Source organism: Oscillospiraceae bacterium (genome assembly GCA_022483045.1).
Taxonomy (GTDB): Bacteria; Bacillota; Clostridia; order Oscillospirales; family Acutalibacteraceae; genus Caproicibacterium.
Map to the genome: position 1 here is coordinate 1,340,172 of JAKVOA010000001.1, position 57,671 is coordinate 1,397,842.

The window sequence follows — 57,671 nt, forward strand, 5'->3', positions numbered from 1 at the left end:
ATCTGCTGACAGTTGCCGTCTTTGCCGGTATGTTTTTCCTCTGTTCCAGCAGTGTAAATTCGTGGTTTATCGTGCCCTATGTGATTTTTGCCTGCGTTATCTCTGTCTATCTGGTGCTTCCGGCCACTGCGACAAACCCCGGCAAGCGCAATTGGGAAGCAATTGCCCTGATGCTTGCCAAGGACCGCCGGACTGTGTTTTCTCTCAATCCGCAGCGCACGACAGGCTATGATATTTTAAAAACGCTACCCGCAGAAAAGGAGAAGAGCAATGAATCAAGATGACTTTTCCACCGCCATTTTATCCGATCCGGCAGCCAAAAAAGCATTGGAGAAAATGGTGCTGAAACAAAAAAGGAAGGCCGCGCGCCGGCGGAAGGTCTCCTCCCATAAGAAAGAATCCGTTTTTTCTGTTAACTCAAATACAGACAGCACGACAGAGGAGCGCGTGATCGTGTCCGCGGATATTCCGGCGGACGTCAGCCCCAGAAAGGCGGCCAGCCTCAAAAGAAAGGCTGCAAAGCTCGCGCACCAGCAGGAACGCAAGGAGAGTCGCCTGGTGCAAAAGACATACTTTGACGAAACGGAGATTCGCTCAGTTGTCCGCAACCAGTCAAAGCCCGGCTTCGGACATTTCCTTCTGTCCGACGGTTCTCGCATGGAGGTTATCGCACCGCGCGGCAGTTGTCTTTATAATTGCGGCGAGTCGGAGATTGGAATGACTGAAAATCAGTTTATGCAGTGCCTGCGTGACTGCGATGTTCAGGACATTAAAATTGTCGGCATCAATACGCCGATGAATACAAAGTTCTACCAGGACGAATTGCAGTACTATCTGCAAAATACAGACAATACGGAATACAAAGCCCTGCTGCAGGAATGTATCGACCAGCTTACCATGCTGGACGAAGCCCACTATGACCGGAAAATTTATATTGAGATATACGCAAGAAGCGTTGAGTCCCTGCAAAAGGCAAAGGCCATTTTCCATGCGCGCCCGGTGTCGGCATATGATCTGATGATTGACCAGCAGACCAGCATTCTGCACAAGCTCAACAACCCGTAAAGGAGGAAATTGTGATGAAAAATCCAAAAGAAAAGAAAAAGGCTCTGGCACCGCCGCGAAAGATCCTCTACCTTGAAAACGACCCTGCCTTTGCCAAAAAGGCTGGCTATAACCCGTACCTGATGACCAAAATTCAGCCGGAGGGAAACCTTGATTTTTCAGATGTCAAATTTATAAGGATCGGCTCCAGCTATACCGCTTGTCTGCAAATTACAGAAATGCCGCAGGAGCCACTCGACTTTTGGGGACAGTTTTTAGTCAATATCGACGAGGCAAACGTCACAATTGACTTGGGAAATCCCGACCAGAAGGACGCGAAGGAGAAGCTGGACCGCTCCATTATGGAGTTGGAAAGTCGCCCGTCAAAGTCGTCCGAGCAGGATATTGACACTGTAAACCGGCACGAACTGCTGCTCAGCATTCAAAACGATGTGGTGCGCGACCATGAAAAATTTAAAGAGATGGTGATTCGGTATTTCATTTCCGGGCAGAGCAAAGAGGTAGTCGATAAGAAAATCGAGCATGTCAAAGCGCGCCTCGCGGAACAAAAATTCTGCGCGCAGGTTTTCCTCAATGAACAGGAATACGAAATGCGCTCTATCACGCAGCCGCTTTCCCATCAGATTAAAAACATTAATCACCGGCGCGGTATTTTCATTCCCTCCTACGCGCTGGGCCTTTCCTGGCCGCTGAATAATTCGCGGCTGGATGACCCGCACGGAAACTTAATCGGTGTAACCAGTTCCGGGCAGTACGTCCATTACGACATGTTTTATAAGAGCGCGTCCCGCAAATCATATGACGGCGTGGTCGTTGGGAATAAGGGCAGCGGCAAGTCTACACTTTTAAAGCTGCTGATTAAGTACGCCGCGATTAAGGACAACTACATCCGCATCCTCGACTGCACGGGCGAATATTCCTTCTTTACGAAAGTGCTGGGCGGAACCGTGGTATCTATGGACGGCTCAAGCGGCAGGCTCAACCTGCTTGAGATTTTTCCCGGTGGGGAAAAGAATGCGGACACATTTGCGCAGCATCTTTCAAAATTAAACACGTTCTTAAAATTTGTCGCGCCGGACTCTACAGACAACGATCGTAACGAATTTGAAGAGTATGCCAGAGAGCTTTATAAAGAGACCGGCATCTATGATCCGCAGGAAAAGGACGCCGAAACAAAACAAATTACCGGCCTTCCTCCCGAAAAATATCCACAGCTCAGCGACCTTTTAAAATTGATTCAGCGCGACTTATATATTGACATGGACACGCATACGATCAACAAAAACCTCTCCGAGTCGAAGCGCAACCGGCTGGAGGGTCTGGAGCTGACGGTGCGAAATCTGGTACAGTCTTACCCGAATCTGTTTGACGGAAAGACCACTTTACCGAATCTTACAGATCAGAAAGTCGTCGTCTATAACGTTCAGAACATTTCAAAAATGAAGGATGAAATCTTTCAGGCGCAGCTTTTCAACATTCTGAACCTGATGCTTTCCGATATGGTTCGTATCGGCGGAAAGAGTAAAAGGCAGTACGAGGCGGGCAAAGAAACGTGGGAAGTGCCCCATCTCCTTCTGGTTGTAGACGAGGCACACCGCTTCATCAACACAAACAATTTGCTGGTGCTGGATTACATGACGCGCATTCTGCGTGAGGGACGCAAATATTTTACGTCCCTGTTTTTTGCGAGTCAGAGTATCCGCGATTTCGCGCCGGAGGCCAAAGAAGGAGCCGGAGTTGACAAGCTGAAGGGACTCTTTGAGCAGGTGCAATACAAATTTATCATGCAGCAGGATAGCAACTCTGTCAGTCTGCTAAAGAGTGTGTTTGGCGACAGCATTACCACCGGACAGCTCGAAATGATTCCGCAGTTCCAGACCGGCGAGGCGGTTTTCCTCACTGGCGAAGATAATCTGCACATGTCCGTCCTTGCCGGGAAAGAGGACATTGAACGCTTTCAAGGTGGTGCTTGAGATGGCCGCGAAAGAGTATCTTGAAAAAATCAGAAACGGCGCGGCAGTCCGGCAGGTTCGCATGTACCGCGTTGTAGTTTTCGTGATTGTAATCGCAATGACCGTTTTCTGCACCTCAAAGCTCTGGATGCCAGACACTTCCGCGCCAGTCAATTCTGAAATTGGAACAAAGATAAGCACCTCAAATGCTGTATCTTTAACTTTAAAAAGCTGGATATATAATCCTGATACCAATTACATGGAAGCATCTTTCACAATTGACACAGACAATTATACGTCCCGCCAGGGATTACAATTCAACACCAAGCTCTACAGCGACAACAGTCAGACTATGCCGCTCAACTGCACGGTAGCTTACAATGATACCGATTCCCTGATCTTTCAAATTCGGGATCTGCCGCCTGGTTGGAAAATTCTCTCCCTACGGGTTGGAGACAGCACACAGAATCTTTCCAACGCAAATATCGGAACTGCTATTGTGGATAGCAGCGACTCAATCGACATATCTTCAGACAAAACTATTTCATCCAATACAAACCAAACTCCAGCTTGGTTTAACTGCGATGCCCGAAAAGTAACTATCAACAGCGCACTGAAACCTAAAGATAAAATGACCTACGCTATGGATTCCATCTCTCTTAATATTGCGGACGAACAAAAGATAATCAGTCTGCTCAATGCAAAAACGCAGCAGTATAAATCCACAAAGAACGCCCTGGAAAGTGACATTGCGTCCATCAAAAAAGAAGAATTCTACCAGACCGATTCAGAAATACAGGAGTCCCGAAACAACATTCAGGACAAAGAAAGCCAGATTAAAAATCTGGATACGAACTGTACCGACTCTGAAAAACAGATTGCCTTGTGCCAGGAAAAGATTTCAAAATTACAGCTAAAGCTGAGTGATTTAAAGCATGGCATTACGCGCAGCTATGTGGATTCTGACGCAGATTTCCAGTCGTCGTCCGCCGTTTCCGCCGCGCCGAGCAGCAGCTCTTCTCACCCGACAAGCAGCAAAGCAGTTTCCTCCACAATGAGTAAACCGGCTTCGTCTAAACCCGCCAGTAAACCGGCAACACCGAAAAAATGAAGCTTTAAAGCAATTAATACATAGCACCAATCCGGCGCCTTTGGGGCATCAGGATAGCACCCGTGGGGCATCAGGATAGCACCTGGCTAGTGTAAACTGATAGCATCGAAAAGCCCGGCACTGCCGGGCATATCACGATAGTGATATCATTTTTCCCTTATCCTGTTTTTCTTTTCGGGATTCTTCCTCATTCCCTGTAAAAAGCGCAGCGCCAAGCATCCCGAAAAGAAAATCTCTCAGCCGCGCAGCGGCGCCCCTAAATGATAAAAAAGGAGCATTAAAATGGAACTCATCATACGCGACGTCAAAACCGAAACACTTTTAACATTGGATCAGCAGGCAAAGGCTGCGGGTATCAGCCGCAACCGATACCTGAACCGCCTGCTCAACGCTACTGCGCAAAACCGCGCGGCGGATACCTATAACCGGGAGATTCTCGACCCGTTTTTGCGGGAAGTTATCATCCCAGTCATCAATCAAAACACCGCCGCGCTCAATAATTTTTCAAAGTGGTATCAGGACATGAAAGATACCTTGGCAGAAGGAGAAGATGAACCATGAGCAAAAACAGAAGGTATATTTATCTCACTGATGATGAATATGAATTTCTACAGGGATTCAAAAGTGAAAAGGGAGTGCCTTATCTTTCGGATGCGGTGAGCGCACTGGTCGCAGATTACAGAGTTCTTCAGGAAAAGCAAAAGGAGACAGAGCAGCTCTTAAAAATCTGCCGCGCTAGCGCGCGGGACGCACACCTGTGCCTGCTAATGTTGAGCAGCGGTTCCCGCAGCTGGGAACACCAGCTCTTTATACCGGAAGATTCTAAAGTACTTGCGGAGGCCAAAAAGTTCTATGAAAGCGAACTACAGGCGGCCCGCACAAAGAAGAGCAACGCGGATTCTTAAAAGAAAAAAAGCGAAGAGCTTTTCAGCCAGGGGTGGCTGAAGCGCCCCTCAATTAAGGAGAAAAATCATGGAGACTATACAGACGCGGGGACATCCGGATGTGTTCCTGCGAACAAAATTTGTAAACCCGGCAAGTAAAAAGTTCCGCGCCTACTTAGAGTATATGGATCGGGATGAGGCGATTCGCAACGCGCACTTTTCCGAATACTCCGCCTATATCGGAACCTACATGGACAATCCTCGGAAGCGTCAGTTAAACACAGACTCTGAAAAATGCAGTGCACTTTTTGACGGCAAGTCCGATACCTTTTCGTCTGAAGAAAAAGAAAAGGCGAAACGACTTTTTCAAAAAGCACAGGCAAACAAAAGCCCAATGTGGCAAACTGTTATCAGTTTTAAAAACAGTTTTCTTGCGGAGCAGGGAATCTATGAGCCTGTGTCCGGCTGGGTGGATGACAACCGCCTGCGGGCCGTCACCCGCCAAAGCATGGAAGCAATGCTGCAAAATGAAAAGATGGTCGGTTCCGCTGTATGGACGGCGTCGGTTCATTACAACACCGACAATATCCATATTCATATCGCCGTTGTCGAACCAAAGCCCACGCGTGAAAAAATTCTGTTCCATGGAAAGCAGCAGTATAGAGCATCCCTTCACCAAGGTACAATCCGGAAAATGAAGTCGCGGGTTGCGAACAGCATTTTAAATCAATCGGAAGAAATGAAAAAGCTGCACGAACTTTCCAGAGATAGAATCATACACGGACATTCCAAGAACATTTTTGAAGAAGACGACATTTTAAAAAAACTTTTTCTGAATCTGTATCATACGATGCCGAAGAACCGGCGGCTCTGGAAGTACAACATGAACGGATTAAAATATCAGCGGCCCATGATTGACGATTTGTCAAAAGCATATATCAAACGCTACTATAAAGCAGATTTTGAAAAGTATTCTTCTGAACTAGATAAGCAGGAAAAGGTTTACCGATCGGTTTATGGAAACGGAAAAAGCAGTTACAAGGATAATAAAATAAAGGATTTGTACAAACGACTCGGCAATACCATACTGAAAGAAATGCTGTCGTTCGATAAAAAGCGGCGTTACATCCAGTCTCACAAAAAAGGGAACTGGCTGCGGCGCCGCTTTTCTGCGGGTGCGTCTATTGAGCGTTCCCTTAACAGCTCCATGGCGCTGATGCAAAAGGCAATGCGCGCGGACTGTACCAATTATAAGGCACAGGCTGCGTACAATGAACTGATTGACAGCATCGAAGCCCCTTCAGATGGAGAAAGAAGGTAAAGCAATTTGATAAAAAGGAAGCTCATAAAATGGGCCGCGCTGGCAGCCGCCGCCCTTTTGTTTTTTGCACTGATTATCAGCAGTATCATTGCCGGTGCCCTTTCCTCCGACGGCAGCGGTACTTCGAGCGGCGGTACGGTCACGGCGGTGAATCTGGATTACGACACCGCGCACTGGTTTCCCATTCTGCAAAAGCACGCGCAGGCATGGACTGCTGGAATGACAAGCCCGGCTGGCAATTACACCAAATGCAAATATAATCTTTCGGATTATATTGAGTGGATGAAAGCCGACATGGCGGTTGAGGGAGTGCCCTCTCCGAGCAATGCGTTTACCTATACCGAGGGTGGCTGGGGCGCTGGCCGCGAGAGTACGGAAGATGGCCTGATGGACGCCTTTTGCGAACAGTTTGAATATATTCTGGACTTGGCTAAGGTGGCCGGGCCGACCGACGTGACAAATATGCAAAACGGAATGATGACCATGAACTACGGCGGCGCGTATATCCTGGGCGGCAGCTTCGCGCATGGAAAGTGGCCCGGCACCCGCTCTGCGTGGACAAAGCAGTCAGAAGATTCCTACGCCTCGTTGTCGCAGAGCGGGTGCCGTTGGTATGTCATTACTCATCCCAGTACTATCAAGCTCTCTTGGCAGGAATACTACGTCACACGCATTATGCACTACATACAGGTGGGTGCTGAGGCCACGGGCGGCCAGACGATTACAGTAATACCAAACTATGAGCAGTGGAAGGAACCCTGGTGCAATATCCGCATTGGGAATGACACCATGCACCGGAGCGGCTGCCTGGTGTGCAGCATCGCGGACGCCCTGTCCTACAAATATCACAGCAGCGCCTACAATCCGAAATACGTTGCCGAGCACAGTGAATTTACTTCCGGCGGCGCGGAAATCGGATGGATGGAACAATTCGGTTTTCACGAACTCAACGGCATGTCCGGCGCTTACAATGCTTTGAAAGCAGGGAAAGCAGTTATCTGCTTTCAAAGCTATGAGTGCGACAAAATGTCGCACTGACATGCTAGAGCAAAAGTGGTTTCTACAGCCTTTAGTTGCTATAGAAACCACTTTTTTATTGAAATTTTACTAGCATCAATCATTTATCAATTCTACCATCCAGTTCACCCAGCTCCTTATGGTAGAAGCGCGGCGTCCAAACGTTGAATCTTTGCCAATGTGATACAAATTGCATTGCTTCATAATCCGCACAATTTCATCTTTTGAAGGCATTACACCATTTTCAAAATATTTTTCCAGCGTAAGGTGAAAGACCTGATGTGACAAAATTTGTTTGCAATAAGCCAGTTGGCGCTGCTTAAAGCTACACTGTAAAATTTGTTTTCCTAACTTTGTCAGAGAATAAGACGGCATTCTTTTCTCTTCATTCTTATGTATCAGCCCAAGATAACGCCCCGCATCGGTGTAATAATTTGTTTGCCTGACATCAAAAGCATATTTTTCCGTAACCTTGTTTCTGTCATATTCCCGCTCGCTCAACAACTCACATAGGTTAATGACTCTGGAAAAAGTATCAGCTTGGGGAAACGAAACAGCCGGTTCTGCTCCTGCTTCTGTGGTATACAACACAGATTGAATATCCGCAACGGTAATGGTAGTATCCTCTACTGAGTAATTTTTTTGCTTTAGAAGAACTAATGAGCTGTAATTGTTGGGATCTTGAAAACAATATTCATATAGGTGATATACGCCATTGGAATATACCAGAAAGATTGGGCGCACCGGCTTGGTAACACGGCTGCTCCACACACGATATGGATAATACAGTTGCCGAACTAAAAAGTCTTCCGACACATCCCGCTTTGCTTCAAAAATTGCTAAGCTTCCAATTCCTTCATAGGCTGCATCAATTTCGATTTGTGAATTATGTACTGTAACATGGTTCAGCGTGCCATACATTGAATTTGCAATATCAAATGTAAAATCTCCTGATCCCATTCTGCCAGATACAGTAGGAACAAACTCATCTTCCTCTAAAAAGTCTCTTAAAATTCCCGCAGCGACGGCGCAGTTTAATGCCATTGCTTCACTGGAAATATTACCGTAATCTAAGCTTTGTATATACGTTGGTAAAGAAGCGCGCACAATTTCAGTAGTCTCCGGCTCAAAATGATGGTAGGCATCAAAATGGGAAATAAGATAGTCTCCGCGCGTAATCGGCAAGATAGCAAGCTTATGTGCTGAAAATATTTCGGGTAAATTGATAATATGATCAAACTTTGCCATCAATCTCGGTTCCCGAAATGGCTTAATCTGTGTTGCAGAAATCTGGAAACAGCCCAGTGCCTCAATCTGTTTTAGAATATCATATTTTGCAAAAATTTTTTCCCATGCAAGTTCATTAAGCCCTTTTTCACACTGCTTCTTACTCATAATTTCTCACCACAACTTCGTCCACATCGCCCCGCTTGGCTGCAACCGAGTTAATAGCTCTCTTAGCCTGCACCACGGTGCAGTTGTACTCTCTGTACTGTTCTAAAATGAACTCTGTTGCAGAGTTGGAAAGCATAAAGTGAATGCCTCGCGCTGTTAAATCATCACAGCATTCTCGTAGCCGGATCTGATCTTGTTTAGAGAATCCTCCTTTGGCGTAGCCTGTAAAACTAGAAGTTACAGACACGGGATCGTATGGCGGATCTAAATAAACAAACGTCCCTCTGCGAAGTGATTGCAGTACCGGTTCATAATCAGTGGCAGAAAAATGTATTTTTGCCGTATTAAAATATGCGCTAACCGCACGTAGCACTGGGGCGTTTATAATATTGGGATTTTGATACCTGCCAAATGGAGTGTTAAATTCCCCTGCGTTATTTACCCGGTACAGTCCATTAAAACAAGTTTTGTTAAGATATAAAATTCTGGCAGCTTTTTCGGCAGAGGACAAAGAATCATATTTTTCTTTGTTTCTGTCCCAATCGCGAACAGTATAAAATTCCTCCGCTTCATTTTTAAACGTAGAAAGGATCTCAATAAGTCCTTCCACATTATTCCTAATTTCCTTGTATACATCGATCAAATCCTGATTCACATCATTGACATAGGCAATCTTGGGCTGGAGATGGAACAGTAGCGCTCCGCCTCCTACAAATGGCTCACAGTATGAAGTAATGTGTTTTGGCAACATCAGCTGAAATGTACTCAGCAGTTGCCTTTTTCCGCCAACCCATTTTAAAACGGGGGCAACTAGCTTATTTTTCGGCATTTGTGTACCCCCTCTAATTTTCAGTTAAGTTAAACATTAGTTTATCACAAAGCCTGTCAATGCACAATATGGTATCAACACGATACCATCAGTAAGTGCGACAAAATGTCGCACTTCAACTTCAATGTTAGAGTCAGCCTTTACCAGCTGCTCAATGTAGTCCTGCAAAGAATTGCAAAATGTGGGTACTCATTTTCTAATAAGTATGGAACCAGAGAAGAGAACAATAAAAAAGCCGCCCTTAGAGGCGGCAGGAAAATTTTTACTTGATTATTACACCAACTTGTGGTATAATAAAGAAGTAAAAATGAATTTACACTCACAGGCGTGGGACGTTTGGCGACGCCCCGCGACCTTGCGCCATAAAGGTTTACAAAGAACCATTATGACTTGTGAAATGCAGTTTACGCATCATTATAGCGTTAACTTCATACATTTGTCAAGCGGTTCACACCTTTTCGCCGGGGTTGTGAGCCGCTTCGTTTTTACTTTGCACAAACGCACCTTGAAAACTCAAAAGTCCTGCATATCTTATATTCTGTCCGGCGCGCAAACGTCACCGTGTTCCGTGAGAGCACGACAGAGAAAGCGCAAAGCCTGCGGGCGGCCATGACCTGCTTTTGCAGTGAGCCATAAGCCCCGCAACTGACATTGACCGTCAGCAGCCAAGACCCCGGAAGGACAGATACTTACGCATTGAACGCATCACCGCATTGTGCGTGCCTTATGAAAAGGCTGCCCGGCGTGTACACACACCGGCAATGGACAAGCGCCCGTCACGCTCGTATGCAAGGACTTGTGTCTATGATAATCTTTGCAGTGCCTTAAACGCTGCAAGTCGTTATCATAAACGGATATGTTTAACACTACATGTTGTTGAACATATCCGTTTATGATAACAAGGCCAGACATTTTCTGCCTCGCCTTCTTATCACATTTTGGTGGAGGAGAATGGATTTGAACCATTGAAGCCGAAGCAGCAGATTTACAGTCTGTCCCCTTTGACCACTCGGGAACTCCTCCATATAGCAGCTGTACGCTGCATTTTGCCGATCAGACTGGAGCTGGCAATAGGACTCGAACCTACGACCTGCTGATTACAAATCAGCTGCTCTACCAACTGAGCTACGCCAGCGTGTCTCTGACCGACAAGTATATATTATATAGACTGTTCGCTGTTTTGTCAAGTGCTTTTGCACGGATTTGAAAAAATATTTTTATTTTAGCAAATTTTTTAAAGCATTGCGCAGTCCAAAGAGCTGCCGCTTATAGAGCGCAGATCAAACGGTGTTGTCTGGTAGACAAAGTAATTGAGCCAGTTGGTGTACAGCAGCTGTCCCGTTGCGCGCCATTTATTGACCGGTTCACGGGAAATGTCATTGCCCGGATAGTAATGCTTCGGCATGGCAATCGGCTCTCCCTTTTCCAAGTCACGCCGGTACTCCGTGCCAAGGGTCTCGGTATCGTACTCAGAGTGGCCCATTACAAAGTACTGGCGGCCCTCCTGGTCGCTTACGATATGCACGCCCACCTCTGGTGACATAGACATAATGCGCAGCTGCGGTACTTTTTCAATATCTTCTACGCGCACCTCGGTCTGGCGGGAATGCGGCACCCAGTAGACATCATCAAAGCCGCGGAAAAGGCGTGACTTTTTGGTCAGTGCATAGTGCGGAAATACGCCGAACACCTTTCTGGGCAAGATATATTTTGGAATTCCATAATGGTAATACAGCCCTGCCTGCGCGGCCCAGCAGATATGAAACGTGGAGTGCACATGGGTCTTGGTCCACTCGAAAATACGGCAAAGCTCCGGCCAATAGTCCACGTCCTCATAATCCATCAGCTCCACCGGCGCACCGGTGATGATACAGCCGTCGTAAACGCGGTTTTTAATTTCATCAAACGTTTCATAAAAACGCAGAAGGTGGTCTTCCGGCGTATTTTTGGACTTATGGCTGACGGTCTGTACCAAATCCACTTCGATTTGCAGCGGCGTATTGGCAAGGCAGCGCAGAATCTGCGTTTCCGTTGTAATTTTAGTAGGCATTAAGTTGACCAGAGCAATGCGCAGCGGACGTATATCCTGGTGCAGCGCACGGCGCTCAGTCATGACAAAGATATGTTCTTTTCCCAGCACAGAACGTGCCGGCAGAGAATTCGGTATTTTAACGGGCAAAAGCAGCGCCTCCCAGTCAATCCGTAGTTTGTGCTTTCATTTAGCGCAGCTCCAGCAGCTTGTTTTTTAGGTCACTTTCCAGCTTGCCCAGTTCCTGCTCGGCCTGCGCGCGCTTTTCACGGCCATCCTGCTGTATCTGCATCACTTCATCAAGCGTGGAAATCAGCGTTTCATTGGTATGCTGCAGTGTTTCCATATCGACAATGCCGCGCTCTGATTCTTTCTGTGTTTCTACAGTCGCCATCTTTAGTGTATCGGCATTTTTACGCAGCAGTTCATTTGTCATATCCGTTACCTCACGCTGCGCCTTTGCCGCCTGTGTGGAATGCTCCACCCCCAGCGCCAAGACCATCTGACTTTTCCAAAGCGGAATGGTATTGACCAGCGTTGACTGGATTTTTTCACTCATCAGCAGATCATTGTTCTGCACTAAGCGCAACTGTGGGGCCATCTGAATTGCGACCATACGGGTCAGTTCCAGGTCGTGCAGCTTTTTCTCAAAGCGTGTGCACATATTGGAAAGGTCATTTGCCGCCTGTGCGTCCTCTGGCAGGCCGGAAGCCCGTGCTTTTGCCTGCAGCTGCGGCATGTCCTGTGTACGAACCTGCTCTACTTTCTTTTTACCCGCAATCAGGTACATAGAAAGCTCTTTAAAGTAGCTTTTATTCACTTCGTACATTTTATCCAGTACAGAAACATCTTTCATCAGTTTGACCTGATGTGTTTCCAGAGCATCACAAATCTGGTCGACATTGGCCTCTGCTTTGGCATAGCGGGTCTTTAAAGCCGCCAGCTTGCTGCTGCCGCGCTTAAAGCGCGCGAAAAAGCCCTTGTCATTTTCGCTGGCGTTAAAGCCTTTCAGTTCATTTACCACGCCGGCGAGCATTTGTCCCACTTCACCCAGGTCTTTGGTTCGCACATTTTCCAGTGCGCTCTCGGAAAAGGTCGCCATCTTTTTCTGTGCACCTGAGCCGTACTGCAAAACCTGGCTGCTGTTGGTCAAATCAATCTTTGTGGAAAAGTCGTCTACCATTTTCTGCTCTTCCGGTGTCAGCTGAGGTTCCTGCACCTGCTGTGCAGTGACATCTGCCTGCGGCGTCTGCTGCAGGGTCGGCGCTGCGGACTGCTCCGGTGCTGGGTCAAGGGTGAGTTCCGGGGTGGGCATTTCATTTTGCTCCATGACAAACCTCCTGGGGGTTCACATTTCTAATAAGATTTTTAATCAACACAATAAATCAAGTACTTCACAGCGTCAGCTTTTCCACCGGCTTCTCTTCTCTTTTTTCTTTTGTGGAAAAGTCGCTGCCCGTCAGGCCCTCTTGATGCAGCATGGTTTCCAATGTAGAAATATCAGCAGAAATATCCAGTGCATCATTGGCAAACAGGCTGTCAAGCAGGTTTGCAAAAGCATCATTAACAGTATCCAGAGAATCCTCAATTTCCGCTTTGGCTTTTGTAATATTTTGGCCCTGTGCCGGCTGGTTGTCAAACTCCTGATAAGCTTTGACCAGTTTTAGGGTAGTAGGCAAATAGTAGCGCATAAAGCGCTTGATTTCCGGCAGCTTTTCCGGATGCAGCTGCACACAGGCAAAAATACGGCTTGTGACATCTTCGAGCTTAGACAGCTTTTCTGAAATCTCTTTGCCCGGAATTGCCTCATTTGCCTTTCGAATCTCATCAAGGTACTGGCTGCCCTCGCGGCGCACTTCTTCCAACTGCGCCTGGCGCGGGTCGGCCTCTGCCTTTTCTTTTTTCTCGCGTGCAGCTGCCTCTCTGGCGTCATAAGATTTTTCTGCTTCCAGATATGCCTCATAGGTCTCGTCATCTACCATAAAGCAGGTCTGGGCGCGGTCTAAGTGTCCCTGCGAATAGACGCCGGTAGAAATCATTTTCTTCAGATCTTTCAGTGTACGCTCTCTGGTTTGGCCAGCCGTATCTGCAAGCTGGTCCACCATGCTGAAAGCGGCCCCATCCAGTGCATCCTGATAGCGTTGAAAGCGGCGCGCCCGGCGGCGCAGATGCGCACCGTACCATGTCAACACGGCTGCAGCAGCGGTAATGGAACAGAGAACCGCCATACCACCGTACCAATAAGAAGAAATTGCTGTAGACGATGCCGTGACTGCAACAGAAGCAATGTCGGTTATCAGCAGCGGCACGCCGATGACAAGGCCCAGCGCAAAGCAGATCGTTCCGGAAATATTTCCGGGCATTCTGTGCCGCGACGTGTGCTGCGAAGGATACGGTGCTGGCTGCGGCCGGATAGGCTGCGGCGGGGTCTGCCAACCTGCAGGCGGGGTTTTCTGGCTTTGTGCCTGCTGTCCCTGCGGCGGGGTCTGATCTTCCTGCCAGCTTTCCTGCTGATTATCAGACGGCGCATAAGGGTGCGGCGGGCGGTGGCCAGCGCTGCCGGGGCCGCCAAAGACCTCATTGATATCATCGGTAAAGCCCCGTACGCTGTCCTCTACTGTATGTTCTATATTATTAAGGTTTGCCGCACGCATTGCTTCCCGCACTGCGCGGCTGATTTCTTTTCCTATTTTAGAATAATCCGTATTCCCCATTTGATATGCCCTCCGGAGGATTCAGCTAATAGCGACTGCCATTATTTCTACTTATTATAGCGCATGGAATACAAAATGGCAACTTTGAAGTTTGCCCCACCACTGCCCGAATCTTCTGCTTTTCTCCTGGAAAGGCTTCACACAGTTTTCACTTAAGGTTTACCAAATCTTCGAGTTACCTTAAAATTCCGTACATAAACCTTGGGTATACTTTAATCATTCCAAACGAACAAGAACACAAGTTACCGAACCTCATATAAAACACTGTGCCGACCGTCGGCAGGACGGAACACCGAACCGGCAAGCGCACAGACCAATTACAAGCTCCCGCAAGGGATTTTCATAAAACTCTTTTTCATAATTTTCTCCTCTCTCTCAAGCCGCGTCTCCCACGCGGCAACGCTTACAAGCTCCCGCAAGGGATTTTCATAAAACTCTTTTTCATAATTTTCTCCTCTCTCTCAAGCCGCGTCTCCCACGCGGCAACGCTTACAAGCTCCCGCAAGGGATTTTTATAAAACACTTTTTCATAATTTTTCTCCTCTCTCTCAAGCCGCGTCTCCCACGCGGCAACGCTTACAAGCTCCCGCAAGGGATTTTTATAAAACACTTTTTCATAATTTTTCTCCTCTCTCTCAAGCCGCGTCTCCCACGCGGCAACGCTTACAAGCTCCCGCAAGGGATTTTTATAAAACACTTTTTCATAATTTTTCTCCTCTCTCTCAAGCCGCGTCTCCCACGCGGCAATGCTTACAAGCTCCCGCAAGGGATTTTTATTACACTTTCACAATCTTTCTTCCTATTTTCTATAAAGCTATTTTCTATAAAGAAACGGCCGTCGGATTCCAAAAACCGTCAGCCGCTTTTTGTATAGAGATTTCATAAAATGCGTGCATTTTTGACAATATTATTGTATAATCAATCTTGTCAGGGATTTGGAAATAGGAAAGGGGTTTTTTTGATGTCACATCGCATCATTTCGATCAGCCGGCAGTTTGGCAGCGGCGGCCACGAAATCAGCGAAAAACTTGCGCAGAAACTGGGTCTGCCTTTTTATGACAAAGAGCTGATTACCCGCGCCGCCCGTGAAAGCGGCCTAAGTGTGGATACACTGAAAGCATCTGACGAGCGCTACGACTCTGCCACACCACAGGATGAGCGCAAAACCTATTTTGGCCTTTCCAACAGCGACACTTTGTTTGTTGCGCAGGCAAAAATCATTCGCAAAATTGCTTACCAAGAGGACTGTATCATCATAGGCCGCTGTTCTGATGTCATTTTGCTGGATGAAGACGTCGACCTGCTGCGGGTCTTTATCCATGCACCACTGCAGGACCGCATTCAGCGCATTCGCCGCATTCACAGCTGCTCTGTACAGGACGCTCAGCTGATGATCCGCAAAAGCGACCAGGAACGCCGTAAATACTACAGCTGCTATACCGAAAAAGCCTGGGGTGCACAGGAAAACTATGATGTTTCCCTTAGCAGCGCTTATTGGGGCATTGACCGCTGTGTAAACCTGCTGGCAGATACTGCCGCCCTTCTGTAAAAGGATTCTGCCCTTTTACAAACGCCTGATTGGTCTGACAAATAAAAAATAAAAGGGCCATACCCGAAAGGATTCACAGGGTATGGCCCTTTTTGTTTATGCTTGATTCCTTGAATTATAAATTATAAATTGAAAGCGATCAATGCAGCGCCCAGTGCCCCGCAGAGCTGATGCTCCGGCAGCACCACAAGCGGCGCGTCCAGTTTTTCTTCCAGTGCTTTCACGACACCGCGGTTTGACGCCACACCGCCAGTCATCATAAAGCGCTGCTGCGGATTGACACGGGCTGCCAACGTCGCGGCCTTAGCGGCAACTGCCTCATTCAGGCCATGCACAATATCGGCCGTCTGCTTATTTTTCGCCACCAAAGAAACCACTTCGCTCTCGGCAAAGACCGTACACATGCTACTGATAACGATATCCTCTTTCCAGTGCAGACCACATTCGCTCATTTCTTCCATAGAAAGCTGCAGCGCATGCGCCATCATCTCAAGGAAGCGCCCAGTGCCTGCGGCGCATTTATCATTCATTACAAAGCTTTCCACAATACCGCTGTCATTCAGACGAATGGCCTTGCTGTCCTGACCGCCAATGTCGATAATCGTACGCACAGAGGGATCTAAGAAGTAGGCGCCTTTCGCGTGGCAAGTAATTTCGGTAACATCGCGGCCGCCGGCACCAATATAGGCACGGCCATAGCCGGTGGCAACGATCTCCTCCAGCTGACTACGGGAAAGGTGCGCCTGCTGCAGCGCCTGCTGCAGTGCTGTATGCGCCCCAAGCGCAGCGCGGGCACCGGTTGGCACAATCGCGCTACCGCAGATTTTTCCGTCATTATTCAAAATTACCACGTTGGTACTGGTCGAGCCGCTGTCAATGCCTGCCGCATAGTGCGCCCCGGCTGTGAAAGTAACAGGTGCTTTCTGCTTTTTTTCAGAGTGAAAGTTTTCTGCAAACGCCTGTACCCGCGTACGCAGCTGCCCTTCTGCGCCAGCAGTGCCATCGGTCTCCAGCTTTAAAAGAGGCAGGCGGGTTTCCTGCTGCAGGGCAGCGTATTCAAATCCATAATAATCACAGAATTTTAAAGTATGGTACAAAATTCCTTTTAGATGCGGGTCTTCCAGCAAAACGCGCCGCTGTGAAATTTCTGTCATACGCATACATGGCAGCTGCCCCAGCAATGCCCCAGCGTACCACAGCAGAAATTCCTCCAAATTCTGCCCTGCCGGCGGCGCTGGCAAACGGCGGTTTTCCACACAGGTGCGGTCCCGCACCGGCAGCGGCAGTTCCTGCTGCAGCATCTGCAGCAGGCCCGCATTGGAGCGTGCACCCAACAGCGCAAAATAGTCCTCTTTTTCTGCATCGGTTTCCTGCAGAAATGCTGCTCTGCATTTCTGCAAATCAAAAGGCACCTGGTACTTTTGCGAATAGGCATCAATCAGGCGGCGAAGTTCTGCCGCATAGCGCTTTTGCGCACAGGGGCCGTCGCTGTGCGGTAAATCCAGTATATAAAGAAAGGCATTGGGGTCTGCCGCATGCAAGACGTCACCCACACGGCGCATGGAATCGCAGCAGGAAGTGAGTACCAGTTTTTGAGTATCGTGCTCGCGGCAGGTCTGCAGCAAAGCGCGCGAAAAGCTGCACAGGTTGCGGTGGCTCAGCCGGTCGGCCTCCTCCAGGTTTTCCGCAGTCGGGTTCAGCTGCTCCGGCATTTCGCCAAAGCCCGCGAAAAGCTCAATCGGTGTATATTTACAGGTGTACGCTATCATGTTTTTCCTCCAGCATCTCTAAAAAGGCCTGCATGCGGGTAATCATCTGCCCAGGCGGGCAGTTGGAACGGTCGCAGGCGTCGCCGTCCAGGATCAATGTGGGAAATCCTGCTTTCTCCAGCTGTTCGCGGCCCATCTGGCTGGCACCGCCCGTTTCGCGGCAGCCCCAGTGGCAAAACCAAACAATGCCGTCTGGGTGCAGCCTGTTGGCCTGCTGCAAAATAGCGTCTATGCGCCGCTGTGCCGGGCCGTTCAAAGTATTTTGCACCAAGCGCTGTGCCATGGCCTGCCACGGGTCCGTATCTTCTGTCACAGCAGGGGAATCGAAGCAGATGTCCGTCGCAATAATCTGGCAGTCGGGATTGAAGTCCATAAAATCGACCATGGCGCTGTCCATGTGCGGCAGGGTATGCACCCACAAAAGGCGCAGCTCGTTCTTTTCTTTCGGCGGCGCCGCTTCTGCCTCTCGCAGCACGCCCTGCGCAAACTCCAGTGCCTCTGGCGTACCCAAAAGCACGTGCATCGCAAAGACAGCAAACATCTCAGAGCTCATCTCATCTGGCATGGATTTTTCCGCACGTGCCGCAAGATACTGCTGGTAAAGAGCCACTGTTTTTCCGCTACGGGCAACTGCACTGCGCAGTTTGTCCTCATTCAGGGGGCGGTGCAGAAGAAGGCTGATTTTGCGGGCACAGTCTTTCATTTGGCCGGCAACGTAGTCGACCGCGGCAGCGTCCTGCTCCATAGGAACATCCAGTACCATATGAGGTACCGAATAATACGAAGCCAGCCTGCGAAAAGAAAGCGTATTTGCGTCACAGGCCAACGTTGTGTTGAGGATAAAGCGCGGCTTTGGCAGCACCCCCGTCATCGCCGCGCCTAAAAAGATTTTATGATAGGAACAAAGCGTTTCGGGAACGCCGTTTTTCTCGGCCGCCTCGATAAAGCCGCGCTCTGCGCCCGCGCCGGAAAGATAGCTTGCCAGCCCCTCTGGAAACAGCGGCGCCAAATCAAAAGCCTGCAGCAGCTCGCAGGGGGTAAACAAGCTGACCATGGCGCTTTGCTGCGGGTGGTCAAACGGCCGCAGAATCACTTGGTTGCAGGCATCTGACAGCTCTAGGCGGGACGGCGTTGTCTTTTTAAAAATGTGCTTTCCCGCCCAGCCGTTTAAGCGGTACGCAGTCGTCAAAAGGTTCCTTGCAGCGGCCGGGTGGGAATCAAGCTGACCGTCAACAATGCGGCCAAATTTCTCTATAACTGAATTCATAGGAATTTTGTATCCTTTCCTAAATGGATTTCCTGCATAAAAACGCCTGATAGGCGTCCAGTAAAAACTGCATATTCTGTACGCTGGCGGCGACATTTTCCGGCACCTCAAGCGAATGGTTCGCGCCCGGGAAAAGGTACATCTGCACCGTTGCAAGGCGCTTCATCTCTTGGCGCACCGCATCTGTCACCCACGGGTCTGCTGTACCAGAGGCGGCAAAGCAGACGTGCCGGCCCATATAGGGCAGTGTGGAGGCAAGCGGAGTTAAGAAAAACTGGTGTATTTTTTGATGCGTCAGCTTTTGTTCCAGTTCCCCCGCCACCACTGTACCAAAGCTTTTGCCAAAGAAGAAAAGCTCGCGGTATGTTTTGCGGCAGAGCGCTGCCTTTATAATCATCTCCGCCTGCTGCAGCGCCTGTGGCAGCGCATTCTGTACCTGCCGCTGCAGGTCACCGCTCTCCCGTTTTAAAAAGACATGATAGTTTATCGGCAGTACATCACAGCCGATCTGCTCTGCCGCGCGGCGGGCATAGTACAAAAGCGGCCGCTCACAGCTGTAGCCTGTGCCGGGAAACAGCACTGCCAGTTTTCCACCCAAAGGCACTTCTTTTTTCTGCGGCCGCGAAGCAAGCGGCAGGCCGTCAAAGCGCCGGGCTCCCTCAAAAGTAAACGGCTGTGCCTGCCGTTCCTCTTTTTTCTGCATGTTTCTGCGCTCCTTTTCCTGTTTGCAAAATGCACAGCTGCCTTTTTCAGAACAACTTGTTGCTGTTATTATAGCATATTTTCACAGAAGCAAGAATTGACACTTTGCGCAATTTGTATGAAAACATTTCATTATAAAAAATATGTAATTTTTTCCCATATTGGGCTTGCAGGAAATTTAATTTTGTGGCATAGTATACGTGTATCGATTTGCTTCATCTGCCCTTGTCAGCCGGCTGCGGCTTTTGCGCGCTGGAAAAGGGCCTAAGAGGGGGAACTGACAACATGAGCCAAAAAAAGATACCGCTCCGTTTTCATAAAGACGGGACGTTTCGGATTATGCAAATTGCTGACATACAGGAAAGTCCTGTGGTCTGTGGGGATACACTGAAATTTTTAAATGCCGCACTGGAAAAGGAAAAACCCGACCTGGTGGTTTTGACCGGCGACCAGCTGAAAGGGTACAGTGTCTATTTTCATATGCCCGGCGGCACCGAAAGGGTCAGCACAACACTGGAAAAGATTATGGAGCCGATTGCGTCTCACCATGTACCGTTTTTAGTCACGTTTGGCAATCACGACATCACCGCCGGCCTTTCCAAACAGCAGCAGATGTATTATTACCTGCAGTACCCGGAATGTATCAACACGGTTAAAGATGCCGAAGACTGCGCTACCTGCTGCACCACGATTTCCGGCCAAGACGGAAAACCGGCCTTTGCTGTTTATATGCTCGACACCAACGCCGATCGCTTTGCCCCGCTGCTGCCACAGCAAATTGACTGGTACCGCGAAACCCGCACCCGCCTGAAAGAAGCAAACGGCGGCAGGTATCTTCCTTCACTAGTGTTTCAGCACATTCCGGTACCGGAATTTTACGAGTTTTTACAAGAAGTGCCCAAGGGTACGGCGGACTGCATTGAAGCTTTCGGCAGCCGCCGCGGCCATTTCTACGCACTGGACCAGACCAAGGTCTACGGCGGCAGCCTGGGGGAAGCGCCCTGTGTACCGGAACGCAACTCCGGCGAACTGGCGGCCTTAACAGAGGCCGGCGATGTTGTCGGCCTGTATGTTGGGCACGATCACCGCAATTCGTTCTGGGGCCCGCTTCACGGCATTGACGCCGGCTATGCGCCCTGCTGTGGCTTCAATACCTATGGCCCTGGATTTGACCGTGCTGTGCGCATGTTTACACTGCATGAAAAGGAACCCCGCCGCTACGAAACACAGCTGGTCAGCTACAGCGACCTTTTTGGTTTCAGCGTTTCCAACCCTATGCGCAACCTGTTTCTGGATAAAACCCCCGCCACACCCGAGCAGGTGCTTTCCATTTTGCTGAAAACAGCGGCCGTGACAGGCACTGCCGCCTGCCTGCTGCATCAGCGGGAACACCGCCACAGCAGATAAATATTTTCTGCACTTCATTTATAAACACAAAACCGGACTGTGCAAAAAGTCTTTGCATAGTCCGGTCCTTTTTATACAGAATATTCAGCGCTTGCGCAGAATCGTGCAGATTTCCGGCATAGTCTGGCCACCAACCGAGGCCTCTTCCCCATCGACAAGCAGCACCGGCACCCGCTCTATCTGATATTTCTTCACCAACTCTGGGTAAAGATTGGCGTCAATCATGTGTGCGGTAATCAGTGGATTTTCCTGTGCAATGCGCTGCGCGCACATCACTGTTTTTGCACAGTGTGTACAGCCGAGTGAAACGCAGATCTGTACTTTGGCGGGCTTTTTAATGCGGGCAATATCTTTGAGGGTAGGCTTGTCCAGTGGCTTCGCAGTCCCCGTAAATGCCAGCAGTGCCGACACAAAGCCGGTCAGTTCCTTGCCGCCCGGCACGCCGTGAAAGACTGCCCGGCAAAATTCCTGCCCCCTGCAGAAACCGGTCGCCGGCAGCAGTGCCGCATCCAGCGCCCGGTCTGCTACAGCGTCTTCCCCTGGGGAAAGCGCCCGCAGCGAAAGCGATGGACACAAACCGGTGAAATGTTTTAAAAAGGAAAGCATTTCGCTGCTTTTTTCTCCTGCATCCGCCAAACAGATCACCGTCACCGGCTGCTGCACCCGCGCAAGAAGCGTTTGCAGCTGGCTCTGCAGTTCTTCTGAAATCAGTGGACTTTTGGCAGACCGTTCTGTCAAATCAATCGACATGAAATCCTCCCCTTTCTGCAAAAGCAGCTTTGCTCCCTTACAGCATACCGACCAGATCAAGACTCGGCGTCAGCGTTTCGGCACCAGGCTTCCACTTGGCCGGGCAGACCTGGTCACCGTGCTCGGCGACAAAGCGGGCCGCCTGCAGTTTGCGCAGCAGTTCCTCTGCATTGCGGCCAATTCCCATATCGTTTACTTCGTACAATACTACCTGTGCCTCGGGATTCAGCACAAAAGTTGCGCGGTACGCCTGCCCTGCCGCTTCGTCCAGTACACCAAACTGACGCGCCAACACACCGGCCGGGTCGCCGATCATGGGGAATGGAATTCTGCGAATGGTTTCAGAAGCATCTGCCCACGCTTTGTGCACAAAGTGGGTGTCTTCACTGACCGAATAGACCTCGCAGTTTTCGGCCGCTATGCGGTCATAAAGGTCGGCCATATCGCTCAGTTCTGTCGGGCAGACAAAGGTAAAGTCTGCTGGATAAAACATAAAGACCGACCAGTGCCCCAGCAGATCTTTGCGGGAAACGGTTTTAAATGCGCCCTTTTGGTATGCGTCAACTGTAAAATCTTCCGGTGTAAAATGAATATAATTGTTCATACTTTTAGGCCCCTTTCCGGTGAATCATTTTTATATGAGAAACGGTTTTGCAACCAAATTGTAGCAAATCTCAGCCGAGAAAGCAAGCCGTTTCTGTCTATAAATGCTATAAAATGCTACATTATGCGAAAAAATTAAAATAAAATACTTGAATTTTTAGGCAATAGTTGCTATACTACAGAAAGAACAGCCTGTCTTATCTATGTTGATAATATTCTATAAGGAATAGGGAGGTATCATAATAATGGGAAAGAAAAAACTGGGCATCGATAATATGAATGGCTTAACACACAAGGACGATAAAACCTGTGGCTTAAAGGACATGAACTGCGTCGATGACGAAAAAGACAAGACCTGCGGTCTGGATGACATGAACTGCGTCGGCAAAGATGATGATTCTTCCTGCAGCTTAGACAATATGAACTGTGAGGACGACAACAAAAAGTAATCTTTTCAAAAACACAAAAGCGGTGCAGCAGAGATTTCTGCCGTACCGCTTTTTTATCTACACAGCTATTCAGTTTTGCTTCGTATGCTGAATGAAGTTCCAGGAATCCCGGCACATATCGTCCAGATTATATTTTGCTTCCCAGCCAAGCTCGCGTTTTGCCTTTGAGGCATCTGCATAGCAGGTGGCAATATCGCCTGCGCGGCGCGGTGCAATTTTGTAATTGATCTTTTTGCCGGAAGCTCTTTCAAAAGCATGTACCACTTCCAGCACGCTGCTGCCACGGCCGGTGCCAAGGTTGTAGATTTCGCAGCCATGGGCGGTTTCCAGCTTTTTCAGGGCACAGATATGGCCGCTCGCAAGGTCGCAGACATGGATATAGTCGCGTACGCCGGTGCCATCGGGGGTGTCATAGTCATCGCCGTAAACCGAAAGGCAGGGCAGAATGCCCGCCGCAACACGCGAAATGTAAGGCATCAGGTTGTTCGGAATACCGTTCGGGTTTTCTCCGATTAAGCCCGAGGGATGCGCGCCAATGGGGTTAAAGTAACGCAGCAGCGCAACCTTTATTTCTTTATCTGCAACGCAGAGGTCCTGCAGAATCTGCTCTGTCATAACCTTCGTCGTACCATACGGATTTGTAGTGCCGCCAATCGGCATATCTTCTTTAAAAGGCACCGGGTTATTGCTGCCGTACACTGTCGCAGAGGAGCTGAAAACCAGCTTTTTCACACTGTATTTACGCATCAGCTGCAGCAGATTTAAAGTACCTGTCAAGTTGTTTGTGTAGTACTCCAGCGGTTTCTGCACGCTTTCCCCTACTGCTTTCAGCGCGGCGAAGTGGATGACAGCATCGATCTTGTTTTCGGCAAAGACCTTTTCAAAAGCCGGCTTGTCCAGCATATCGCACTGATAGAATGGGAAATCTTTCCCTGTGATAGTACGAATTGCATTGACTGCATTCATATTGGAATTTACGAAATTGTCCATTACCACGACCTGATAGCCGTTTTCAAGCAGTGCGACGCAGGTGTGGCTGCCAATGAAACCGGCGCCGCCGGTAACGAGGATTGTCTCCATATTGCATTTCCTTTCCGCCGGTTTCTGCCGGCACAGAGTTGTTCCGATTCTTATACACTGTTAGCTTACATCATACACCGCCGCACCCCGGCCGGTCAAGTCTTTTATTGGTCTTGTGCGGGGCGGTTCTGCAGATATTTCTGGTAAGCGGCACGCAGCTCTTTGCTGGTCTCTTCCGGGCAGGTAGGGTTGCAGTTTGCCCAGGCGCCCGTTTCACTGGAAGCGTTGAATTTCTGCTTAACCGCGCTGCGCATAGGCGGGAAAAACTTAATGTGGTAGTGGCAGAAGCTGTCATAGTCTCCGCTGTTGACCGGGGCGCTGTACATGCACATCATATAGGGGAAGCGGTAGTCAAACAGGGCGTCCAGCATTCCTACGGTGTCGCGAATCGTAACACCAAGGCTGTCTTTTTCCGCGTCGGTCAGGTCAACAATGCGGGAAACATGGCGGTTTGTCATAATATATACGCCATAAGGATAGTCCGTATAGAATGGCAGGTAAACGGTAAAGAATTCATTTTGGAAAATGATGCGCTTCTGCTCTTTCAGCTCATTTTTCAGGGTGTCACAGAAAAGGCAGGTGCCGTTTTTCTCATAGTATTCCCTTGCGCTGTTGGTCTCTACCTGAATCCGCTTTGGAATAAAAGGATAGCCATACATCTGGCCATGCGGGTGTGGCATTGTCACGCCAACTACATCGCCGCGGTTTTCAAACGGGAAAATATACTTGATTTTAGGGTCAGCGGCCATTTTTGTGAAGCGCTCACACCAAAGGTCCACCAGTTTGCGCATGTGGCTGTCAGAGAGCTGCGGCATAGTGGTTGTGTGACCGGGTGAGTACAAAATGACTTCGCATTTGCCGTAATTTGGTGCGGTTTTAAAGAAATCTGTAGTTACGTCATCCGGCGCAGGCGGGTCCTGTGTCAGAGCCGGAAAATCGTTGTCATACTCCATCACTTCATAGTCCGGCACATTGCCGAATTTGGGGCAAAACGGGCAGTAGTCTTTCGGCATCTGCGGGCGGTTCTGCCGATTGCTCGCAATCATGTGCCAATCCTGCAAAAAGGGGTTCCATCTGAGTTCAGCCATTCATAAATCCTCCGTTTTATCCTATTTCTCTTGCCAATATGTAAAAATAAATATAGATGACGATTAATTACAGAATCTGCACGCCGCCAACCGGCCGTACCCGCAGCAGGTGGCAGGAGCCTTCTCCAAGCCAGGCATTCATGGACTCTGTAAAGTCAGCAATCCATTTCTGCGGAACAAAGGCCTGTACCGTACCTGCAAAGCCGCCGCCGTGCACACGCCAGGCAAATGCGTCCCGCTGTGCATGGCGGTTGGCAAAATGCTCAATCAGCCCAAGCGTAACCGAAACGGCCTGCCGCTTCCAGTGCTCTGCGCTGTAGATATTCTGCAGATACATGAAAGAAGAAGCGCCGGACTCACGCACCAGACGCTTGAAGCGCTCAAAATCACCGTGGCGCAGGGCAAAGGCTTCCTCCTGTGCACGGCGGTCCTCAGCGTAAAAATGCATGGCACGCAGCACCGGGCGGTCGCCCAGTTTTTCCCGCAGCTGTGGAATATTCTGATAAAAGATAGGCTCTGGCACATCGTGCAGCACTTTTTTGTTAAAGTAAGCGGCAACCTGCCGGCTTTCCTGTGGAATAGCCGCATAGTCCGAGGTCAGGTCAGCGTGGCTCGCATGAGTATCGATAATGCAGAGCGTGTAGCCGCAGGAATTTAGGTCAAAATCCACTTTTTCAGCTTTTGGGTGTTCCACATCGCCGAAATCGATGCTGACAAAGCCGCCGATGCTGCTGGCAGCCTGGTCCATTAAGCCGCTCGGCTTGCCGAAATAGACATTTTCCGCGTATTGACCTGCCTGTGCAATGCGCATAGGGCTCTCTTCGCCACCACAGAAAAGAGCATTCATGGCTGTGCCAATCAGTACCTCAAAGGCAGCGCTGCTGGAAATGCCGCTGCCGCTGAGCACCTGTGAAGTGGTGTAGGCGTCAAAGCCGCCAACGGGGTAATCTTTTTCTACAAACCAGTTTGCAAGCCCGCGGATCAGCGACTGGCTGGTATTAGCCTCATCTTTATGTACAGAAAGGTCAGTCAAGTCTACCGCGTCTTCCGGGTATCCCTGTGACTTCACCCGAATAGTCGGGGCATCGCTGCGTGAAACGACCGCAATAACATCTAAATTAACCGCTGCGGCCAGCACATGGCCATGCTGATGGTCCGTGTGGTTGCCGCCCACCTCTGTGCGGCCAGGCGCACTAAAAACGGCAATATCGCGGTCTGCCCCATACAAAGCGGCAAAACAATCCAGCGCATCCGCATAGCGCTGTGCAACATTCTCGCACTCCTCGTCACTGCAGACATAAATATGCTTTATCTTCTCATGCAGGCCCCCCATAAGAAACTGCTTCTTGGCCTCTGACAGCTTCATGTTTTTTTCCTCCCGTTTCAAATAATTTCGACAAATTAACAAAATATTTGTATTATCAACTGTTTTATTTGTCTTTATCTTAGCTTTCTTTTATCACTAATGCAAGAACGGAATGTTTCATTTTTATGGATAAATGTTGCATAATAATATTTCCATAGAAAGGATTTTTCTGCAGAACGCCCGTCAAAAACAGATTTCTCGCTTTCGTGTCTGGAAATCCCCGCACAGGCATTGTATAATAGAACAAATTATGAATGAAACTATGGCTGTCCTTCCGCCGTAAAAAGGGACCTCATCTGTTATGCAAAAAAAAAGTACTTCACAAAAAAACGCGCTCGCTGCGCTGCCGGCCGCACTGGTCTGCACTGCGCTGTGGGGCAGCGCCTTTCCGTTTATCAAAATCGGCTATCGGGTATGTGCTGTAACAGGCGCTTTTTCACAAACTCTTTTTGCCGGCTGCCGTTTCGCATTGGCGGGAATCCTGGTCCTGCTGTTTCAGGCTGTACGTCAGCGGCACTTTTCCCTGCCGCCGCGCGGCAGCCGGCTGGCTATTTTCCGGCTGGGCCTGGTGATGACCGCCGCACAGTACCTGTGCTTTTACCTGGGGCTTGCCCACACCACCGGCGTACGCGGTTCCATTATACAGGGCACAGGCACTTTTTTAACTGTACTGCTGGCACATTTTCTGCTGCGCGGCAGTGACCGGCTGACAGCCGGCCGAGTACTTGGGTGCCTGGTAGGCTTTGCGGGCGTTGTACTGGTCAATCTGGACGGCAGCGGTGGTGCTTTCAGCTTTCAAGGAGAAGGCCTGCTGTTTTTGGCTGCGGCAATGTTTTCCGTCGGCTCTATTTTAAGCAAATTTCTGACCGGAAAAGCTGACCCTTTCTGTATTACTGGGTGGCAGCTGTTGATTGGCGGCGTTGTTTTAGCTGTTGCAGGATTTTTAGGCGGCGGCCGCATCACGCTTGCAAGCGGCACTGCATGGGGCGTATTTCTTTACCTGGCGGCTCTTTCCAGCGTTGCGTTTACTATCTGGACCATCCTGCTGCAAAAGTATCCGGCCGGTCAAGTTGCCGTTTACACTTTCCTGACACCGGTCTTTGGGGTACTGCTTTCTGCACTGCTGCTACATGAATCGATTGCCGGCGCCAAAACCGCAGCAGCATTGGTGTTTGTCTGCGTCGGCATTCTGCTGGTAAACCTAACCGCACCACACAGCGAAAAAAGCAAAACATCGTAAAAGGAGGCGCCGCCGTATGAAAGAAAAGCTGGCTCTGCCTTATGAAGAACAGCCGATTTATGTCCGAATGATTCAGCGCTATCTTTCCCACGATATCGGGCGCTGCGCTGCGGCGCTGGCCTATTACTTTCTGTTTACGCTGTTTCCCACACTGATTCTGCTGACGCTGCTGCTGACGCGGCTGGGCCTGTCGGCACATGTCGTGGAGCTGCTCAGAGGAATTCTGCCGAAAAATGTACTGGAAACAATTTCCGGGTATATGCAGCATGTACTGCAAGTCAAAAGCAACTCGAAACATATCTCCCTGCTGTTAACCAGTACCTTTTTGCTGTTTTACTTTATCATGCGTGCAATGAACTGTGTGCTGCGCTATGTCAGCACCGCCTACGGCTACCGCTCTACGGTTTCGCCGGTGCGGCAGCAGATAAATCTATTTATTGCCACCATCTTTATGGTACTTGGCATTTTGGTTGCACTGGGCATTATCAATGTGGGCCGTACCGTACTGCGCCTGCTCGCGCCGGCCCTGCACCTAAGCTCTAACTCTATCAATCTCTGGAACTTGTTCCGTTTCTTTCTTTTGGCGGGCATTCTGTTCCTTATGCTATTTTCCACCTACTACTTAGTACCAAACCGCACCTATAAGCCGCGCCAAGTGCTGCCCGGTACCCTGCTGGCCATGCTTACCTGGATGATTTTTTCCCTGATTTATGCGTTTTATGTGGAAAACATCGGGAACTATTCTTTGATTTACGGCACTTTGGGCGCGGCCATTGTGCTTTTGCTATGGCTGTATTTCAGCGGTTTTGTACTGATTCTCGGTGCAGAACTAAATGCCGTAATTATGGAAATGAATACGGAAATGAAGAAAAAGCAGATTGTCAAATTCTCGGCGCGCTGGCGGTATTTGTGGGTGTGCGGCTGGGACCCGGAGCAGGTAAACGACAAACCAGAAACAAAAAATGGATCTGAAAAAGGTAAAAAATAAACTGAAAATCACCTCACGCCGCGGGCAACCTAGGCATGAGGTGATTTTTTATGGAGAAAAACTATAATTTTTTGTTTCATGACTGCCAAAGCAGCATCAAGCCAACTGTGCCGCCGGATAAGGGTGGCGTCTCGGCCGAACCGGCAGCTGACCTGCCGCAAATCAGCGCCGTGCGGCCCGCTGAGATACCTTTCATCCGCCCTGTTGAAGACGATGATCCCGACGACAGCAAAGACCTGCACCGCGGGGTACCGCCCCGTTTTTACCCGTGACGCCGCGGCAGTTTTCCCTGCTGCGGCAGGACCCAGAGGCCGCCGCTTACTTTGCCAGCCTACCACCGCGGGTGCAGGCTTTTCTGGTAAAAACGGACGCAGAAATCAGCACGCGCGGCGAACTGCAGCTGATTGGCGAGCATCTGAAAGAGACTCTGTAGCAGACAAAGATTAAGCAGCCAGCTCTTTCAAATCGTTTTCTGCCTCCTGTGCTGTATCAGCTGAAAAAAGGAATCTGCCGCACCGGTCAAAGACCTCTACATGTCCATTTATGTTTTTGATTTGATAGCGCATTGCTGCCATCCCCTTTCTGTTTTTAGTATAGCAAATTAAAAGTACGATTAATTGTACTTTCTATCTTGTACTGAAAAATAATATGCTATACTAAAGAAAAAGGAAGTGACTGCATTGTCAAAGACAGAGGGACAAAGAGAGCGCCTGATTATGCTGTACCGCATTCTGCGGCTGGGCACGGACCGTGAACATCTGATTTCCATGCAGAGCATTCTGCAGCAGATGGAGGAACAAGGAATTCCTGCAGAGCGGCGCAGCATCTACTGTGACCTGCAGGCGCTAAATGACTGTGGCATTGAGGTGGAAACCATACGCGGACCAAAAGGCGGATACCGGCTGAAAAGCCGTCCATTTTCTTTTGAAGTCTCTGACTTAAAGCTGATGACCGATGCGGTCGCCTCGGCAAAATTCCTGACCGAGGACAAGTCACGCATGTTAGTACAGAAAATCGAGTCGATGGCCAGCAGGTACGATGCCGCACAGCTGCAGCGGCAGGTGTATGTGGTTGGTCGGGTGCGCTCTGAAAATGAGCAGACTTATGACAATGTAGATGTGGTACACCAGGCAATCGCACAAAATGAAAAAATCAGTTTCCGTTATTTTCATTACGACGCCAAAAAGCAGCGCATTTACAAATACGATGGCGCTGCCTATGTCGTTTCGCCCTATGCACTCTGCTGGGACAACGAATTCTATTATTTACTGGCCTGGTACGACCGTACCGACGAAATGCGCAACTTTCGGGTAGACCGCATGGAAAACGTTTTGCTCCTGCAGCAAAAGGCAAAGCCTGCACCACCGTCTTTTAACCCGACGCGCTTTACCCGCAGAGCTTTCAGCATGTATAATGGGCGCAAAGAAAATGTGACATTAGAATTTAAAGACGCACTGGCTGGCACCGTTTTAGACCGTTTCGGCATGGAAACCAGTTTCCACCGGGCAGATATACCCGGCTGGTTTCGCATTGTAGAGGACGTGCACATCAGTCCGCCATTTCTCGGCTGGCTCGCACAATTTGCCGGCAGCGTACGGGTTATTTCCCCAAAAAGCGTACAGGAAGAGCTGCGCCAACAGGCAGAAGAAGTTTTAAACAGCCTGCCGGAAAGCACACCGCAAAGCGACTGACTTTTCTAAACAAAAATGCTCCCCACAGGGCAGGCTCCTGAATCTCAATCTTTCAGGGGCGCTCTGCAGGGAGCGTTTTGATATGCAGATTTTCGTACAGAAGCGCTTTTAAAGAGAAGCGGTATTTATTCTTTCATTCCTTTCGTGGCAAAGGTTGTGCCTTTACACAACCTGCCACGGATTCTTTTCGCCTTTTTCAAAAGCAATGCAGCTTTTAACGGAATTCTCAACCATGTCGCTGACCGCCTGATCCGTGTAAAAAGCCGTGTGCGGCGTGACAATGACATTGGGGAAAGACTTTAAAAGCGCGAGGTCGCGATTTTTCAGCGGCTGGTCTTGCAGGTCATTATAGTAAAGACCCGCTTCCTTTTCAATGACATCCAGTGCAGCGCCGCCAATAGTTCCGGCCTCCAGTGCATTAATCAGGGCATCCGAATCCACCAGAGAACCGCGGCCTGTATTGATGAGAATCGCGTCTGACTTCATTTTGGCAAGGTTCTGCTGATTGATCATGTGGTAGTTATCGTCGGTCGCCGGCATGTGCAGCGTGATGACATCACTTTCACGCAGCAGCGTATCCAGCGGAACATACTGTGCAAAAGCTTTTACGTCCTCGCTTTCGTGCAGGTCGCAGGCCAAGATGCGACAGCCAAAGCCCGTTAAGCGTGTAATGACTGTGCGGCCGATACGGCCGGTACCGACAACTCCTACAGTCAGGTTTGGCAGCTCGCGCCCCTGCACGCCGTCCAAGGAATAATTCTGTACCAGTGCATGCCGCCAAATTGACTTCATTCGCCGCGTTGCCATGAGGATAAGCATCATTGTGTAATCGGCAACGCTGTTTGGTGAATAGAAAACGTTGCCCACATGGATTCCTATTTTTTTGGCGTAAGCTACATCGACATGGTCATAACCAATCGTACGTGTGGAAAGATAACGGACCCCAACCGCGTGCAGAGCATCCAGTACCGGCGCCGTCACCATAGTTGTAATAATACTGACGCACTGGCAGCCGGCTGCCAAAGATGCCGTCTGCTCGGTCAGCGCCTGCTCGGTGCGGTTAAATTCGACACCGTATTGTTTTTCAAATTTGTTGATTGCCTGCTTTTCGTCAGGCCTGCAGGAATACAATGTAATTTTCATCCATCTTTCCCCTTTCAAGCTGCCAGATATCCCTTTCTGCCGCAGAATATCTGTATTTTCTTCTTATTATAAACGCATCTGTACAAAAAGCAATAGAAGCGAAAACAGCGTATGCTTGCCGCAGCGGCACGAATATGCTATACTTATGCAAATATAAAGGATGATCATGACAGACATACTTAAAGAAGGCTGAAGCATAATGCTCGACAAATCAGCGCCCATAGACCCTGCCAGTCTTTCCGGCGAACTTTCTCTGCTCTTTTGCGGCGAGCAAGCCTGCTCACCGGGGCATGGCTTTGGCCCGGCCATGCGCGAATACTATCTGCTGCACTACTGTCTTTCCGGCCGCGGCATTTTCCAAACAAAAAAGAAAAGCTATGCGGTAGGTCCGCATGAGGGCTTTTTAATTCTTCCGCAGGAGGTCACATTTTACCAGGCCGACCTGCAGGAACCTTGGCACTATGTCTGGGTTGCTTTTCGCGGCAGCTTAGCCGAAAAGTATCTTTCCCGCTGCGGGCTTTCCGCAGAAAAGCGCATTTTTCACTGTAATGCAGCTGAAGACCTGCAGGACTGCACTGGAAAAATGATTGAACACGTCAAACTTTCTTACAGCGATGAATTCTGCCTGCAAGGGCTGCTTTACCAGTGGTTTAGCATTTTAGCGGCTTCTGCAAAGCTGCCCTACCGGGAAGAGACCTCTGCCGGAAATATCTATGTCAGCAAAGCAATCGAATTTATGCAGAAGAACTATCAAAATGCTGTGAGCATTACCGCACTTGCCAATTACGTGGGCTTAAACCGCAGCTATCTGACTTCGCTGTTTCAGCGGCAGCTGCACATGTCACCGCGTGACTTTTTGATGGACCTGCGCATTGCGCGCGCAGCAGACCTGCTTGCCAGCTCTGATTTATCGGTCAGCCAGGTTTCACGCTCCTGCGGTTACCCGGACCCTCTGGCTTTTTCAAAAGCTTTTCATAGGGTAAAAGACTGCAGTCCCACAGAGTACCGCCAGGCAAAGCGCGCGCAGGCTGCTACATCTTTGGAAAAATAAGCAATATAAAAAGCGGCAGTCCGGCCATTAGCTTCGGCCGAGCTGCCGCTTTTTATTGCTCCCTGTACTTTAAAAATCAATCTGCAAAGGCCGCCGCAACATATTCTTCAACGGCTTTGCTCAGCATTTCTTCTGTATTTTTGAAATTGGTTTTGGACCAGACCGCGTCATCACTGACATCTGTCAAATCCTCTACTGAATCAATCGGTTTACCGATGGCAGCCGTAAAAGCCGCCATGTTTTGGTACTGTGTATATTTCTGAAAGAAAGCATCCGTCAGCAGTTCTGTCAGTTTAAAATTTCCCTCTGCGCTGCTCAACATACGGGAAAATTCCTGGTACTGCGCAAGAATGCTTTTTTTCTTTTTCTGCTCTTGTTCCATGTTGGTCCCTCCTTCAGATTTAATCTTTACTAATTTACACATGGTTCTTTGGAATGATTATACTACCCTGCCGAAAAAAAGGCAAGGAAATTTCGCTGCAACAAATATCTTTTCACGGCACACCGCAGCTTATTCTTCTTCCACTGCTTCATCTGCAAACGGCAGCGCCATCTGCACCAAGTGCCGCGGGTCCCGGCAGGTATCACGCAGCAAGTCGGCGTCATTCGGCAGATCGCCCCACACAGAATAGCGGCCGTCCGCCTGCCAAACAATTTCCAGTACCTCGTACGGTGTGTAATCCTCAACACGAAAAGTCGGGCTGTCTGAAAACAGCAGCTCCGCTGCGCGGTATTTGTGCTCGCCGCGAAAATAAAGCCTTTTCATTTTGTTTCCCCCAATGCCGGCAAAACCATACCAGAAAATTCATTTGGATGTACACAGAATTGTTCCGCACGCAAAAGGATTTCTCCCCGCGTCAAAGAAACCGCCGGCAGCACTTTTCGGCCGTGCAGCGCTTTTTCGCACAAATCTTTTGCGCGAATGCGCACCATATCCTGCACTTCTTCCCCGGGGTGAAAACACGGTGCATCTTCTAAGTGCAAAAAAACATAGTTGAACTCTCGGTCTATGAAATGGCTGATAGGGCTTACACAATCCTCTTTTGTAATGCCCAGCAGGCAGACTTCCTGCGGCAGAAGCGAAAGACCAATTTCCTCTTCTGTTTCACGCAGCAATGCATCAGAGGGTCTTTCGCCTGCGCGGATATGTCCGCCGACTGTGATGTCATAAAAATCGGGCGCATTGTCTTTATTATGTGCGCGCTGCTGCAGCCAAACCCAAAGCTCTTTGCCGCCGTTGTCTGTAGGTAAGCGGGAAAGAACCCAGCAGTGAGAAACAGCGTGCCAGTCTCCTTCTGCATGTACCAATGTGCGCTCTTTTGTGCCAATTTCATTAAAAAGTGAATCATAAATTGTGAGCAATTCCGACATTTTATCTTCCTTATCTGTAAGTGTATACACCTTTACACTTAAATTTTCTCTTAAAATTCAGCATTTTTTCGGCTTTTATGTAAAGCAATTTTCTTTACATCATTTCTACTACATTTTATTCCTACTTCTGACATATTTTTTCAAATTCATGTTTCAATGTCAGCAAGTGTGGCGGTCGTGCTTAGTTATCCTCAAGCACTTTTACCACAAAATGCCGGCTGCGCGGGCCGTCGAACTCACAAAAATAGATGCCTTGCCACGTACCAAGCGCCAAACGGCCGTCCTGCACAGGCACCGTGGCGCTGCAGCCAATGACAGAAGACTTTAGGTGTGCCGCGGAATTTCCCTCTTGATGGCGGAACTCTGGGCGATTGGGAAAGGTGCGGTCAAGTGCAAACAGCAGGTCATGTACAACGTCTGGATCAGCATTTTCATTGATGGTAATGCCTGCAGTAGTATGTACACAGTAGACCAGGCAGATACCGTCTTTTACACAGCTCTTTTTCAGCGCATCTCGCACTTCATCCGTGATATCGTAAAAGCCCTCTGTTCCTGTTTCCAATTCGTAAGAATACAGCAAAAAGCAAAACCTCCATTCCCCGCTGCAGACCAAGTTTATGGTCTCTTGTGTGTATTATATGACAATGCGCGGGGAAAAGCAAGGAACACAAAAGGCAGGCTTTTGCCAAAGCAAAAAGCCTGCCTCTATAAATCACTCTCTCAGGTTTGCATTCTGATTACATCAGATGGAAGCTCATAATCAAACCGCTGAAGACGATGGAAACCATAGACAGCAGCTTAATCAGGATATTGATAGACGGACCGGAAGTATCTTTGAACGGATCGCCAACTGTGTCTCCGACAACCGCTGCCTTGTGGCAGTCGCTGCCTTTGCCGCCGAAGTGACCGGCCTCAATGTACTTCTTTGCGTTATCCCATGCACCACCGGCATTTGCCATCATAATTGCCATGATAAAGCCAGCAGCTGTTGCGCCTGCCAACATGCCACAGACACCGTTGACGCCCAAAATCAAGCCGACAGCGATTGGCACGATAACCGCCAGAAGCGCCGGAGCAACCATTTCTTTCTGTGCGGAACGTGTGCACATGTCTACACAGGTGCTGTAGTCCGGGTCAACTTTTCCCTCCATCAAGCCTTTGATTTCATGGAACTGACGACGGACCTCAACCACGATGCTCTCAGCAGACTTACCAACTGCTGCCATGGTGAGGGCTGCAAAGATGAAGGGCAGCACCGCACCGACAAACAGACCTACCAAAACCTGTGGGCTGGTAATATTCAGGTTAAACGCAAACTTCGGGTCACGTACTTTAATTTCACTGATATAGGAAGCAATAAGTGCCAGCGCTGTCAGCGCAGCAGAACCGATTGCAAAGCCTTTGCCTGTAGCCGCTGTGGTGTTGCCCAAGCTGTCCAGTGCATCGGTGCGCTCGCGCACGGTTTCGTCCAAACCGGCCATTTCAGCAATGCCGCCTGCGTTATCTGCAACAGGGCCATATGCATCTGTTGCAAGGGTAATGCCCAGTGTTGAAAGCATACCAACGGCAGAAAGGCCAATGCCGTACAAGCCGCTGTTGTAGGACTGTGCACCGCCGGAAACAAAGTAGCTGACAAGAATGGAAATACCAACAATGACAACAGGCGCTGCAGTGGATTTCATACCAAGGCTGAGGCCGTCTATAATGACTGTGGCTGCACCGGTCTTGCTGGAAGCCGCCAGTTTTTTCAGTGGCTTATAGGTATCACTTGTATAATACTCTGTAAATACACCAATCAGAATGCCAGCAATCAGTCCAGAAAGGACAGCTCCATACAGACCGACATGCTCTGCACCGACGCCATACCGAATGAGCGGATAAGCAACAATGGCAATAATGATTGCGCTGATCCAAGTGCCGCGGCGCAGGGCTGTGAGCAGATTGTGCTGTGTTGCGCCATCTTTTGTCTTAACAAAGAATGTGCCGATTATGGAAGCAAGAATGCCGACAGCCGCCATAACCATTGGAATGGCAATGCCTTTGAAGCTGTAGCCAGCTGCAACCGCAAGTGCTGCCGAAGAAATAATCGAACCGACATAGGATTCATACAGGTCTGCACCCATACCAGCAACATCGCCGACGTTGTCGCCGACATTGTCTGCGATAACTGCCGGGTTGCGGGGGTCATCTTCCGGAATGCCGATTTCAACTTTGCCAACCAAGTCTGCACCGACATCAGCCGCCTTGGTAAAGATGCCGCCGCCCACACGTGCAAACAGCGCCATGCTCGAAGCGCCCATGCCAAAGGTAAGCATTGTGCTGGTAATTGCCTGCACCTGCGCATTTTCTAATACTGCAGGGGCTACATTTGCCGCGAGGCCGAGGTTTGCGGGATTCGAGTAAAACCATTTAAGTACATAATACCAAAACGAAATGTCTACCAGGCCGAGACCAACCACGACAAAGCCCATAACGCCGCCGGCCGAAAAAGCAACTTTCAAGCCCGCGTTTAGGCTTTTGCTGGCTGCATTTGCGGTGCGGTCATTTGCAGAAGTCGCAATGCGCATCCCAATGAAGCCTGACAGACCGGAAAAGAACCCGCCTGTCAAAAATGCAAACGGAACAAAGTAAGTAAGGAATCCGCAGGCAGCCATGATGAACAAAACGACAAACATGACTGCGAAGAAGATTGCTACCCCGCTGTACTGACGCTTTAAGTAAGCGTTAGCACCTTGGCGCACAGCTGCCGAAATTTTCCGCATTTTTTCGGTACCTTCGTCCGCCTTGTGAACCCGCCGAGCCAGAGACCACGCAAACAGCAGCGCGACTACTGCCCCAATGGGTGCTAGAATTGTGAGCATAAAACAAGACCTCCATTCAAAACTTCTTTTTCCCTTCTCCTATGTTCATACACGATTATAATGAATATTGAATAAAATGTAAAGAGTAAATGTGATTTTTTTGCTATGTTTATCTAAAATTCTACGTTTTTCTTACTCTAAGGAGCAATTTATTGCTTCTTTTACCGAAATTTGTTATACTTTTTCTGAGAAAGGAGCGCTGCACAATGAGTCTGCCAAACGATCCCGCTATTCTGCTGAGCGTTGTCAATGCGCGTCTACGCAACAACTATCCCTCACTGGATGAACTCTGCCACACGCTGGATGTCGACCAGAAAGCGCTGGAAGAAAAGCTGAAATCAATCGATTATGTTTATGACCCCAGCCACAACCAATTCGTATAAAACACAATCCAAATAAAAAGGACCGGCGCTTCTGCAGAAACGCCGGTCCTTTTTATAAGCTGAAAAGTTCTTCAGCAATTTCATTTTTGTTCAGAAAATAGGATTTGCTCAACCAACGTGCAGGCATCCTCTATGCAGCCATCGCAGCTGCGCAGCGGAATGCCGCTGTCAGCGCCCTTCAAATCTTTGCAGACCGCTGAGCCGTCCTTTTGCAGGAAGCCGTCAACCAACTGCCGCGAAAGCTGGTAAGTCTCTGCTTTGGTGCGCTGGCGCATACCGCCGCTGTTCTTCATACCCGCCAGCAGGACTGCGCCACTAAGCGCACCACAGGTTTCTTTCATGCCGCCCATACCTGCGCCAAAGCCCTCTGCCATACGAAACATCTGGTCCTCTGAAACGCCGACAAGGTCACAATAAGTGCACGCGACTGCCTGACAACAGTTATAACCGCTGCGGTGGCGCTCAAGTGCTTTACGGATTCGGCTCTCCATCTTCAGTTTTATCCTCCTTGTTTGCCGCATCAGATGTGTCAGAAAGGGCAGGGGCTTTTTCCTCTGGCAGTTTCTGGCTGTCATCTTCCTGCAGCAGCCGCATAAACTCGTCTCCGGTAATAGTTTCTTTATCCAGCAGGTACTTGGAAATTTCATGCAGCTTCGGAACATTCTCTTTCAAGATCTGCAGTGCCTTAGCGTGCTGCACCTTAATGATGTGCTGTACCTCTGAATCAATCTTCGTTGCTGTTTCGGGTGAGCAGGCCAATGATGCATCGCCGCCCAAATACTGATTCTGTATCGTTTCCATAGCGACCATGCCAAAATCGTCGCTCATGCCAAAGCGCGTAATCATTGCGCGGGCAATCTTAGTTGCCTGCTCAATATCATTGCTGGCGCCGCTGGTGCAGTCGCCGAAAATCAGTTCCTCAGCCGCACGCCCGCCGCACAGTGTTGCTATCTTCTCTAAGCATTCGCTCTTGCTCATCAAGGATTTTTCGCCCTCGTCCACCTGCATGGTGTAACCCAGGGCACCGCTGGTACGCGGCACAATCGTAATTTTTGTGACAGGCGCCGTGCCCTTCTGCTTTGCAGCCACCAGGGCATGCCCAGTCTCATGGTAAGCAACAATTTTCTTCTCTTTTGGCGGAATGACCGCACCTTTGCGCTGATAGCCTGCAATGACTGTTTCGACGCTTTCTTCCATATCTTCCTGAATAACTGCATGTCGACCGCACTTAACTGCGCGCAGGGCCGACTCATTGATGATATTGGCAAGCTCTGCACCGGAAGCCCCCGCTGTAGCGCGGGCAATCGCGTTGTAGTCGACGTCCGGCCCGATTTTAATATCGCGCGCATGTACTTTCAGAATTGCTTCGCGGCCCTTAAGGTCCGGCAGCTCCACCGGAATGCGGCGGTCAAAACGGCCGGGGCGCAGCAGTGCTTTATCCAAACTGTCGGGGCGGTTCGTCGCTGCCAAAATGACAACGCCCTTGCGCCCATCAAAACCATCCATTTCAGTAAGAAGCTGGTTCAAGGTCTGCTCACGTTCATCATTGGAGGAAATGCTGTTGTCGCGCGACTTGCCAATGGTATCAATTTCATCGATAAACACAATGCAGGGGGCCTTTTCCTGTGCCTGCTTAAACAGGTCGCGCACTTTTGCGGCGCCCATGCCGACAAACATCTCTACAAACTCAGAGCCGGAAATAGAGAAAAACGGCACATGTGCTTCACCGGCAACCGCCTGCGCCAGCAGGGTTTTGCCCGTGCCGGGAGGGCCCACCAACAAAGCGCCCTTTGGCAGCGTTGCGCCAATATCGGCGTACTTCTGCGGATTGTGCAGAAAATCAACAATCTCGACTAAAGCCTCTTTTGCCTCGTCTTCACCGGCAACATCGTTAAAAGTTTTACCAGTCTGTGCCTCCACATAAATTTTGGCGTTGCTCTTGCCAAAAGACATGCTGCCCGGCCCGCCCACGCGCTTCTGCATCATGCGCAGGAAGAACCAGCCCGCCAGTACGATAAGGCCAAAGGGCAAAATAACTTCTACAAAAATTGCCAGAAGCGGCGAAGTCTGCTGCGGAATTTCCGCGGTAAACTGTATGTTTTTCTTGGCAAGCAGCCGGTCTGTCAATTTATCATCCGACATCAGCCCGGTTACATAGGTATTCTCTTTGCTTGGGTCGCTTGGCTGCTCCTGCACTGTCTTTCCTGAACTTGACAGCAGACTGGAAGCTGTCGTCGAAGAAGCAGACGAATTAGTAACCGGAACTTTCCCCTTTGCAGTAAACGTAATCTTTTGATTGGAACGGTCAATATTCACCTTGACAACCTGGTCATTGTCGACCATTTTCAAAAACGTGCCATAATCAACACTAATCGTTTTTGGCTGCGACAAACTTGGGAACACGACCATATTCAGCAGCAGGATTGCAAGAATCGCAACTGTATAAAAAATGACCATTTGTTTCTTGGGATTCTTTTGTTCTTTCATCGCATTTCCTTTCCCATAGGAACGTGAAAAGACGACTGCGCTGCACTGCGGCTGCTTTTCATAAAAAACTGTGTGTTCTTCACTCGCTCTATGTATTTATCATAATACCACAATCTTTTACAGATTGCTATGAATTTGCCGTAAACAAATCGAAAGAAAAAGCAGGCTTTCGCCCGGGTACTGCGGAAGCCTGCTTTTCCAGTTTTACTAAATTTGTGTTAAACCACGCTGAACAGCATATCGCCGTAGGTGGGATAAGGCCAATAGGCTTTGCCGACCAAAGGCTCAATCTGGTCTGCGACCTTGCGGGTCTTCTCCATTTGGGCAAACAGGGTATTGCGAGCATACTTCGCCTGTTCCTCAATTGTGCCTTTGCCCTCGCCGTCGATATCTTTCTGCAGCGTCTGGTTTTCCTCATACAGGGAATCACACAGAGCAGAAATCTTTTTGATAGTTGCGCTTTCAAATTCTGCCGGAGCAGCAGCGCAGGCTGCCTTTTTCGCAACAACCGTGTTGGAAAGGTCATTAACGTATTTATCTGCTGCAGGCAAAATATCTTTATCGATCATGTCCACCATGGTAAGTGCCTCAATGTGCAGCTGCTTGGTGTAGTTTTCCAACTGGATTTCACAGCGGGAATACACTTCGCCCTTTGTCAGCACAGAGTGGCGCTCAAACAGTTTCACGTTTTCGGGGCGGGTGTAGTACGGCATTGCTTCTGCAGTAGAGGGAAGATTCAGCAGGCCGCGCTTCTTTGCCTCGGCAATCCACTCATCGGTGTAGCCGTCGCCGTTAAAGACAATGCGCTTGTGCGCATGATAAGCATCATGGATAATGGTATTCAGTTCTTTATTAAAATCTTTTGCTTTCTCCAAGCGGTCTGCGTATTTTTCAAGTACGTCTGCCACAATGGTATTGAGCATCATATTCGGGCAGGCAATGGATACTGTAGAGCCAAGGCTGCGGAATTCAAATTTATTTCCGGTAAAAGCAAAAGGAGAGGTGCGGTTGCGGTCAGTGGTGTCTTTGGGCAGAGTTGGCAGCTCATCAACGCCGATTTCCAGTACTTCTTTGTCTTTCTGTGCATAGTGCTTGCCCTGGTCAATGGAGTCCAGCACAGCGGTCAGCTCATCGCCGAGGAAAATAGAGATGATAGCCGGCGGCGCTTCGTTGGCACCCAGGCGGTGATCGTTACCCGCACTGGCAACCGACAGACGCAGCAGGTCCTGATGCTCATCAACTGCCTCAATAACTGCAACCAAAAACAGAAGGAACTGCGCGTTTTTGCGCGGAGAATCGCCGGGGTCGAGCAGATTGGAGCCAGTATCGGTGGAAATGGACCAGTTGTTGTGCTTGCCGGAACCATTGACGCCCTCAAATGGCTTTTCATGCAGCAGGCAGGCCAGGTTATGGCGGGCTGCCACTTTCTTCATAATTTCCATTGTCAGCTGGTTGTGGTCAGCCGCAACATTGGTGTTACAGTAAATCGGGGCCAGCTCATGCTGAGACGGCGCAACTTCGTTATGTTCTGTCTTAGCAAAAATGCCAAGTTTCCACAGTTCATTATCCAAATCAGCCATAAAGGACTTGACGCGCGGCTTCAGTACGCCAAAATAGTGGTCTTCCATTTCCTGGCCCTTTGGCGGTTTTGCGCCAAACAAAGTGCGGCCGGTATAGACCAGGTCACGGCGCTTTAAGTAAAGGTCGCGGTCAATTAAAAAATACTCCTGCTCGGGGCCGACATTGGTGTTGACCCGCTGGGTAGTGGTGTCGCCAAACAGGCGCAGAACGCGCATTGCCTGCCGGTTGAGAGCATTCATAGAGCGCAGCAGCGGGGTTTTTTTATCCAAGGCCTCGCCAGTATAGGAGCAGAACGCAGTTGGGATACAGAGTGTATTGTCTTTAATAAAAGCATCGCTGGTGGGGTCCCATGCAGTATAGCCGCGGGCCTCAAAAGTAGCGCGCAGGCCGCCCGACGGGAAAGAGCTGGCATCCGGCTCGCCCTTAATTAGCTCTTTGCCGGAAAACTCCATAATGACTTTTTCGCCATCTACCGGATAAATAAAGCTGTCGTGTTTTTCTGCAGTGATGCCGGTCATCGGCTGGAACCAATGGGTAAAGTGGGTGCAGCCATTTTCAACCGCCCAGTCTTTCATCGCGTTTGCTACAACATTTGCCACATCTGACACAAGCGGCTGGCCCTCTTTACGGGTCTTCATCAGTGCCCGAAAAGTATCTTTCGGCAGGCGCGCCTTCATCACGGTTTCGTTAAAAACCAGGCTGCCAAATAATTCTGGAACCGTACTCATGCAAATCCCTCCATGCAGTTTTATCAATCTAAAAAGCTGGTAAACAGAGAAAAAGCGCCATAGGGAGCCCTCCCCACAGCGCCTTTACTGTCGTTGCAACTATTATATTCCTGCGAAACTAAAAAGTCAACGGCAGAAAACAGAAAGAACAGGGAAAATGGGTGCCGATTCTTTCCCTTTTTCGGTTAAAAAAGCAACGGAGCAGCAGAAAACAGGTATGCCGCTTATTTTTCAGAAGTACAGGCTGTTCTCTCGCCACACGTCCCCGGCAGCAGACCAAAGTGCGCCAGAGCATTCCAAATGCCATCGCTTCCCACAGCAGTCGTCACATAATCGGCGGCCTGCTGCACAGGAGGAATGGCATTGCCCATGGCAATACCCAGATTAGCCGCGGAAATCAATTCCAAATCATTGCCGCTGTCACCAAAAAAAATTACATTGTCAAAGCTGCTGTTGTAAAAGCGAAGCAGGCGCTGCACACCCTCTGCCTTTGAAAGGGAGCGCGGAATGATATCGGCACCGCGCTTTTTTGCAAAAAGCGGCACCTTTACCTGCGGGAATTCTTTTTCCAGCATCCTCGCCTCTTTCTGTCCCCCCACAAGCGCTAACGCACTGACCTGCCTGCCGAAAAGTTCCTCTGCCGGGCGGGTAACAATTTCATTTTCCTGTACACAAGTATACACAAAGCTGCGCAGCAGTTCCGGTTTGGTTGTATAGTATGCATCGCCCTGGTTGCAGCTGATACACAAATCGTTCTGCCGGCCAAACGTGATGATTCCGTGTAGCAGGTCCTGCGGCAGAAAGTACTGGTACAGCACTTCTCCCTCTGCAAAAATCCGCGCCCCGTTCATTTCAACGATTGCGTCCGGCTGCACGGTCTGCACCCCATAGGTGCTGGCCGGCTGGCGCATATCGCGGCCGGTGGCAATGACAATCTTCCACGTGGGACGCAAAAGGGCGATTGCCCGCTGGGTGCTTTCCGGCACTTTCCCGGTGGCGTGGTCCAGCAGTGTCATGTCATAGTCAAAGCAAAGCAGCTTCTCCAAGTTTTTGCCCCTTTCGCGTTTTTGGCCGTATCAGATGCCTTTCATGATACGCCGCGAAAAGCAAAACGTCAAGCAGCGTGCCGCTTTACAGCTCCTGATAAGCGCCCATGATTTTGGGAATAAACTGCTTCTTGCGGCTGACAATGCCCGGCAGCAGCGTAGCACCTGTCTGGTCCGGCTTTACACCAAAGCCTTGTGCCAGCATACCGGCCGCATGGCGGCCTGCACACAGCATGGTGGTTGCTTCTTCCGGCACATCTGTCAACATGACATACAGGTCCTCTAAGTTCTGCTTTTCCAGCGCTTCCTGCAGATAAGGACGCAGCAGTTTCTCCGCCGCTTTCAGGTTGCTGTCTGTCATGTAATTGCCCTGTGCCACGCCAAAGCGAATATCGCCGCACATAAAGACTTTGAAATCCTGCAGAAAAACTTCCTCAGCAGTTTTTCCGTCCAGTTTTTCGCCTGCTTCAAACATCTCTTCTGCAAAGTCATCCATATCGACGCCGGCAATCTTTGCCAGGCGCTCTGCAATGCTTTTGTCCAGCGGCGTGCAGGTAGGGCTGCGGAATTCCAGTGTATCAGAAAGGATTGCCGCTAAAAGAATCCCTGCAATTTTGGCAGGAGGCTCTATACCGGCTTCGTCATACATCTGTGCAACAATGGTTGCCGTACACCCAACAGGCTGGTTGCGAAAATAAACGGGGCTGCTGGTCTCAATACTGCCAATGCGGTGGTGGTCAATGATTTCCAGGATTTCAGCTTTATCATAGCCCTCAACCGCCTGGGTAGCTTCGTTGTGGTCCACCAAAATCACACGCGGTTTGCGCAGATTGATGATGTTGCGGCGGCTGAGCATTCCGCAGTATTTGCCCTCTTCGTCCAATATTGGGAAATAGCGGTGACGCACTTTTGCCATTACATGCGTCACATCATCTACCGGCGTAACCAGCGTAAATTTTTTAATGTTTTGTGTTGTCATATAGTAAGAAATCGGTGCCGACTGGCAAATCAGCTTTGCCGCCGCATAGGTATCTACCGGCACACTGATAATAGCAACGCCGTTTTCTTCCGCAAGCTTGATAATCGTCTTGCCGACCTTTGCCCCCTGGCAGACAACAATCATGCTGGCTTTCATTTCTATCGCACACAGCTGACTTTCATAGCGGTTGGAAAGCAGCACAATGTCGCCCGGCTCCATCAGGCTCTCCATAGTGTCGGGGTTGGCGGCACCCAGCAGAATATGGCCGCGGTCCACTGCTGCATTCTCGTCGCCTACCAGAATGGTTCCGTTAAGGGTTTCCAGGATATTCTTATAGGTTGTATGGCTTTTTGCAAGCACGGTTGTATCAAAAACATCCATATTGGCAGTGGCAATGTCTTTGACCGTAATCAGTCCCAGCAGGTCGCGGTCTTTGTTGATTACCGGCAGCGTATCTATTTTCTGGTCGCGCATTACCAGCCAAGCGCGCCGCAGGCTTGTGTCCCCCGAAAAGCCGGGCATTTCGCGGTAATCGACATCCCGTACTTTGGGGTTGATATCTGTCACCATGCGTGGCGGCTGAATACCGAATTTGTCCAGTACAAAAGCGGTCTCCTGGTTCAGTTTGCCCGCGCGGCACGCCTCGCAGACAAGGTCACTGGTCTTATTTTTCAGCTGCGTATAGGCAAGGGCAGAGCAGATGGAATCCGTATCTGGATTTTTGTGCCCGATGACAACGACTTTATGTGTGGTTTTCGGCATGGATCTTTTCCCTCCTGTTTGCAAACACCGATTAGGCCATTTTTGTTTGCTGCGAAATTTGCTATGTAAAAGCCTGCAAAATATGAGCTGTACAACAAAAAAGCCTGTGGCTTTTTCTATTATGCACAGTGTGCAGAGCGTGTCAAAGTGGTATGACCGCTTGTCAAACGAACCACAGGTTTTGCAACCTTTTTCTAATTCTATGAAATGATTATGAAAAGAATCTATTTTAATATAATTTTATAGCAATATTTTGAAAGAATGCAGACTTTTTCATTCTCTTCTTTATAAAAAGATACTCCTATGCAAATTGAAAGTCAAGGGCTGAGGCAATTCATTATTGTATTTTTATGAAATGATATACAAAAAAGAATTATATATATATCATTTTTCTGTTCTAAAAAAATAAAATTTGTGGCAGACGCAAAACATCCGCAGCGCCAAAAGACACCGCGGATGTTTTTAACAGGAAATATAGATGAAAAGCGTGCTTGTAAGTTTAAGAAACCTTCTTCTTTTTGATGGATGCAAAAATAGACTGCAGCACAATAAAGAAGCACAACAGCAGGGACAGTGTAATTCTGACCCACCAGCTGGAAAGCGTGCCCTGGGTCGTGATCAAAGACGAAATGGTGCCTTTGATCAGTACACCAAAGAAAGTGCCAATCGGTGTACCGACGCCGCCGGTCAACAGGGTGCCGCCAATAACAGAAGCGGAAATTGCGTCCATCTCAAGTCCTTTGGCCTGCTCCACAAATCCGGCACAGCTGTTCAGGCAGAACAAAAAGCCGCCCAAACCAGCCAGCAGACCATCCAAAACATACGCTCTAAAAGTGGTTCTTGTCACGTTCAAGCCCATCATGAGTGCGCTCTGATGATTGCCGCCAATTGCATAAAGGCTGCGGCCAAATTTGCTGTATTTCAGCATTACAATAATAAAAACAAGCACAACCACTGCAATAATCACTGTGGGGTAAATATAGGCCGGGTGAAATTTTCCTTTTCCACTGTAGCTGCCAAATGGCATATAAATGCGGAATTTTGCCCAGCTTTGAAAGACTGAATTCTTAATGGAAATCATATTGGTACTGACAACAGCTGTCATGCCGCGGCCAAAGAACATGCCGGCAAGCGTTACAATAAACGGCTGAATTTTCAAATAGGAAATTAAGAATCCCTGCACAACGCCGAACGCCAGACCGATAAGCAGCGCAACCATTACAGCTATATAGGGGCTGACATTTTTGTTTTCCATCAGGTCTGCCATCACCATACATACCAGTGCCACTACAGAGCCAACGGAAATATCGATGCCGCCGGTTATCATAACCAGCGTCAGCCCGCAGGAAATGACAATCAGGCTTGCGTTGCTGATTAAAAGATTCAGAAACATCTGCGGTTTGGCAAAGCCTTTGTCCGCATAGACGATCATGCCGATGATGTACATAGCCGCAAACAAGCCAATCGTAATCATCAAAAGGAAAGCGGTGCTATTAAAGGATTTTTTCTGATGTGTCTGTTTCATACGCTCGCTCTCCCCTCTGCTGCCAGTTTTCTGCGGTGCTTTTTAGTATCCATGAATTTCTCGAATACCGGGCTCTGCAGCGTAACGATAATGATAACAACAATGGCTTTATAAACCGGAAGCTGATCGCCCGGAACATCCATTGCATAGAGGGTCGTTGTCAAAGTCTGAATGGTAAATGCGCCAATGACAGAACCCATTAAGGAGAACTTGCCGCCGCCCAGGTAGTTCCCGCCCAGGGCAACCGCCAAAATCGCGTCCATTTCCAAATTGAGGCCGATGTTGTTTGCGTCTGCCGAGTATATGCGGCTGGAAGCAACAATGCCCGCCACGCCGGCCAAAAGCCCGCAGATGACATACGTAAGGAACTTAATCATTGTCGAGTTGAGGCCTACAATGCGCGAAGCACTGCCATTGATGCCAACACTTTCGATATACATACCAAGAGCGGTTTTATTGAGTATCAGATAAGCGATCAGCACAGCCCCCGCCGCAAAGAAAATCGGCGTCGGAATTGGGCAGGAACCTATGTGATCACCCATTGCCTGAAACGTGCCAACACGCACATAAGTAATCTGTCCTTGTGTTACCAGCTGTGCAATGCCGCGCCCCGCTGTGAAAAGAATCAGGGTAGCGACCATGGGCTGAATATTCAGCTTTGCGACAAGGAACCCATTGAAAGCACCACACAGCAGCGAAGCCGCCAGCGCCGCCAAAATAGCCAGGAACAGCGGATTGCGGAAAGTATTGGTGGACACCTGCCCGCCGGAAAGGATCTGGCAGCAGACCGCCGCCGAAACTGCCATAATTGCGCCCACGCTGATATCCTGTCCACCGGAAGACGCTGTGACCAGCGTCATGCCAACCGCAAGAATAACCAATTCAGAAGAACGATTGATAATATCAATCATAGAGCCATACAAAGCGCCGTTGCGAATGGAAATCTGGAAAAAGCCGGGCGTCTTAATGACATTGATCAGCAGTACAACAAGTAAACAAACAATCGGTAGGAAAAGATGGTTTTGCGTCATTCTCTTCCAGACTGACGGTTTTTTATGATCATCCATTTGTTTTCTCCCCTCCCGCAATCGTGCGCATAATGGTTGCCTGGTTCAGTTCCTCGCCGGAAAGTTCGCCGACTTTGCGCCCGTCGCGCAGAACGACCATGCGGGAGCAGGTGCGCAGCATTTCCTCGGTTTCAGAAGAAATAAAAGCAACAGCCATTCCCTGATCTGCCAGGTCAAGGACCAATTTCTGTATCTCCGTTTTGGTACCGATATCAATGCCGCGGGTTGGTTCATCCAAAATCAAGAATTCAGGATTTGTCAGCAGCCATCGGCCGATAATCACTTTTTGCTGGTTGCCGCCGGAAAGACTTTTCACCGGCGTTTCACGGCTGGCTGTTTTAATCTGCAGCAAGTCGATATATTTGTCGGCGGCCTCGTCCATCTCTTTCCGGCTCATCAGCCGGAACATCCCGCGCTTTGCCTGCAGTGCAATGACAATATTCTCCCGTACAGACAGTTCATCGATAATGCCGTCTTTCTTGCGGTCTTCCGGCAGATAGGCCATGCCAAGCTTCATTGCCTGCAGCGGACTGTTAATTTTCACCTGCTTGCCATCTATTTCGAGTGTACCGGAATCTGCTTTGTCAGCGCCATAGATTGCCCGGACCATTTCAGACCGCCCGGAACCGAGCAGGCCGGTCAAGCCGACGACCTCCCCTGCACCGATGTCCAAATTAAAGGGTTTAATCGTGCCTTTGTGCCCCAGTCCTTTTGCTGAAATAACCGGTACTTTTTGTTCTGAAGATTTCTTTCCGGCATGGGCACTTTTGATATCCGCCAGGTCATCAAAATCTTTGCCGAGCATTTTTGCGACCAGCTGCACACGCGGCAGTTCTTTGGTTTCATACTCCCCGACAAACTCTCCGTTGCGCAAAACGGTGATGCGGTCACAGACCGCATAAACCTGCTCCAGAAAATGTGTGACAAACACAATTCCGACTCCGGCATCTCGCAGCCTGCACATCAGGTTAAATAGCTTTTCCACTTCGTCGTCATCCAGAGAAGAAGTCGGCTCGTCCAAAATCAGGACCTTGCAGTTCATGTCCACTGCACGGGCAATTGAAACCATCTGCTGCACCGCAATGGAGCACTCCCCAAGCTGGGCAGTCGGCGCGGCATTGATCTGCAGCTTCTTTAAAAGCTCAGTTGATCTACGGTTCATGGTTTTCCAGTCGACCATACCGTGTTTGCGCGGCTGGCGCCCTATAAAAAGGTTTTCCGCCACCGTTAAGTTTGGGCAAAGGTTGATCTCCTGATAAACCGTACTGATCCCGTTTGCCTGCGCTTCCTGGGGGGAATGGTTGACAATCGGGTGGTCGACGCCGGCCATGCGAATTTCTCCAGACTCAAACTCATACACACCGGTAAGCACTTTAATAAGAGTGGACTTACCAGCGCCGTTTTCGCCCATTAGTGCATGAATCTCGCCTTTGCGCAGAGTAAACTGAACATTGCTCAGTGCCCGCACACCTGGAAAGGATTTATCTATGTTCTTCATGGACAGCAGTACGTTTTCTTCCATTCCTTTTCACCTGCTTTCTGTTGATTTTTGCCGTTGCAGGACGATTTTTTGCATAAGAATGGCATGATACAGCACCTGAGGCAGTCCTATCGAGCGGGCTGCCTGCAGCAAAGACAGCTGCTAAAGCTTGTAAAAAGCTGTTCTGCAAACAGGTTTTGTATCACGCCAGTTTTGAGCAATCTGTTACTGTTGTTTAATAGGCACGGCCCTTAATGACTGCGTCTGTGACAACAGTTGCATCGGTTTTGCCTGCTGAAGTGGTTACAGACTGTACAGTATTGTCATGTGCAAACATTTTTTCATCGACATACTGCTTTTTAGACACTGTTTCTTTTTTCTGCAGTTTCTCGATAATTTCTTTCACACGCGGACCATGCAGCGGGTTGCATTCTGTATCCAGTGCAATTTCGCCGCTCTGTACCTTTTTCAAGCCGGCATTGGTAGAGTCAAAAGACAGAACCATGATTTCGCCTTTGCCGCTGCCCACTTTTTTGCCGGCAGCCTTAATCGCATCGATTGCGCCAAAAGCCTCATTATCATTCTCACAGTAAACGACATCGATGTTGCTGTTTTGCTTCAGCACAGACTCCATAACTTCCTGGCCTTTAGCCTGCGTAAATTCGCCTGTCTGCTGGGCAACCATCTTCCAATTTGAATGCTTTTTCACGCCATCTTCCAAAGCTTCTGTACGGCCAATCTGTGCAGAGGCACCAATGGTTCCCTGAATATCCACGATATTAATTTGGTCTTTGTCTCTGCCCTTTGCCTTAAAGTAAGCGTCCATCCATGCAACAGCTCTGTCGCCCTCTGCACGGAAGTTAGAGCCGACCCATGCAGTGTAAAGGCTGTCATCTTTTACGTTTACCATACGGTCAACGATGATAACCGGGATATCGGCATCTTTTGCTTCCTGTAAAACAGTGTCCCAGCCGGTCTCGGTAACAGGCGCCAAAACGATGTAATCCACTTCCTGCTGAATGAAATTGCGGATTGCGGTGATTTGGTTTTCCTGCTTTTGCTGTGCGTCATCAAAAATGAGCTTGTAGCCGTTGGCCTCGCTGAAGGTCTGTTTCATGGATACTGAGTTTGCAGTACGCCAATCCGACTCAGCACCAACCTGCGAAAAACCGATGGTAATCTGTTTTTTAGAGCTCTTGTCACTGGTACTTGCACTTGCGGCGCTTGAGCTCGCTGCAGTGCTGCTGGCAGTCGAACTCGTACTGCTGCCACAGGCGGCCAGTGTTGCGGCAGCAAGCACAGCACACAGAAGCAGACTTATGATTCTCTTTCCCTTTTTCATTTTGTTTCCTCCCTTTGTTTCAGATGTTCTCGAAGAACTTTAACTTGCTCACATTATATAACTATTGCATAAAAAAGAAAGAGAATTATCAATTTTATTAGTGTAATATTTATTAGCAAGTCGTTTTTTTAGATAAAATTGTGAATTTTTTATGAAAAACAGGGATTATTTTTCTTTCCCCTCCTGTAAGGGTACCCGTACTTGAAACGTAGTTCCCACACCATAGGCACTTGTAAAAGAGAGCCCGTATGTTTCCCCGTAATTCAGCCGTAGGCGCTCATCTACATTTGCTAAACCAAAGCCGTGCTCATGCGGCATCGTTTCCCTCCTAATAACTTTTTTCAGGTTTGCCTGCTCTTCCTCGGTCATACCGATACCGTTATCACTGACTTCAAAGATCGCGCTTTCACCTTGCCGGTAACCGCGTACGATGATTTTTCCTTTTGCACGTTTATTTTTAATACCGTGGTACAGCGCATTTTCGACAAGAGGCTGCAGCGTCAGCTTTAAAATCTGGTAAGGCAGCAGTTCTTTGTCAACCTTGATTTCATAGGTCAGGATATCCTGATAGCGCACCTGTTGTATCTCAAGATAGCTGGAAATGTGCCGCGTTTCCTCTGCAATAGAAACAAAGCTGCGGCCGTTGCTCAGGGTGCTGCGAAAAAAGGTGGACAGAGAAGTCACCATAGAGACCACCTGTTCATCCTGCCCGTCCTCTGCCAGCCAGACAATCGTGCCCAGCGTATTATACAGAAAATGCGGGTTGATCTGCTCCTGCAGCAGGCGCAGCTCCAGTACACGCCGCTGGTTTTGTTCCTGTTTGATATTGTCGATCAGTCTGCCAATCTCTTCCTGCATATTGTCAAAGCTGTCTGCCAAAATAGAAAGCTCATCGGCCGACTTTCCAGAGGCTTTTTGGGTAAAGTCGCCTTTTGCGACACGTCGGGTCGCTTTGCAGAGGTTTTGTATCGGGTCAGTTACACTTTTTGTAATACCGGCACTGAATTTGATACCCAGACAGACAATTAAAAACAGCAGCAGGACGCTAAGGCGCACTGCGGTCTGCCCCTTTTCATTAAGCTGATTCTGCACTTCCCGAAAATGCAGCGCTTCCCGATAGACATAGTCCTGCATGGTTTCTTTGATATTAGAAGTAAGTGTATAGATATCCAGCTGTAAATGGCTGTAATTTTTTTTATAACTGCCGCCGTTTTCGATGCTGCTGTCGACATCTTTTATAACTGTTTCCAGACGGTCTAAGCTGTGCAGGGTCCAGCGCACGTCATTGAGGTTTGCTTCTCCCTGTGTGTTTGCCATGACATTTTGAAAGGTTTTGCGGGCATTTGCGATAAGCTGATACGGATTTTTCATCTGCTCCCAGCCAAAGGGACGCTTATCCTCGGGTAGCTGATAAATCTGCCGGTAGGTCTGTGAACCGATCACTTCCCGGTACATCACATAATCAATATCTTCTTTGAAAGCACCGCAGAAAGCGTTGGTTTCATCAATATTGCTGACGACCTGGCTGTACGCATTGCAAAAGCCGGTAAGCGATACCAGTAAGTAAATAACCAGCCCTGTCAGCGGGACAATCAGCAAAATAGAAAGCATATTCAAGCGCTTTTTCAGAGACATTTTCTTCATCATTTTGCTTCTCCCCTATGCATCCGGTACTCTTTTGGTGTACAGCCATACATTTTTTTAAAAAGGCTGCTGAAGTAGTGCGGATCTTTATAGCCCACAGTGTAGCCGATTTCGGTGCTGCTGCAGTCTGAACAGAGCAAGAGTTCTTTTGCTTTTTCCATGCGCAGGCGAGTCAGATACTCCACAAAAGTAACGCCTGTTTTCTGCCGAAAAATGCTGCTGAAATAGCTTGGGCTTACATTGACCTGCGCCGCAACCACATTGAGCGAGAGATCGTTATTTTCATAATTTTCATCCAGATAGGTTTTTGCATTTTCCATTAAGCGGCTGTACTTGCGCTCTGACTTTTCATTGCGCAGAGTCATGGTTTCCGAAAAAAGCGTCTTTATATAAAGCTTGATCTGCTCTATCTGCATGGGCCCCTGCAAAACCAAATTGACATCACGCACCTGCTCTGAAAGGGAATCATTGCTAAGCCCCAATGCGCCCAAAAAATCGCATACCGCCAAGTAGCAGTCCATGACGATATAATTTTGAAAAAGCAGCGACTGATAGTTAACCTCACCGATGCTGCAAAAATACTGTTCTACAAAGCCCTCTACTTCCTGCAAAGTGCCGCTGCGCAAAAATCTGTCTATCGCATGGCGGTTTGTTTCGCCGGTCTGGATTGCGTGAAGATCCATTTTTTTACTTTTTCCAAATAGGCTGCCAATCTCATCGGAAGATAGAATTTTCCTGCTGTCCGTCAAGAAACGGCAGGCAAAGGCTTTATTCGCTTCCTGATAAGACTTCATCAGTTGATTCAGTCTGTTTACCGGCCTGCCAAGCCCACCAAACCAAGCTAAGTTTCCGCTGCTGCGCATAATCTGCTCAATGTTCTGCCGAACAGACGCGACAAGTGTACACAGCGCCTCTGTCGAGTCGCCCATCAACAGCAAAGCCCAGCCGTCTACACCGCGTGTAAACTGCAGCAAGCGGGGTTCTTTCTCCCACGTATCTGACAGCGTCTGCTGGCAGGCCACCGCCTCTTCACTTTGCTGCTGCGTCTGCGGCATCATTTTGAAAAGCAGCATTTGGTAGCAGGAAGCTGCCAAATCCATTCCCAAGCTGGCACCTCGCTCGACTGCCGCACAAAAGTCAATGCGGCCGGCAAGAACATCCTGCAGCAGCTGCAGCCTCTTCTGATCATCATTTCTTTGAATCTGCTGCTGATACTGCTGAAGCATTTGCTCCTTTTCCCGGTCGTTCTGAATAACCGCCGCCACTTTTTTCACTGTTTCCAGCAGTACTTTCGGCGTAACCGGCTTAAGCAGATAATCCGTCACGCCAATATGGATTGCCTGCTTGGCATAATCAAAGTCATTGTATCCGCTGAGAATGATAATTTTCATCTGCGGAAATTCCTTTTTCACCAGTGTGCTCAGCTGCAAACCATTCATAAACGGCATGCGGATATCCGTAATCAAGATGTCCGGCTTTGTTTTGCGAATCAGCGGATAAGCCAATTCGCCGTCGCCCGCCTCTCCAACAAACTGAAAGCCATCCTGTTCCCAATGAATATTTTTCTTAATGCCGTTTCGTATAATCACTTCATCTTCTACCAAAAAAACCTTAATCATTTTTTTCCTCCCACTTTACATCTTGTCTATTCTATAATACTCTACAAAATATTGCAAAGTTTTATGATATATTTGACAAATCATGGTGTTGCTTCGTCAATCTCATCGTTTTGCGACAATAGCGCCCCTGCACTTTTCTTTTTGGGAAGAAAAAAGCCCCGGCATTTCAATGCCGGGGAAAAATTTCAACCGCCAGAAAAAGACGGCCTACCTCTTGTGTGCTGCTCTCAGGTGCAGTAGCGGAACGTCTTGTCCATAATGATACGGGCAAAAATCAGACCCAGCGGCAGCGACAGGATAATCAAAATGGACTGGGCAAACCAAGAAGCCGAAACGCCCAGTGACATAATACCCAGGTTGTAGATGGCACGGTAAAGGTAAAGCCCCGGCACCATGATGACGATGGCCGGCACGGTGATTGAAATGCGCGGATAGCCGGAAATATTCTTTACCACAGAAGCCAAAATACCTGCCGTCATTGCGCACAGGAACGCCGCTGCAGCCGATGGTATCCCAGCCAAATCAATCAGTTCCAAACGCAGTGTATTAGAGATAGCGCCGATCACTGCAGCACACGCAGCCATACGGTGCGAACTGTTAAACATAACAGAGAATCCAAACACCCCGCAAAAGCTGGCAATCAGCCGAAAAAGGACATGCTCCGGCAGGCTGAGCTGCAGCGGCGGAAAATTAACGGGTTTTAAGTTGAGCAGAAGGGCCATAATCCAAGCGACAACAGCCGCCACTGCTACAATGAGGATTGCATACGACAGCCGCTCTATTCCAGAGCGCATATCCAGTTTTGCTAAATCTATGCCGCTGGTGATAAAGGGGAATCCTGGAATGATAAAAAGCATAGAACAGATGTAACCAGCTTCATGCTGCAGAGAAACCGAAAACAATGCTTCAGCCAACTGGAGCAGCAGCGCATAGACAAAGCAGGCAGAAGATACGGAAGCCGCAATACCGAGGAATAGCGTGTAGTGGTGTTTTGTGAGCTTGCACCGAATAAAATTACCGATACCGGCACCAAAAAATGCACAAATCATTTCCACCAAGCCGCCGCCCAGCAAAAAAGTAAATGCCCCGCAGGCCAGCGCGGCGGCAAGTCCCAGAGCAAGCGGAGAATACAGCTTATGAACCCGCTCAATTTCATCTAGGTGAGAGTGCAGCTGCTCGCCTGACATCAACTTGCCCTGCGTAGCAAAGTCGGTGATAAAATGTTCCATTCGGTTTAGTCTGGAGGTATTGACGCCGGTATTGGTAAGGCAGAGCGACTGCGAAAAAGAACTTTCACCGTCAAAGCAGGTGTATTCGATAGACATTAAGCCAATATCCGCTGTACAGGTAATTCCCAGCTCTTTTGAAAGTGTATTCATAGAACTGCGCACCCGCCAGGCGCCGGTTCCGCAGGAAAGCAGCATCAGCCCTACCCGGCCGATGACAGAGGCTTTTTCGTCCAAACTGGCTTCGGTAATCGCAACGCCTTCGCTTGCCGAGGCATAATCATGCCAGGAAACCTCCATATGATTTTTGGGAATCGTACTTTGCGCCATGCTGTGACACTTGCCTTTCTGTAATTTTAATCAAATCAATCTAGTTTACAAAATATAGAATTTTGTGGTACACAGCCGAAAAATTTTTTCTCTACACAAATAAGCTTGTTTTGTGTCTTTACCAGCATTTGCGCAAAGGGCAAAGGCACCTTTTCTTACGGTCTGTAGACAATTTCATCAGCCTTGGCAATATTCTTTTCGAGCCGGTCGCTAAAGAGGTTTAGCGGCAGAAAGACGCCCATTTCATCATAGCGGCGGCCCGCGTCCTCTAGAGAATCCTGCCCGTAATAAACTACAGAACGCGGCAGCTCCCGCTGCAGGCGCATCATAATATCCCACACCGCCGCATAAGCCTGGGCTTCGGTCTCCTGCTGCTTCACGGTATTGGGCAGCTCATAAATCAGCAGCAGGCCCATGTGCTGCTCCACGCGGTATTCCTGCACCTGCATGGTATCGGCCGCATAGCCATGGCGTTTGCGGTAGCCGCAGGCAAGGTACATTTTTACTTTTTCCCTTTTTACAAAAGCCTTGCTGAAGCGGCTGTATTCCTTGGCATTAACCTTTCCTTTTGCCTCTGGCAGCAGCCTGCCCTCTTCATCAGTCAGAATATACGGATTTGTCTGGCCATCTGCATTAAAGCGAAACGGCGCTAAGTAGGCGTTGCGCAGCAGATCAAACATGCTGTGTTGGCACACAACCATCAAAAACGCTGTCAGGTCTTTATTATCATAGGCATCAAACAGGGCTTTGGTAAACTGCTCGGCCGAAAGGCTGTCGCCGCAAATTTCGTTGCCTTCTGTATCCTCGGCCTCATCCAAAGCATTGTAAAAGGTTTCACGCAGACGCTCGCAAGCCCGTGGGTCGGCCAAAATCTTTTGAAACAGCAGCTCTGGTTTTTCTTCGCGCGGAAATATTGTTGCCATAGACATCCCTCTTTCTGTATTTTCAAAGTGCGCTTTTATTATAAACTTTTGCAGATGAAATGTAAAATTGCAGAGCAAAGCAGCCGTTCCACACCTACCTGCTGCAAAATGCGTACACAGCAAAGGGGAGGGCATTGCTGCAGCTGGGCTTTTGTGCAAAAACAGACCGAAGCTGCGCCGTGTGTATATTTTGCAGCCGCATAGATAAGCAAATTAAAAAAACGCCCCAAATGTGAAGCAGTATAAATACTGCACTGCATTGGAGCGTTGTCTGTATCAGATAAACCGTCTATTTTGCCGTGACTCGCACTTGCAGCGTGCTGCTGCCACATAGAGCACAGCTGCGGTCATCCGGCTGATGCCCGCCCACAGAAAGCTGCCAAACGCCGCGGTCATAAAATTGTCTGCCGTCGCCGCTAACATTGTAAAAAGACACAGCCGGCACTTCAAAAGAGATGCGGCGTACCTCACCGGCCTTTAGAGAAGTGCGGCAAAACCCACATAGTTTGCGCAGCGGCGTAAAGGAATCCGCTCCCTCTTTTGAAAGATAAAGTTCTGTTACCTCGTCCGCGTCAAATTTTCCAGTGTTTTGGACGGTGACCTGCAGACAAAGACCGGCATCCTTTGTCACTTCCGTATGCTCCAGCTGTAAATCCGTATAGGAAAAGGTGCTGTAAGACAACCCGTAACCAAACGGATACAGCGGCGTGCCACGATAATAGCGGTACGTGCGTCCCTGCATGGAGTAGTCTTCATACGCAGGCAGGTCATCGACCCCACGGTAAAACGTCACAGGCAGCCTGCCACTGGGAACTACTTCGCCAAAAAGAAGACGTGCCAGTGCTTCACCGCCGTGTGCACCACTGTACCAGACCTGCAGCACTGCGCTGCAGTGTTCCTGCGCATAGGAAAGGTCGAGTCCACTGCCGCTGTTTACTACAAGCACAACCGGCCTGCCTGTACTGCAGATCGTTTTCAGCAGGTGCTGCTGCGAGGCGGGCAGCTGCAGCGTTTCGTTGTCCCCCGCTGAAAACGCATTGCCTGCATCGCCCTGCTCCCCCTCAATCGTCGGGTCAAGCCCCAGACACAGCACCACTACATCTGAAGCTTTAGCCGCAGCAGCGGCTTCACTCAGGCGGTCATCCGGCTGTGCAAGGTCCATAACACGGTCACAGTAAAGGTCGCAGCCCTGTGCATACAGAACACGCGCCTGCCCCCGGACATAGTCCTGCATTCCACGCAGATTGGTTTCCCATTGAGAGGCAGTGCCACAGTAGTTGCCGCGCAGGACCTCAATGCTGTCTGCATTCGGCCCAATAACGCCAATGGTTTTCAGTTTGGAAAGATGCAGCGGCAGGATCCCATCGTTTTTCAGCAGAACAGCAGATTTTTCACCTGCCCGCAAAGACAGTTGATTATTTTCTTTGGAATCGATTTTTTCAAATGGAATAGAATCATAAGGGCAGTCATCGGCAAACTCACCCAGCGCACAGCGAATTGTAAACAGGTGCTCTGCGGCTGTTCGAATATCCGCTTCCTTCACCAGTTTGTGTTTATAGGCGTCCATTACACTTCTGTAAGTATCGCCGCAGTTAAGGTCACATCCCATCGGCAGCGTCATTTGGGTAGTCTCTTCCGGGCCTTTGGTAAGTGGATTATACTGGTAAATATCATGAAGTGCCCACGCATCGCTTACAAAGTACCCTTTGAAGCCCCACTTTTCGCGCAGCAAACTTTGAATATACGGATGTGCACAGGCGGGCACGCCATTTATGCGATTGTAGGCACCCATAACGCCCGCCACTCCAGCTTTTACAGCAGCGTGGAATGCAGGCAAGTAGGTATCGGCCAAGTCAT

52 protein-coding genes and 2 tRNA genes (2 of these 54 cut by a window edge) are annotated in these 57,671 nt (G+C 49.2%); 18 read left to right on the forward strand and 36 right to left on the reverse strand.

What is annotated here, in order from left to right; genetic code table 11:
* The 8 genes from LKE53_06455 to LKE53_06490 form a co-directional block, all read left to right on the forward strand.
* On the forward strand, positions 1-284 hold the 3' portion of the coding sequence (locus LKE53_06455) for a DUF5592 family protein (GenBank protein ID MCH3972385.1). The gene continues 85 nt to the left of window position 1, outside the view; the window shows 284 of its 369 coding nt (coding positions 86-369); its start codon lies off the left edge, out of view; the stop codon is at positions 282-284.
* On the forward strand, positions 271-1,065 hold the full coding sequence (locus tag LKE53_06460; GenBank protein MCH3972386.1) for a hypothetical protein: 795 nt from the start codon (positions 271-273) through the stop codon (positions 1,063-1,065). The genes LKE53_06455 and LKE53_06460 overlap by 14 nt, the downstream gene beginning before the upstream one ends.
* Before the next feature lie 14 nt (positions 1,066-1,079).
* On the forward strand, positions 1,080-3,038 hold the full coding sequence (locus tag LKE53_06465) for a DUF87 domain-containing protein (protein MCH3972387.1): 1,959 nt from the start codon (positions 1,080-1,082) through the stop codon (positions 3,036-3,038).
* The gene (locus LKE53_06470; GenBank protein ID MCH3972388.1) at positions 3,013-4,128 is read left to right on the forward strand and encodes a hypothetical protein; all 1,116 of its coding nucleotides are present in this window, start codon (positions 3,013-3,015) and stop codon (positions 4,126-4,128) included. The genes LKE53_06465 and LKE53_06470 overlap by 26 nt, the downstream gene beginning before the upstream one ends.
* 282 nt (positions 4,129-4,410) lie before the next feature.
* A complete protein-coding gene (locus LKE53_06475; protein ID MCH3972389.1) occupies positions 4,411-4,689 on the forward strand; it encodes a hypothetical protein in 279 nt (92 codons plus the stop codon).
* A complete protein-coding gene (locus LKE53_06480) occupies positions 4,686-5,033 on the forward strand; it encodes a hypothetical protein (GenBank protein ID MCH3972390.1) in 348 nt (115 codons plus the stop codon). Before LKE53_06475 ends, LKE53_06480 begins: the two co-directional genes overlap by 4 nt.
* A gap of 67 nt (positions 5,034-5,100) precedes the next feature.
* A complete protein-coding gene (mobL, locus tag LKE53_06485; protein MCH3972391.1) occupies positions 5,101-6,333 on the forward strand; it encodes a relaxase MobL in 1,233 nt (410 codons plus the stop codon).
* 6 nt (positions 6,334-6,339) lie between these two features.
* Positions 6,340-7,371, forward strand: coding sequence for a hypothetical protein (locus LKE53_06490; protein ID MCH3972392.1), 1,032 nt, complete (start codon positions 6,340-6,342; stop codon positions 7,369-7,371).
* Between the two features lie 75 nt (positions 7,372-7,446).
* On the opposite strand, the gene LKE53_06495 is transcribed toward LKE53_06490, so the two are convergent.
* From LKE53_06495 to LKE53_06530, 8 genes are all read right to left on the reverse strand, one after another.
* Positions 7,447-8,745: a transcriptional regulator gene (locus LKE53_06495; protein MCH3972393.1), complete on the reverse strand. Its 1,299-nt coding sequence runs from the start codon at positions 8,743-8,745 to the stop codon at positions 7,447-7,449.
* Entirely contained in the window at positions 8,738-9,574 is an 837-nt protein-coding gene (locus LKE53_06500) for a DNA adenine methylase (GenBank protein ID MCH3972394.1), read from the reverse strand. Before LKE53_06500 ends, LKE53_06495 begins: the two co-directional genes overlap by 8 nt.
* A 939-nt stretch (positions 9,575-10,513) precedes the next feature.
* A tRNA-Tyr gene (locus LKE53_06505) sits at positions 10,514-10,597 on the reverse strand.
* A gap of 36 nt (positions 10,598-10,633) precedes the next feature.
* Positions 10,634-10,709: transfer RNA gene (locus LKE53_06510), tRNA-Thr, on the reverse strand.
* A 99-nt stretch (positions 10,710-10,808) separates the two neighbouring features.
* Positions 10,809-11,753: a homoserine O-succinyltransferase gene (gene metA / locus LKE53_06515; protein MCH3972395.1), complete on the reverse strand. Its 945-nt coding sequence runs from the start codon at positions 11,751-11,753 to the stop codon at positions 10,809-10,811.
* A 40-nt stretch (positions 11,754-11,793) separates the two neighbouring features.
* Positions 11,794-12,933: a toxic anion resistance protein gene (locus LKE53_06520; protein MCH3972396.1), complete on the reverse strand. Its 1,140-nt coding sequence runs from the start codon at positions 12,931-12,933 to the stop codon at positions 11,794-11,796.
* A 64-nt stretch (positions 12,934-12,997) separates the two neighbouring features.
* Positions 12,998-14,317: a 5-bromo-4-chloroindolyl phosphate hydrolysis family protein gene (locus tag LKE53_06525; GenBank protein MCH3972397.1), complete on the reverse strand. Its 1,320-nt coding sequence runs from the start codon at positions 14,315-14,317 to the stop codon at positions 12,998-13,000.
* 403 nt (positions 14,318-14,720) lie between these two features.
* Complete coding sequence (locus LKE53_06530; protein ID MCH3972398.1) at positions 14,721-15,083, reverse strand: hypothetical protein; 363 nt, start codon at positions 15,081-15,083, stop codon at positions 14,721-14,723.
* A 195-nt stretch (positions 15,084-15,278) separates the two neighbouring features.
* Here LKE53_06530 and LKE53_06535 point away from each other — a divergent pair, with 195 nt between their 5' ends.
* Complete coding sequence (locus tag LKE53_06535) at positions 15,279-15,866, forward strand: cytidylate kinase-like family protein (GenBank protein MCH3972399.1); 588 nt, start codon at positions 15,279-15,281, stop codon at positions 15,864-15,866.
* A gap of 122 nt (positions 15,867-15,988) precedes the next feature.
* On the opposite strand, the gene LKE53_06540 is transcribed toward LKE53_06535, so the two are convergent.
* From LKE53_06540 to LKE53_06550, 3 genes are read right to left on the reverse strand one after another with little or no spacing between them, the layout of a single operon-like run.
* Positions 15,989-17,635 (reverse strand): acyl-CoA dehydratase activase, encoded by a 1,647-nt coding sequence (locus tag LKE53_06540; GenBank protein ID MCH3972400.1) that lies wholly within the window; start codon positions 17,633-17,635, stop codon positions 15,989-15,991.
* Positions 17,616-18,902, reverse strand: coding sequence for a 2-hydroxyacyl-CoA dehydratase family protein (locus LKE53_06545; GenBank protein ID MCH3972401.1), 1,287 nt, complete (start codon positions 18,900-18,902; stop codon positions 17,616-17,618). The genes LKE53_06540 and LKE53_06545 overlap by 20 nt, the downstream gene beginning before the upstream one ends.
* Positions 18,903-18,921: 19 nt before the next feature.
* Complete coding sequence (locus LKE53_06550; GenBank protein ID MCH3972402.1) at positions 18,922-19,605, reverse strand: hypothetical protein; 684 nt, start codon at positions 19,603-19,605, stop codon at positions 18,922-18,924.
* A gap of 284 nt (positions 19,606-19,889) precedes the next feature.
* Here LKE53_06550 and LKE53_06555 point away from each other — a divergent pair, with 284 nt between their 5' ends.
* A complete protein-coding gene (locus LKE53_06555; GenBank protein ID MCH3972403.1) occupies positions 19,890-21,011 on the forward strand; it encodes a metallophosphoesterase family protein in 1,122 nt (373 codons plus the stop codon).
* A gap of 84 nt (positions 21,012-21,095) precedes the next feature.
* On the opposite strand, the gene LKE53_06560 is transcribed toward LKE53_06555, so the two are convergent.
* Complete coding sequence (locus LKE53_06560; GenBank protein ID MCH3972404.1) at positions 21,096-21,761, reverse strand: thioredoxin family protein; 666 nt, start codon at positions 21,759-21,761, stop codon at positions 21,096-21,098.
* A 37-nt stretch (positions 21,762-21,798) separates the two neighbouring features.
* On the reverse strand, positions 21,799-22,365 hold the full coding sequence (locus LKE53_06565) for a redoxin domain-containing protein (protein ID MCH3972405.1): 567 nt from the start codon (positions 22,363-22,365) through the stop codon (positions 21,799-21,801).
* A 244-nt stretch (positions 22,366-22,609) separates the two neighbouring features.
* On the opposite strand from LKE53_06565, the gene LKE53_06570 reads away from it, so the two are divergent.
* Positions 22,610-22,813: a hypothetical protein gene (locus tag LKE53_06570; GenBank protein MCH3972406.1), complete on the forward strand. Its 204-nt coding sequence runs from the start codon at positions 22,610-22,612 to the stop codon at positions 22,811-22,813.
* Positions 22,814-22,882: 69 nt separating this feature from the next.
* Here LKE53_06570 and galE read toward each other — a convergent pair whose 3' ends face one another.
* The 3 genes from galE to LKE53_06585 form a co-directional block, all read right to left on the reverse strand.
* Positions 22,883-23,893 (reverse strand): UDP-glucose 4-epimerase GalE, encoded by a 1,011-nt coding sequence (gene galE, locus LKE53_06575; protein MCH3972407.1) that lies wholly within the window; start codon positions 23,891-23,893, stop codon positions 22,883-22,885.
* A gap of 104 nt (positions 23,894-23,997) precedes the next feature.
* On the reverse strand, positions 23,998-24,981 hold the full coding sequence (gene galT / locus LKE53_06580; protein MCH3972408.1) for a galactose-1-phosphate uridylyltransferase: 984 nt from the start codon (positions 24,979-24,981) through the stop codon (positions 23,998-24,000).
* 67 nt (positions 24,982-25,048) lie between these two features.
* The gene (locus LKE53_06585) at positions 25,049-26,347 is read right to left on the reverse strand and encodes a galactokinase (GenBank protein ID MCH3972409.1); all 1,299 of its coding nucleotides are present in this window, start codon (positions 26,345-26,347) and stop codon (positions 25,049-25,051) included.
* A gap of 301 nt (positions 26,348-26,648) precedes the next feature.
* Between LKE53_06585 and LKE53_06590 the strand changes: the two genes are divergently transcribed.
* The 5 genes from LKE53_06590 (at position 26,649) to LKE53_06610 (ending at position 30,266) form a co-directional block, all read left to right on the forward strand.
* Positions 26,649-27,587, forward strand: a complete 939-nt coding sequence (locus LKE53_06590) for a DMT family transporter (protein MCH3972410.1) — start codon at positions 26,649-26,651, stop codon at positions 27,585-27,587.
* 16 nt (positions 27,588-27,603) lie between these two features.
* Positions 27,604-28,575, forward strand: a complete 972-nt coding sequence (locus tag LKE53_06595; protein ID MCH3972411.1) for a YihY/virulence factor BrkB family protein — start codon at positions 27,604-27,606, stop codon at positions 28,573-28,575.
* A 50-nt stretch (positions 28,576-28,625) separates the two neighbouring features.
* On the forward strand, positions 28,626-28,847 hold the full coding sequence (locus tag LKE53_06600; GenBank protein ID MCH3972412.1) for a hypothetical protein: 222 nt from the start codon (positions 28,626-28,628) through the stop codon (positions 28,845-28,847).
* Complete coding sequence (locus LKE53_06605) at positions 28,844-29,008, forward strand: hypothetical protein (protein ID MCH3972413.1); 165 nt, start codon at positions 28,844-28,846, stop codon at positions 29,006-29,008. Before LKE53_06600 ends, LKE53_06605 begins: the two co-directional genes overlap by 4 nt.
* A gap of 247 nt (positions 29,009-29,255) precedes the next feature.
* Positions 29,256-30,266: a WYL domain-containing protein gene (locus LKE53_06610; GenBank protein MCH3972414.1), complete on the forward strand. Its 1,011-nt coding sequence runs from the start codon at positions 29,256-29,258 to the stop codon at positions 30,264-30,266.
* 162 nt (positions 30,267-30,428) lie between these two features.
* Here the strand turns inward: LKE53_06610 and LKE53_06615 are convergent, their stop codons facing one another.
* Positions 30,429-31,409 (reverse strand): D-isomer specific 2-hydroxyacid dehydrogenase family protein, encoded by a 981-nt coding sequence (locus LKE53_06615; protein ID MCH3972415.1) that lies wholly within the window; start codon positions 31,407-31,409, stop codon positions 30,429-30,431.
* A gap of 199 nt (positions 31,410-31,608) precedes the next feature.
* Between LKE53_06615 and LKE53_06620 the strand changes: the two genes are divergently transcribed.
* The gene (locus LKE53_06620; protein ID MCH3972416.1) at positions 31,609-32,460 is read left to right on the forward strand and encodes an AraC family transcriptional regulator; all 852 of its coding nucleotides are present in this window, start codon (positions 31,609-31,611) and stop codon (positions 32,458-32,460) included.
* A gap of 76 nt (positions 32,461-32,536) precedes the next feature.
* Here the strand turns inward: LKE53_06620 and LKE53_06625 are convergent, their stop codons facing one another.
* The 5 genes from LKE53_06625 to LKE53_06645 all read right to left on the reverse strand — a co-directional run bounded on the left by LKE53_06625 (position 32,537) and on the right by LKE53_06645 (position 36,692).
* The gene (locus tag LKE53_06625) at positions 32,537-32,842 is read right to left on the reverse strand and encodes a hypothetical protein (GenBank protein MCH3972417.1); all 306 of its coding nucleotides are present in this window, start codon (positions 32,840-32,842) and stop codon (positions 32,537-32,539) included.
* 129 nt (positions 32,843-32,971) lie between these two features.
* A complete protein-coding gene (locus LKE53_06630; GenBank protein MCH3972418.1) occupies positions 32,972-33,226 on the reverse strand; it encodes a hypothetical protein in 255 nt (84 codons plus the stop codon).
* Positions 33,223-33,831, reverse strand: coding sequence for an NUDIX domain-containing protein (locus tag LKE53_06635; protein ID MCH3972419.1), 609 nt, complete (start codon positions 33,829-33,831; stop codon positions 33,223-33,225). The genes LKE53_06630 and LKE53_06635 overlap by 4 nt, the downstream gene beginning before the upstream one ends.
* Positions 33,832-34,012: 181 nt before the next feature.
* Positions 34,013-34,411 (reverse strand): secondary thiamine-phosphate synthase enzyme YjbQ, encoded by a 399-nt coding sequence (locus LKE53_06640; protein ID MCH3972420.1) that lies wholly within the window; start codon positions 34,409-34,411, stop codon positions 34,013-34,015.
* A gap of 157 nt (positions 34,412-34,568) precedes the next feature.
* Positions 34,569-36,692: a sodium-translocating pyrophosphatase gene (locus LKE53_06645; GenBank protein MCH3972421.1), complete on the reverse strand. Its 2,124-nt coding sequence runs from the start codon at positions 36,690-36,692 to the stop codon at positions 34,569-34,571.
* A 206-nt stretch (positions 36,693-36,898) separates the two neighbouring features.
* Here LKE53_06645 and LKE53_06650 point away from each other — a divergent pair, with 206 nt between their 5' ends.
* Positions 36,899-37,075, forward strand: coding sequence for a DUF4250 domain-containing protein (locus LKE53_06650; GenBank protein MCH3972422.1), 177 nt, complete (start codon positions 36,899-36,901; stop codon positions 37,073-37,075).
* A gap of 80 nt (positions 37,076-37,155) precedes the next feature.
* Here the strand turns inward: LKE53_06650 and LKE53_06655 are convergent, their stop codons facing one another.
* From LKE53_06655 to LKE53_06720, 14 genes are all read right to left on the reverse strand, one after another.
* The gene (locus tag LKE53_06655) at positions 37,156-37,566 is read right to left on the reverse strand and encodes a C-GCAxxG-C-C family protein (GenBank protein MCH3972423.1); all 411 of its coding nucleotides are present in this window, start codon (positions 37,564-37,566) and stop codon (positions 37,156-37,158) included.
* Positions 37,547-39,562 carry an ATP-dependent zinc metalloprotease FtsH gene (gene ftsH, locus LKE53_06660; protein ID MCH3972424.1) on the reverse strand — a complete coding sequence of 672 codons (2,016 nt, stop codon included), beginning with the start codon at positions 39,560-39,562 and terminating at the stop codon, positions 37,547-37,549. The genes LKE53_06655 and ftsH overlap by 20 nt, the downstream gene beginning before the upstream one ends.
* Positions 39,563-39,780: 218 nt before the next feature.
* Complete coding sequence (locus tag LKE53_06665) at positions 39,781-41,871, reverse strand: glutamine synthetase III (GenBank protein MCH3972425.1); 2,091 nt, start codon at positions 41,869-41,871, stop codon at positions 39,781-39,783.
* 224 nt (positions 41,872-42,095) lie between these two features.
* Entirely contained in the window at positions 42,096-42,917 is an 822-nt protein-coding gene (locus LKE53_06670; GenBank protein MCH3972426.1) for an HAD-IIB family hydrolase, read from the reverse strand.
* Between the two features lie 85 nt (positions 42,918-43,002).
* Positions 43,003-44,658: a putative manganese-dependent inorganic diphosphatase gene (locus LKE53_06675; protein ID MCH3972427.1), complete on the reverse strand. Its 1,656-nt coding sequence runs from the start codon at positions 44,656-44,658 to the stop codon at positions 43,003-43,005.
* Positions 44,659-45,157: 499 nt separating this feature from the next.
* Complete coding sequence (locus tag LKE53_06680) at positions 45,158-46,183, reverse strand: sugar ABC transporter permease YjfF (GenBank protein MCH3972428.1); 1,026 nt, start codon at positions 46,181-46,183, stop codon at positions 45,158-45,160.
* Entirely contained in the window at positions 46,180-47,250 is a 1,071-nt protein-coding gene (locus tag LKE53_06685) for an ABC transporter permease (GenBank protein ID MCH3972429.1), read from the reverse strand. The genes LKE53_06680 and LKE53_06685 overlap by 4 nt, the downstream gene beginning before the upstream one ends.
* Positions 47,243-48,772, reverse strand: coding sequence for a sugar ABC transporter ATP-binding protein (locus tag LKE53_06690; protein ID MCH3972430.1), 1,530 nt, complete (start codon positions 48,770-48,772; stop codon positions 47,243-47,245). The genes LKE53_06685 and LKE53_06690 overlap by 8 nt, the downstream gene beginning before the upstream one ends.
* A 193-nt stretch (positions 48,773-48,965) precedes the next feature.
* Complete coding sequence (locus tag LKE53_06695) at positions 48,966-50,072, reverse strand: ABC transporter substrate-binding protein (GenBank protein MCH3972431.1); 1,107 nt, start codon at positions 50,070-50,072, stop codon at positions 48,966-48,968.
* Positions 50,073-50,237: 165 nt separating this feature from the next.
* Positions 50,238-51,719 (reverse strand): sensor histidine kinase, encoded by a 1,482-nt coding sequence (locus LKE53_06700; GenBank protein MCH3972432.1) that lies wholly within the window; start codon positions 51,717-51,719, stop codon positions 50,238-50,240.
* A complete protein-coding gene (locus LKE53_06705) occupies positions 51,716-53,335 on the reverse strand; it encodes a response regulator (protein ID MCH3972433.1) in 1,620 nt (539 codons plus the stop codon). The genes LKE53_06700 and LKE53_06705 overlap by 4 nt, the downstream gene beginning before the upstream one ends.
* A 227-nt stretch (positions 53,336-53,562) precedes the next feature.
* A complete protein-coding gene (locus LKE53_06710) occupies positions 53,563-54,891 on the reverse strand; it encodes a threonine/serine exporter family protein (GenBank protein MCH3972434.1) in 1,329 nt (442 codons plus the stop codon).
* 155 nt (positions 54,892-55,046) lie between these two features.
* Positions 55,047-55,814 carry a DUF4866 domain-containing protein gene (locus LKE53_06715; GenBank protein ID MCH3972435.1) on the reverse strand — a complete coding sequence of 256 codons (768 nt, stop codon included), beginning with the start codon at positions 55,812-55,814 and terminating at the stop codon, positions 55,047-55,049.
* Between the two features lie 289 nt (positions 55,815-56,103).
* Positions 56,104-57,671 carry the 3' portion of a glycoside hydrolase family 3 C-terminal domain-containing protein gene (locus tag LKE53_06720; GenBank protein MCH3972436.1) on the reverse strand. The gene runs 553 nt beyond the window's last position, so 1,568 of the gene's 2,121 nt are visible here — the last part of the coding sequence; its start codon lies off the right edge, out of view; its stop codon occupies positions 56,104-56,106.

Excerpts from the sequence above, each read along its gene's own strand:
- LKE53_06460 (MCH3972386.1), top strand. The coding sequence starts at position 271 with ATGAATCAAGATGACTTTTCCACCGCCATTTTATCCGATCCGGCAGCC.
- LKE53_06465 (MCH3972387.1), top strand. The coding sequence starts at position 1,080 with ATGAAAAATCCAAAAGAAAAGAAAAAGGCTCTGGCACCGCCGCGAAAG.
- LKE53_06475 (MCH3972389.1), top strand. The coding sequence starts at position 4,411 with ATGGAACTCATCATACGCGACGTCAAAACCGAAACACTTTTAACATTG.
- LKE53_06480 (MCH3972390.1), top strand. The coding sequence starts at position 4,686 with ATGAGCAAAAACAGAAGGTATATTTATCTCACTGATGATGAATATGAA.
- mobL (MCH3972391.1), top strand. The coding sequence starts at position 5,101 with ATGGAGACTATACAGACGCGGGGACATCCGGATGTGTTCCTGCGAACA.
- LKE53_06495 (MCH3972393.1), bottom strand. The coding sequence starts at position 8,745 with ATGAGTAAGAAGCAGTGTGAAAAAGGGCTTAATGAACTTGCATGGGAA.
- LKE53_06500 (MCH3972394.1), bottom strand. The coding sequence starts at position 9,574 with ATGCCGAAAAATAAGCTAGTTGCCCCCGTTTTAAAATGGGTTGGCGGA.
- LKE53_06520 (MCH3972396.1), bottom strand. The coding sequence starts at position 12,933 with ATGGAGCAAAATGAAATGCCCACCCCGGAACTCACCCTTGACCCAGCA.
- LKE53_06525 (MCH3972397.1), bottom strand. The coding sequence starts at position 14,317 with ATGGGGAATACGGATTATTCTAAAATAGGAAAAGAAATCAGCCGCGCA.
- LKE53_06535 (MCH3972399.1), top strand. The coding sequence starts at position 15,279 with ATGTCACATCGCATCATTTCGATCAGCCGGCAGTTTGGCAGCGGCGGC.
- LKE53_06540 (MCH3972400.1), bottom strand. The coding sequence starts at position 17,635 with ATGATAGCGTACACCTGTAAATATACACCGATTGAGCTTTTCGCGGGC.
- LKE53_06545 (MCH3972401.1), bottom strand. The coding sequence starts at position 18,902 with ATGAATTCAGTTATAGAGAAATTTGGCCGCATTGTTGACGGTCAGCTT.
- LKE53_06550 (MCH3972402.1), bottom strand. The coding sequence starts at position 19,605 with ATGCAGAAAAAAGAGGAACGGCAGGCACAGCCGTTTACTTTTGAGGGA.
- LKE53_06555 (MCH3972403.1), top strand. The coding sequence starts at position 19,890 with ATGAGCCAAAAAAAGATACCGCTCCGTTTTCATAAAGACGGGACGTTT.
- LKE53_06560 (MCH3972404.1), bottom strand. The coding sequence starts at position 21,761 with ATGTCGATTGATTTGACAGAACGGTCTGCCAAAAGTCCACTGATTTCA.
- LKE53_06565 (MCH3972405.1), bottom strand. The coding sequence starts at position 22,365 with ATGAACAATTATATTCATTTTACACCGGAAGATTTTACAGTTGACGCA.
- LKE53_06570 (MCH3972406.1), top strand. The coding sequence starts at position 22,610 with ATGGGAAAGAAAAAACTGGGCATCGATAATATGAATGGCTTAACACAC.
- galE (MCH3972407.1), bottom strand. The coding sequence starts at position 23,893 with ATGGAGACAATCCTCGTTACCGGCGGCGCCGGTTTCATTGGCAGCCAC.
- galT (MCH3972408.1), bottom strand. The coding sequence starts at position 24,981 with ATGGCTGAACTCAGATGGAACCCCTTTTTGCAGGATTGGCACATGATT.
- LKE53_06585 (MCH3972409.1), bottom strand. The coding sequence starts at position 26,347 with ATGAAGCTGTCAGAGGCCAAGAAGCAGTTTCTTATGGGGGGCCTGCAT.
- LKE53_06590 (MCH3972410.1), top strand. The coding sequence starts at position 26,649 with ATGCAAAAAAAAAGTACTTCACAAAAAAACGCGCTCGCTGCGCTGCCG.
- LKE53_06595 (MCH3972411.1), top strand. The coding sequence starts at position 27,604 with ATGAAAGAAAAGCTGGCTCTGCCTTATGAAGAACAGCCGATTTATGTC.
- LKE53_06600 (MCH3972412.1), top strand. The coding sequence starts at position 28,626 with ATGGAGAAAAACTATAATTTTTTGTTTCATGACTGCCAAAGCAGCATC.
- LKE53_06615 (MCH3972415.1), bottom strand. The coding sequence starts at position 31,409 with ATGAAAATTACATTGTATTCCTGCAGGCCTGACGAAAAGCAGGCAATC.
- LKE53_06620 (MCH3972416.1), top strand. The coding sequence starts at position 31,609 with ATGCTCGACAAATCAGCGCCCATAGACCCTGCCAGTCTTTCCGGCGAA.
- LKE53_06625 (MCH3972417.1), bottom strand. The coding sequence starts at position 32,842 with ATGGAACAAGAGCAGAAAAAGAAAAAAAGCATTCTTGCGCAGTACCAG.
- LKE53_06630 (MCH3972418.1), bottom strand. The coding sequence starts at position 33,226 with ATGAAAAGGCTTTATTTTCGCGGCGAGCACAAATACCGCGCAGCGGAG.
- LKE53_06635 (MCH3972419.1), bottom strand. The coding sequence starts at position 33,831 with ATGTCGGAATTGCTCACAATTTATGATTCACTTTTTAATGAAATTGGC.
- LKE53_06645 (MCH3972421.1), bottom strand. The coding sequence starts at position 36,692 with ATGCTCACAATTCTAGCACCCATTGGGGCAGTAGTCGCGCTGCTGTTT.
- LKE53_06650 (MCH3972422.1), top strand. The coding sequence starts at position 36,899 with ATGAGTCTGCCAAACGATCCCGCTATTCTGCTGAGCGTTGTCAATGCG.
- LKE53_06655 (MCH3972423.1), bottom strand. The coding sequence starts at position 37,566 with ATGGAGAGCCGAATCCGTAAAGCACTTGAGCGCCACCGCAGCGGTTAT.
- ftsH (MCH3972424.1), bottom strand. The coding sequence starts at position 39,562 with ATGAAAGAACAAAAGAATCCCAAGAAACAAATGGTCATTTTTTATACA.
- LKE53_06665 (MCH3972425.1), bottom strand. The coding sequence starts at position 41,871 with ATGAGTACGGTTCCAGAATTATTTGGCAGCCTGGTTTTTAACGAAACC.
- LKE53_06675 (MCH3972427.1), bottom strand. The coding sequence starts at position 44,658 with ATGCCGAAAACCACACATAAAGTCGTTGTCATCGGGCACAAAAATCCA.
- LKE53_06680 (MCH3972428.1), bottom strand. The coding sequence starts at position 46,183 with ATGAAACAGACACATCAGAAAAAATCCTTTAATAGCACCGCTTTCCTT.
- LKE53_06685 (MCH3972429.1), bottom strand. The coding sequence starts at position 47,250 with ATGGATGATCATAAAAAACCGTCAGTCTGGAAGAGAATGACGCAAAAC.
- LKE53_06690 (MCH3972430.1), bottom strand. The coding sequence starts at position 48,772 with ATGGAAGAAAACGTACTGCTGTCCATGAAGAACATAGATAAATCCTTT.
- LKE53_06695 (MCH3972431.1), bottom strand. The coding sequence starts at position 50,072 with ATGAAAAAGGGAAAGAGAATCATAAGTCTGCTTCTGTGTGCTGTGCTT.
- LKE53_06700 (MCH3972432.1), bottom strand. The coding sequence starts at position 51,719 with ATGATGAAGAAAATGTCTCTGAAAAAGCGCTTGAATATGCTTTCTATT.
- LKE53_06705 (MCH3972433.1), bottom strand. The coding sequence starts at position 53,335 with ATGATTAAGGTTTTTTTGGTAGAAGATGAAGTGATTATACGAAACGGC.
- LKE53_06710 (MCH3972434.1), bottom strand. The coding sequence starts at position 54,891 with ATGGCGCAAAGTACGATTCCCAAAAATCATATGGAGGTTTCCTGGCAT.
- LKE53_06715 (MCH3972435.1), bottom strand. The coding sequence starts at position 55,814 with ATGGCAACAATATTTCCGCGCGAAGAAAAACCAGAGCTGCTGTTTCAA.